The sequence below is a fragment of the Eubacterium sp. MSJ-13 genome (assembly GCF_018918235.1).
GTDB lineage: Bacteria > Bacillota > Clostridia > Lachnospirales > Lachnospiraceae > Butyribacter.
The window spans coordinates 1-42,515 of sequence record NZ_JAHLQE010000092.1 but is presented as its reverse complement, the minus strand read 5'-3'; the positions used below and the strand labels follow the sequence as shown (position 1 = coordinate 42,515).

Genomic DNA, 42,515 nt, shown 5'->3' with positions numbered 1-42,515 from the left:
ATGTGAAATATATTATATTTCACATTATGCACAAAAAACGTGTGCAGAAATGAGGATTTTTATGAAAATTCGTGGAAAACTTATTATTTCTTTTTTGATAATCGCTATTTTTCCGCTCTGTGCAGGACTGGTCTGTTTCCATCTTATTGTACAAAACCAGACCGATATCTTATCTTCCTACTATAGTACACAAAGCGAGAACAGTTACGATTACGGACTGGTCTTAAACCCTGTCCAGCTCCTTTATAAACTCACTTTAAACGACTACAATAAACTTGTAAAAATTGCTGATGACTCTCCGGATAAGCTCCTTGATAAAAAATTTCTCGATGACACCTCACGCTCTATCTCATCCAAGGATTCTTTTATCGTGGTCTTTAAAGGAAAAAATGAATATTACATAGGAAATACTGATTTTTACGACTGTGTTTCAACTCTCCCTTCCTTTAGTGAATATTCAGCCGGAAAAAATGATAATATTCTTATCGACCAAAAAAGTTCAACACTAACACGAGGCAAAGATTTTTATTTTTCTGATGGTACTACGGGACAGCTTTTTCTTATCACAAAACTTTCCAATCTTATACCTAGATGGGAAAGCTCCGTAAGAGATATTGCGATTGCATTTACACTTATCCTGCTTACCACAGCAACTATACTTATAATATGGCTGTACCACAGTATCATAAAGCCTTTAAACATCCTGCGTATCGCCACAATGCAGATGGGCGAGGGAAATCTTGACAATCCCGTTCATGTAAACTCATGCGATGAGATAGGCATCTTGTGCCGTGATTTTGAGGAAATGCGTATCCGTCTTAAATCAATGCTTGAGGAGCGTATCCAATACGAAAATGACACAAGAGAAATGATGAGCAACATATCACACGACCTTAAAACACCTCTTACAGCTATAAAAGGTTACTCAGAGGGACTTATAGATGGTATCGCAAAGACACCTGAGAAGCAGCAGAAATACTTGAAAACAATATATTCAAAGGCAAACGATATGACATATCTTGTAGATGAATTGTCCCTTTTCTCAAAGATAGAGCAAAATTCAATTCCATATAATTTTGTGACATTTGATATCGCAGAATACCTTGAGAATTATATTGATGCCATCTCTTTTGATTATGAGTCAAACAATATGAACATTTCATATGAAAACACCGCACCTGAGGGTATAATGGTATCCGCCGATCCTGAACAGCTTCGCAGGGTTTTAAACAACATTACAGGAAATGCACTTAAATACAAGGATAAAGAGCATGGTAATCTGAGAGTCGCACTCTCCTACAAACCACATAAACAGAAAAAACCTCTGTATAGACAGATAAACAAAGACGGAACAGATGTAAATCCTCCGGTAAAGCCTGAAGAATTTGTACTTATAGAAATCTCTGATGATGGACCGGGAATTTCAGAAAAAGACCTGCCAAACATATTTGACAGATTTTTCAGGGCTGATGCATCGAGAAATTCCGCTAAGCGTGGAAGCGGACTCGGACTTGCCATCGTAAAGAAGATAATACTTGACCATGGCGGAAAGATATGGGCGAAAAGCACACCCGGAACAGGAACAAGTATTTATTTTACATTGAGGGTAAAAAACGGGCAAAACTGATATTTTGCCCGCTCTCCTCTCTCACACTTTAAATCTGTAACCGACACCCCAGATAGTCTCAATGTACTGTGGCTTTGCCGTACTTTCCTCGATTTTTTCCCTTATCTTCTTGATATGCACCGTCACAGTAGCTATATCACCAACCGACTCCATCTCCCATATCTCCTTAAACAATTCTTCTTTAGAATATACATGGTTTGGGTTTGATGCAAGAAATGTAAGCAGGTCAAATTCTTTTGTCGTGAAGTTCTTCTCAACACCGTTGATATAAACTCTCCTCGCAGTCTTATCAATCTTAAGCCCTCTTATCTCGATAACATCATTCTCCGGTGTTCCAGAAGCTGTAAGTCTTTTGTACCTCGCAAGGTGAGCCTTCACTCTGGCTATAAGCTCGCTTGGACTAAACGGCTTTGTAATATAATCATCCGCACCAAGACCAAGTCCCCTTATCTTGTCAATATCATCTTTCTTTGCCGAAACCATAAGAATAGGCGTATCCTTTTTCTCCCTAATATACTTACATATCTCAAAACCGTCCATCCCCGGAAGCATAATGTCTAAAAGAATAAGATCAAAATCCTCATCAAGAGCATGGGCAGCCCCCGAACTTCCGTCAGACTCAATAGCAACCTCAAAATCACTAAGTTCAAGATAATCTTTTTCAAGTTCTGCAATAGCAGCATCATCTTCGATTATTAAAATTTTACTCATATCTATATCACCTTTCATTGTAAAACAAGCATATTTTTATACACATTACCATTGTTATTTAGTTTATAGGAGCTTTTTCCTATAAATTCAAAAATAACAGTGCCATGTAATGACACTGTTATTATCTTAACAGATGCGGTTTTGTATGTCAAAACAAACAATACCCATCATTTTACTTAACTGTAACATTTACTTTCTTCGCATATCCATTTCTGGCATATACATAGATAACTGAAACATGTACATCTATAGTCTTTCCAATAGGTACCTTTTTACCATTGACAAGTTTATAGGCTTCAACATAAACTTTATAATTTTTTGCCTGTTTTATTCTCTTATACTGTCTGTTTCCCAAACATTGAAAGATATTCCTGTGCTTTCTGTAGTGATATATCCAGTTTTTTCTGAAGTCTTGCCAGAATGTCTCCCTCAGAAAGTCCAAATTCATAGCCTGTTTCAATAATTTCTTCTGCTCTGCCCTCTGCTTTTCCCTCTAATCTGCCTTCTGCCCATGTTTCTTCAAATACCGTACACATATCAGCACTTTCTTTCTTCGTTACCATATTATAATCTATCTTACAATTTGCTGCTCCTGCTACTGTCATTATAACCGATTTGTCTGCATCATGTTCTTCTGCATATTTTATCGCTTTTTCTTTTGTTTCTTTCAGCTTTTCATTTTTATTTAATAAGATTCCAAACAGATTGAACAAATCCCTATTGTTAATATTATGCAGTTTTAGATTATTCTTTCTTGCTTCTATCAGATGCATTTTGTAATCATTGACAAATGGCTGCATTTCTTTCGGTATATTTAACATTTCATGTAATGATAATGCCCCATCCCATGGATTTTCACCATAATAAACTACTATAGTGATAGAAAGTCAGGGTGATATATGTTCTGCCAGCGGCATTCTCAAACACGCCGGCACTTACGCACCGTATTTTGGTGCGTTAGTACCGCTGCGTGTTTGTATAGCGAAAGCGTGCCGCCTAAGAACATATATCACCCTGACTTTCGTCCATATGTCAAAAATTCTGTTAGCCCAAAAATCAGTTAAAATAAACCAACTCATCCTCCGGTTTCTGTGCCGGAACAACTTCCTCCGCATAAAATACAGGTCCCTCCTCGCCATACTCAGCCATAAACTTATACTCCATGCGTGCCGTTACTGTCACATACTGTCCGCTCTTTATCTGCGACCAGTCATCTGCCTTGCACAAAAAACCCATAAACTGAACATCATCTGCACAGCAGGTCATTGCGTATCTTCCAAATACCGCAAAGCCTTTATCAAGTCCACCCGGTTTTTGTATCATCCCGGTAAGTTTCAATGTCTTTCCGCTATATGTTTCCTGATGGTCTATCATATCAACATACCAGAGTCCGAAGTCACCCTCATTTACTTCTATAACATCTGCATTTACATCAAATGGCATTTCCTCTTTCATATCATAAAATGCATCATCCTCTGACTCGTAAACTATCTGTGCACGAGGATTTACGGCTTTTACGCTTCCTCTTATTGCAGATTTCTTTGTATTCTCAACAGTACATCTGTTTACGATTATCATCTCCGCAACCTTAAACTGTTCAACCATCAAAGACGGCATATTCTTCATATAAAGTGCGAATGTCTCATCATTTACAACATCAAGTGTCTGCATGATGACTTCTCTGTCAAAACAGATTTCCTCAAGCTCATCGTAAAGTTCAGGAATCTTTGCTGCTGACCACATTCCATTGTACTCGATGATTATCCTGTCAGGTCTGTGTTTCTTTAGGAATTTCTGAATGACTTTTCCGTTGAAAGACTCCTCGTCCTCAATATACTCGCAGACAGCACAGCCTTTCTTAAGGTCAGCCTCCTCATATTCTTCCTCACCCTCCTCGCAGGCAAGGATAAGTGTCTTTATCTTATCATCAAACATGTCATCAACTATAAGGTCTCTTACAAGGCTTGTTTTTCCAGCCTCAAGAAATCCCATGACAACATAAACCATCATTTCTTCTTTTCTCTTACCAAACATATTAATCCTTCCTACTTACTCACTATAAGTTGCACATATCGCATAACATTTTACAAAACTATCAATAAATCTTATATTGTGCAAGTATAACAAATAATGTTAGCAGACATTTTGTCGCCATCAGTCCTTAAAGGTGGTTTTCTCACCTTTTATGTACTGCTACGAGCGACAATATAGCGAGAGCGTGCCTGCGGTATTATTGTTATACTTGCACAATCAACACAGTATATATTTAGTTTTGTATCTATTTATGCTACATGAAAAAGCTCTTTTATTGCAGCTTCATTGAGGTTTGAACCGATTACGCATATTCTTCCTGTATAATCTGCTGCTCCTCTTCTAAGCTCAGTCTCCTCAGGTACAAGGTCAAAGTGGAACCACTCGCCCTCATCTGAAGCAACGATTCCCTTAGCGCGGAGAACCTCACCAAATGACTTATCACTTGCAAGTTTTGATACGATATCATTAAGTTCTTCCTCTGTAAACTTGTGAGCTGTCTCAACACCCCAGCTTGTAAATACATCATCCGCATGGTGATGACCATGGTCATGATCGTGATGGTGTCCGCAACCGCACTCTCCATCGTGGTCGTGATGATGCTCATGATCGTGGTCATGTCCGCAGCCACACTCCTCGTCGTGGTCGTGATGGTGATGCTCATGATCGTGGCCATGTCCACAGCCACATTCCTCGTCATGGTCGTGATGGTGATGCTCATGATTGTGGTCATGTCCACAGCCACACTCTTCGTCGTGATCATGATGATGGTCATGGTCATGCTCCTCAAGAAGTTCTTTCTCAAGCGTATTCACTTTTTCCATAGCTTCGAGAATGTTCTTTCCATCTATCTGATCCCATGGTGTCGTGATAACAGAAGCCTCATCATTCTTCTCTTTTATCATTGCGAGGACTTTTGCAAGTTTCTCCTCTGAAACATTCTGTGTACGGCTTAAGATTATAGTTCCTGCACTCTCAATCTGGTTGTTGTAGAACTCGCCGTAGTTTTTCATGTACATCTTGCATTTTGATGCGTCAACTACTGCTGCCGTACTATTTATCTTCACATCATCTCCGATATTTTTAACTGCCTTTATAACATCAGAAAGTTTACCTACACCTGAAGGCTCAATGATAACTCTGTCAGGGCTGTACTTTTCAAGCACATCTTTAAGTGCATTTCCAAAATCTCCGACAAGAGAACAGCAGATACATCCTGAATTCATCTCTGTTATCTGGATGCCTGACTCTTTAAGAAATCCACCGTCTATGCCTATCTCACCAAATTCATTTTCGATGATAACAAGCTTCTCACCCTGAAATGCATCTGCTACGAGTTTTTTAATAAGTGTAGTCTTTCCTGCTCCTAAAAATCCTGAGATAATATCAATTTTTGCCATTTTTATAACTTCCTTTCTCAAATTTAATATATTGATATTGTGATGCCACCGATGCCGCCTCGCTATCCAACACTGCGATTACGCAAACATCTTCAATCTTATTGCCGTTGTCTGCCTGACATTTGCATCATATATCTAAAAATCTGCCTTAGTCGCCTCGTACATTGCTATACTGGCTGCTATAGGGAGATTTAAACTGTCTATCTTGTCTGAATGAGGAATGATGACCGACTTTCCTATCTTTGAAAATTCGTGTGGAAGTCCAGTTGCCTCATTGCCGAATATAAGTGAAAATTTACCCTGTGGTCTTACATCATGAAGTTTTACCTTGGCATCTAGCATAAACGGATATAACTCCCTGTCACCATATTTTTTCATATATTCATCAAATGTATCAAAGTATACAAACTCTGTTGAAAATATTGCTCCCATAGATGCTCTTACAACCTTAGGATCAAACGCATCAACAGCAGGTCTAATGATAGCCATACGGTTCATTCCAAACCCAAGTGCACTTCTCATAATCGTTCCCATATTGCCTGCATTTGAAGGATTTACGAGAACTATGTGCGAACTGTCATTATCAAGCTCAGACTCAAATTTCCTGAACTCACCTATCACATAACAGTTTTCTTTCTGTGACAGGACATTAAATATCTTGTCAGCATAAACCACCTCTATATCTGAGTCTTTGCAAAGTTTAAGAAGTTTATCCAAAGTATCACCCTGTTTCATCGCAGAGTGCACAAATACCCTGTTCACATATTCAGTTTTAAACTTTAAAAGTTCAAAAGTAAGTGTGATACCAAGTGAATATGATACACTATCTTCCTTCCGATATCTTTTATAGGTTGCCATCCATCATTCCTCCAATCCACTCACGGAAAAGAGAGGATATAAAAATCCTCTCTCTAGTCAAAATTCCAAAATCATTCTTCGATAAATATATTTATTGATAATTCCCCTATATCAGATGTAAATGGGACACAAAACATCTGCTTACTGCTTTCACCATGTTCCTCACCGGTACTATAATCAGGTGTTGTAATATCTATGATAATACCATCATTTGCAAATACCGTAGCTGCGTTTCCGGCAATCATATTTCCAAGTTCTGATATAGCACTCTGTCCAATTGCATCAATCTCACTGACAGGCATCATCATCATTTTCGATATAACCGCAAGTGCCGTTTCATAGTGGAGACTCAGAACAACCTCACCCTTCAGGGCACCGATAATTCCGAGTTTTATCAAAGAACTATCTCCCTCATATTTATCATCCTTTACGAAAGGCTTGCCCATATTGAGATCGAGCATACAAATGTCTTTCATGATCTTACTTACTGAAATGATAAATGGATTGACATGTTCTGCCTTCACTTAATCACCTACCTTTTCTTTTGTTTCATTAAATAATTATAACAAATTGCACTGTTTCTGTAAATGAAAAAACAATAACTTTTGATTAACTAATTGTAAATACTTCCCAAAATTTATTACTTATATCTACTTTTGCTCCTGAAAGCCATTCTGAGTATTTCTCTTTAAACATTTTTGTCTGTCTCTCGTTTATGATTTCCTCTTTTTTGGCATATGTGGCATCTTCATCATTATCATCTACACAATAAATAATATAGTAACCTGTCTGTCCACCTATTATATTGCTCATTTTTCCTTTTTTTAACGAAAATGCTGCATCTATAGCTTCCTTATCCAATAACTTTGTATCTTTTCCTATAGTTGCCTCACTTACACTGCTGTCAGTATTTGCCTCAGCATAATCAGAAAAACTTTCTGCTTTTTTCGCCTCCTTTAACATTCCTTTAATGCGTGTAAATGTTTTTGCCTTATCAGATACACTCATGTTTATTTTTCTGCCGTTTTTATCTGTTCCTTTTGTAATCAGCTCAAGATACTGGATTTTTATCTGCTTTGCCTCATCATCCGTCACATTTGTATCGGCTGCATCGGTAGCCACATAAAACATTTTGTTGGCAAGTATGTTATCTTCAAATAACCCCTGCACATTCTGTATATTTAGTGCATATTTTTTTCTGTCTTTACTGCTCGCATCCTTGACAAGCTTTTCCGCATCCTGCAATGCCTGGTCCTTTTCATCTCCATCAAGCGTTATTCCCTGCTTTGCAGCATTTTCGCCAATTATCTTAAGCTGCGTTATCATACTGACTATCTCTTTTTTTGCCTTATCACCTATAGTTGTATCGTCATCTATCTTGTAACTCCATAAAGCTTTTCCAAAACTTCCCTCATATTGGTTTTTGAGAAGATAAGAATAGTTTAATACTTCCTCATATTTTACGCCAGTCTCTCCAATCTTCATAACGATAGAATTTTGTGTAATATCTCCCGTTTCAAGATGTACACTCTTTGTACTCTTACTCTTTACCGTTTTACTTTCTGTTCCGGCTGTTTTCGTGCAGCCTGACAACAGCATTGACGCTGCAAGCATAATGCATAATGCACCTTTTGTATATCTATTTTTTATCATATAGCCCTCCAATACTTTTAATCACACCCTCAACAATATTAAATATTTCGTCTGATGTCAACTTTTTTTCATTTTTTATTACATTTTTCGACGGCATCCTGTAAAAATTTCCCGATGAAGCCATCTTTTTTTCTTTCTTCATAATATAAAGAAGATATGGCTCTTTATTTCCAATGTATTTTATCTTTCCCTGATACTCGTCAATCATTTTCTTTAATTTTTCTGCATCAGGAGTCTTTCTTTCATATAAATAATATCTTATGCCATCCTCTTTCTGAATTATCCTGCTTATATAAGCCTTATGTGCATCAGCTTTAAGCATTGCAACACGCAGAAGATTATCTACCGCAGACGGCATATCACCAAACCTGTCAGTAAGTTCCTCCTGCATCTCACTGTATTCTTCAACATTTTCAATTGCCGCTATCCTCTTATACATATCGAGTTTCTGATACTCACTCTTTATATAAGTATTTGGAATGTACGCATTTACGTTTATATCTATCTCTGTCTCAAATTCTTCCGAAACATCAGTTTCTCCCTTTAAGTGGCGTACCGCCTCATTTAGCATTTTGCAATAAAGGTCATAGCCTACCGCCTCCATGTGCCCTGACTGTGCCTCACCTAAGAGATTTCCAGCTCCTCTTATCTCAAGGTCACGCATCGCAACCTTTATTCCTGAGCCAAGTTCCGTAAACTCCTTGATAGCTGCAAGTCTTTTTTCTGCTATCTCTTTAAGAACCTTATTGCGCTTATACATAAGAAATGCATATGAATTCCTGTTCGACCTTCCAACCCTTCCCCGGAGCTGATAAAGCTGTGAAAGTCCCATCTGGTCTGCATTATCAATTATTATGGTGTTTACATTTGATATGTCAAGACCTGTCTCGATGATAGTTGTCGCAACAAGCACATCTATTTCACCGTTGATAAATGCCATCATTATCTTTTCAAGCTGTCTTTCGCTCATCTGACCATGTGCATAAGCTACATTGGCATCAGGCACGAGCTTTTGTATCTCCATAGCCATCTCATCTATGCCTTTTACCCTGTTATATACATAAAATATCTGGCCGCTTCTTGCAAGCTCCCTGTTTATCGCTTCTCTTATTATCTCGCCATTATGCTCCATAACAAATGTCTGAATCGGAAGCCTGTCAACAGGCGGTTCCTCGAGTACACTCATATCCCTTATTCCCGCAAGGCTCATATGAAGTGTCCTTGGAATCGGTGTGGCACTCAGCGTAAGTACATCCACATCACCCTTTATCTGTTTTATCTTCTCTTTATGGGCAACTCCAAAACGCTGTTCCTCATCAACTATCAAAAGCCCCAGATCCTTAAATTCAACATCCTTTGATAAAAGCCTGTGCGTTCCGATAATTATGTCGACCTGACCTTTTTTTAATCCCTCAAGTGCTTTCTTCTGCTGTGCGGGCGTCCTGAATCTTGAAAGCATCTCCACACTGACTGGATAATCTCCAAGTCTTTCCTTAAATGTATTGTAATGCTGCTGTGCGAGTATTGTAGTCGGAACAAGAAAAGCTACCTGTTTTCCGTCATTTGCCGCTTTAAATGCAGCTCTTATTGCGACCTCGGTCTTTCCATAACCAACATCACCGCATATAAGGCGATCCATTATCTTACTGCTCTCCATATCATTCTTTGTAGCTTCTATAGCATCAAGCTGGTCCCTTGTCTCGTCAAATGGAAACATATCCTCAAATTCAGTCTGCCATACCGTATCCTTTCCAAAACAGTAGCCCTGTGTCTGCTGCCTTTTAGCATATAAAAGCACAAGTTCCTTTGCAACTTCATTTACAGCATGCTTTACCCTGCTTTTTGTTTTCTTCCACTCTGTTGAATTGAGCTTATTAAGTTTCGGTTTCTTTGCAACATCCTGTCCCGCATATTTCTGTAATACATCAAGCCCTGAAACCGGAACATAAAGATTTCCGCCATCACCGTACTCTATCTTAACAAAATCTTTTGTGACATTGTCAACTCTTATCTTCTCTATACCCCTGTATATTCCAAGACCATGTTCTTCATGCACTACATAATCGCCTACATTTAATTCATTAAAACTCTGTATTGCTTTTCCATCGATCTTCTTCTGCTTCTTTTTCCTGCGTTTCTGCTTTGCACCAAAAATGTCACCTTCAGTTACAACAACAAATTTCTGTGCTTTATATTCAAAACCTCTGCGAAGCCAGCCATAACTTGTCATAACCTCGCCCGGTTTTATCTCATCTTCAAGCGACTCACGATAAAAAGCGGGTATATCATAACCACCCAAATCTTTTGCAAGCCTCTCGGCTCTTATTTTTGAACCTGATAAGATAAGAATACGGTACTTTGCCGCACGCCACTTTTTTATATCTTCTATAAGTATCTCAAAATGCTGGTTATACGATGGAAGTGACTGAACTGATATATTTAATTCATCTTTAACTTTTAACCCTTTGGGGATAATATCCAAAAGTGACAGATAAACAGTGCGCTTGCTCTCAAGCCTTGCCATGACATATGCGGATGAATATATCACATCAGCCTGTGACGGAAGAATATATCCCTTCTCAAGTCTTCCCTGCATACTCTCCCTAAACTCACTCTCAACAGCTTCAATCTTCTCAATACAACGGACAGGTTCGTCTACAAAAAAGATAGTATTTTCCTCATCGAAAAGATCAAAAAAGCTACTTGTTGATATGTCAAAATATTTAGTAAAGCTCTCAAGTCCCATACGCCCATGATACATGTCAAAATTCAGTCTTATCTGCTCTACGGTATCAGTAAGCCTGTTTAATGCATCATGGTTCTTGTCCTTTTTGAACTTTTCAAGCATCTTTTTGTATTCTTTTTCTATTTTTGAAAGTGCACTCTTTAACTGTTCTCCAGACAGCGTCATCTCAGATGCCGGTGTTATCTCCACCTTATCCATCCTCTCAATAGAACGCTGGCTCTGTACATCAAATGCCCTTATCGTGTCAACCTCATCGTCAAAAAATTCTATACGGACGGGACATTCCATCGTAACTGGAAATATGTCCGTTATACCTCCACGCACTGAAAAATCTCCTGGATTTTCAACCTGTGTCTGTCTTTCATAACCCATATCAACAAGTTTCTTTTCAAGACCTTCCAGATCAACAATATCAGCTTCTTTTATAACAAATCTCGCATTTTTTGATGCCTGACTGTCCATTATGCAGTCAAGCCCTGCATCAATAGTCGTTATAACAGTTCCACACTCATTTTTTAACATCGCATCAACAACCTTAAGTCTCTCCGTACTTATCGCATTTCCCTGTATGTCAGCCCCGAAAAAAATGACATCCTTTGCCGGATAATACAGCACACTCTTATCAAACAGGCGGTAATCGTCATATATCTCTCTTGCTCTTATCTCATTTTCCGCAATTATGACTCTCCATTTTTCCGCCTGTGACAATCCATATATCATATGGCATTTCTGTGTATCTATACAACCTGAAATATGCAGCGGAAATTTGTTTTTGCGAATATCATCTTCCGCAGCCTTATATGCGTTTATCTCATCCAAAGGTGCAATAAACGCTCCCATCAGTTCACTCATCTTATGAAAGCCTCCCCTCATCAAAAACTATGATCATATCTCTTAAATGTCTTTTACTAAAAATATTTGTTATACTGCCATGTTTAATGACAACAAAACTCACAGACAAAAATGTCTGTGAGTTTTTCCTTAGTTCATACTAATCACACTAATTAAACTTATTCATCGCCGTTCTTATGTCATCATTTATAATAATGTTACAAGCCTCCGAAGCATTGTCAAGTGCTTCTCTTATGACCGGTTCTTCATCCCTTGAAAATCTTCCAAGAACATAGTCCGCAAGATCCCAGCCTTTTGGCTTCTCACCTACTCCTATCCTTACTCGTGGAAATACCTGTGTTCCAAGATGACTTATGATATTTTTTATGCCATTATGTCCTCCGGCACTTCCCTTTTCCCTTATGCGGAGCCTTCCGGGTGCAAGGTTTATATCATCATATATGATTATAAGTTCCTTTTCAGGGTCTATCTTGTAGTAATCAACAAGTTCCCGTATACTTTCACCGCTTAAATTCATATAAGTCTGCGGCATTGCAAGAATAACTTTCTGTCCCTCTATATATCCCTTTCCACAAACTGCTTTATGTTTTTTTATGTCAAGTGAAATATTGTATTTATCCGCAAGAACAGTTATGGCAGAAAAGCCAATATTGTGTCTTGTCCCATCATATTTTCTTTCAGGATTCCCAAGTCCTGCTATAATGTACATATTACTCCTCATTTCTTATCAAATTTATATCTTTTCACCCATATGTAATGTATTTCCGGTATACTGCTGAAGCATATTACTATCGACCACATGGCGGTTATCCATAGTTTTCATAATGTCTTTTATCTGCATACTGCGGGCAACCGCACTATCACCGAGATTATATAATTTATTATCTTTAAATGATAAAACAAACGGCTCAAGCACATTACTCTCATTTGAAGTGACAACAAGCCCTTTATCCCCATTAGTAAACTCCACACATACTCCTGGACTTAATATGTTTATGCTGTCAAGAAGAGCATCAACAACTTTTTTGTCAAATTCACCAACATGATCCAACAAATAGCGTACTGCTGCTATTTCTGACAGAGGCTCATCACCAAATTTCATAGCTGTCATATTGTCAAAATAATACGCCACTTTAATTATCTCCACACTAAGTATATCTGGAAATTTACTAGGAGCTCCCGGCATATCAGGATGAAGCATCGGTATTAAAACCATAAGTATTCTCCTTATATCAGGAGAAAGATCTGTGTTGTTCTTAAATTCCTGCCATGAACTCTGATATGCCAATACTATCTTTCTGCCCTCATCAGCCATAAGTTCTTCTGTTTTCTTTTTTCTTAACTGCACAGGTATCGAAAGTCCTCCAACATCATGCAGCAGTGCTGCGGCAACTAGATCCAGCTGCTCTTTAAAAGCAAGACCAAGCTTGTTTGAAATGAGTGCACATAATATTGCAGTATTAAGAGAATGTTTATATATATAATCATCATTACTTCTCAGATTTTGTATAAAGTTAATCTTATGATGAAGTGAGCCGTACTTTTTAAGAAGCTGATTTATAAACTGATACATATTATCATCTTTTTTATTATCAGAATATGCATCGAGTATCTCTCTTATTATAAATATTGACATTGCCTGGAATCTCTCAAATTCAATATCATCTTCAGACATCGGTGGAACAGGTTCCGCCGGCTCAAGTACATAAATACCTATCAGTCCAAAATTCTCTACACTGATAATACCCTGGCTTGTAATTTTAGAATTACGCTCATAAAGCATTACACCATTTTTATTGTATATAGGTTTGGCAAGCCTCATTCCTGGCTTAAGATCCTCTGTTTTCACAAATAACATCCTATGTGTCCTCCAATTCAACCTCTTTTCATCTCATGAACTATTTAATTGTCCTTTTCCTTACGTTTCTCTGCAAGATTATTTGTAACTCTGTTGTAAAGTTCTACGGCTGCATTATATCCCATCTTTTTCTGTCTGTGGTTTACTGCTGCCGACTCACAGATAATAGCAACATTTCTTCCCGGTCTTATCGGAATCGAATGACACACTACTTTGCTGTCTAGGAATTCTATATACTGCTCCTCAAGTCCAAGTCTGTCATATTCCTGTTCTTTATTAAATTCTTCAAGTTTGATGACAAGGTCTATCTCCTGCCAGTCCTTAACACTCTCTACACCGAAAAGTGCTTTTGCATCAATAATACCTATGCCTCTAAGCTCGATAAAATGTCTTGTTATGTCAGGCGAGCTTCCTATAAGTGAATTGTCACTTACCCTCTTTATCTCAACAACATCATCCGATACAAGACGGTGTCCTCTGTGGATAAGTTCAAGTGCCACTTCTGATTTACCTATCCCGCTCTCACCCATGATAAGCACACCCTCACCATATATATCAACTAAAACTCCATGAACTGAACACCTCGGTGCAAGTTCAGCACCAAGCCATCTTATAAGTTCAGCCATAAACGGTGATGTAGCTTTGCGGCTTCTAAGAAGCGGTACATGATATTTGTTTGCAAGGGCAACTATCTCATCCTCTATCCATATCTCCCTGCAATATACGATACATGGCGGCTGTCCCTTGTCTTCACTTCCTGCCATGATCCTCTCCATCATTGCAACGCTGTGTTCCATTCCTTTCTGCTGCATATAAGTATGTTCCACATGACCTATTATCTGTATACGGCTTGAATCAAAATAATCAAAATATCCCGCAAGCTGCAACGCCGGCCTGTTTACCTCATTCTGCGTTATCTTGATGTCGTCTATATTGACATCAGGTGTACAATTCTCCAGTTTAAGTGCCTCTATCATATCTTTAAGAGACACGCTATATTCTCCCTGCATCCTTTTCTCCTCCTTGATGAAAAAATTTATAAACGCTTTTGGCAGCCTTCTCATTCATGCTGTCAACTCCAGCCAGTTCATCGACTGATGCATTCTTTATCGCATCTATAGAAACAAAATGTCTCATAAGTGCCTTTCGTCTTTTCTCTCCGATACCTGTGATATCGTCAAGAACCGATCTGACCTGCTCTTTACTTCTGAGTGAACGGTGGTACTCTATTGCAAAACGATGCACCTCATCCTGAATCCTGGTCATCAGACGAAATCCTTCGCTGTTTGTGTCTATCGGAATCTCATGTTCGTTGAAAAACAGTCCTCTCGTCCTGTGATTGTCATCTTTTACCATTCCGCACACTGGAATGTCTATATTTAACTCCGAAAGAACCCTCATCGCTATATGAACCTGTCCGACACCTCCATCCATCATGATAAGGTCAGGAAATTTTGTGAAACTGCCAAATTCAGATGAAAGATTCTTCTCATCCAGCTCTTTCATTTCCGAAAGACCATGACTGAACCTGCGTTTAAGTACCTCATACATACTTGCATAATCATTTGGCCCTTCAACAGTTTTTATCCTGAACTTCCTATAATCGCTTTTCTTAGGTCTGCCATCATCAAATACGACCATCGAGCCTACCGACTGAAAACCGCTTATATTTGATATGTCATAAGATTCCACACGGGATATGTCCCTAAGACCAAGCCACTCACATATCTGTTTCATAGCCCCTGTCGTCCGCTCCTCCTCGCGCTTTATCTTCTCCATATCTTTTGTAAGAACCATGGCTGCATTTTTGTGGGCAAGCTCGACAAGTCTTTCTTTCTGTCCTTTTTTTGGAACGACTACACTGACTTTTCCTCCACGCTTCTCACTGAGCCACTTTTCTATGAGTTCTGATTCTGATATTTCATATTCTACCATGACTTCACGAGGAATAAAAGGTGTTCCGGCATAAAATTGTTTAATAAATGCCTGAAGCATATCACTCTCTTTCTCCCCGTAACTTCCCTTAAGATGAAAATGATCTCTCCCTATAAGTTTTCCTTCTCTTATAAAGAAAACCTGTACGACAGCCTCCTCATTTGTCCTCGCAATTGCGACAACATCCCTGTCCATTCCACCAAAATCATTTATCTTCTGTTTAACGGACATTTTTTTTACACTCTCTATAAGGTCTCTGTAGCCAGCCGCCTGCTCATATTCCATCTTTTCAGATGCAGCATACATCTTTTCCTCAAGGTATTCGATGACCTGCTTATAATCGCCCTCTATCAGTTTTAAAGCCTTATTAAAATTCTTAGCATAATCTTCCTTACTTATATATCCCTGACAAGGTGCACTGCACTTTCCGATATGATAATTAAGACATGGTCTTTCTTTTCCGATATCTCTTGGAAGAACTCTCCTGCATGTCCTTATCTGATATATCTTATGTGCAAACTCAAGCGTGTCCCTCGCCGCCGTCACATTTGTAAACGGTCCGAAATATTTGCTTTTATCCTTTTTCTGCTGCCTTGAATATATAAGTCTCGGAAAATCCTCATAAACAGTTGCTTTTATATAAGGATATGTCTTGTCATCCTTGAGCATCGTATTGTATTTTGGCTCATGCTCTTTTATCAGATTATTCTCAAGTACGAGAGCTTCCACCTCAGAATCCGTAATTATATACTCAAAATGGTCTATCTGCGATATCATCCTCTCAATCTTTGGAGATACCTTCCTGCCCGCCTGAAAATACTGCCTCACCCTGTTTTTAAGGCTTATCGCCTTTCCGACATATATGATTGCATCACTCTTGTCATGCATCAGATAAACACCGGGCTTTGCAGGCAGTTTCTTTAATTCTTCTTTTATATCAAACACTTTTTAAAACCACCTGCCCTCCCTGTCATCTTGCAGTCATATCACTTTTCCTATCATAGAAAGTCGCTGCAAAAACATTATATCTCATCAGAATCCTGTGTTTCATTGTCAGATGTTGTCTTAGAAGTATCTTTTTCAACATTTTCTTTTGACAATGTAACTGTTTTATTTTCTTCTTCCATGTTTTCTGTTTCTGTATTTTTGGTCTCTATATTTTCTTTTTTTCTGTTTTGCATTTCTGCCGTCTGAGCTTCTGTGCTCTCTGTTTTATTATCTGTGCTGCCTTTTTCATCTTCTTCGTTATCTTTTTTCACAGAAGCAGGTTTCATAAATTTATTTATGACATTTGCAACTCCGTCCTCATTATGTGAAAGTGTCACATAATCAGCCGACTGCTTTACCTTATCCTGTGCATTGCCCATCGCAACACCCATTCCCGCATATCTGAGCATCGGCATGTCATTTATACTGTCACCCACACAGATAACCTTATCTCTGTTTATGTCAAGATAACGCATAAGTTTCTCAACGGCAACTCCCTTGTCAACATACTTAGGAAGAAGTTCAACAAAATGAGGATCAGAACGGAATACATTCACCTTATCTCCAAACATTTCTGCCATGTGATTTTCGACTTTCTTCATATTATCCGGCTCACCGCTGAGTAATATCTTGTTAAATCCAAAGTTTACGGCTTTTACAAAATCATTTACTTCCCTTACTGCAACATCACATGCTGCCGCATCAAGTTCCACATATCTGTTAAGTCCGTTTCCGGCAATAAGTTCCTTGGCTGCATCATTATAAACAGCGATAGAAACACCTGACTTCACAGCTTCATTATATACCTGTCCTAATAACTCACCCGGAACCATCTGATTGTAAATACACTCACCCGTCTTACAATTTACGACTGTAGTTCCGTTGTAAGCTATAACATAACCGCCAAACTTCTCAAGCTGTATCTTTGACGCATTTTTTCTGATGCCTGCTATTGAGCGTCCTGATGCAATGGCAACTTTTTTGCCCCTTTTCTGTGCATCAACTATAGCATCTACTGTCTTTTCACTTATCTGCTTGTCTGAGTCGAGCAAAGTTCCGTCAACATCAATGACTATCGCATCATAGAGGTCACCCTCTGGTTCTTCTATTCCTTTTACCTTGCGGAATATTTTCATAAATTCCTTACCTGTGATAGTCTCATGCTCGATAAGAAATTCTGCAAGTTTGTCAAGGGCATCCCTGTCACCTCTTAAAAGCTCCTCGGCTTTTGCGTAACACTCTTTGAGAATACGCATAACTTCCTGATCTATCTCTGCCTCTGTCGCATCACCACAGTTCAATACAGTTCTTCCGTCAAGATATTTATTCTGGACTGACTCAAGTCCTATCATTCCAAACTTGTCTGTCATTCCATACTGTGTTACCATCGCTCTCGCAAGTGAGGTAGCCTTCTCAATATCGTTTGAAGCACCTGTCGTAATAGAATTAAATACCACCTGCTCGGCAGCACGTCCACCAAAGAGAGTAACTATCCTTGTCAGTATCTCATCTTTGCTCATAAGATATTTTTCTTCCTCAGGCACCTGCATAACATAACCCAGAGAACCCATCGTTCTTGGAACGATAGTAATCTTTTGCACCGGCTCAGCATTTTTCTGTAATGCCGTTACAAGTGCATGACCTACCTCGTGGTAAGCAACTATCCTCTTTTCTTCTTTTCCTAAGATTCTGTCTTTCTTTTCCTTACCTGCAATGACAACCTCGACAGCCTCAAAAAGATCTGCCTGGCTTACAGCTTTTCTTCCGGCACGAACCGCCATTATCGCACCTTCATTTATCATATTGGCAAGGTCTGAACCTACCGCACCGCTTGTTGCAAGTGCAATTGCATCAAAATCAACAGAATCATCCATAAGCACATCTTTTGCATGTACTTTAAGAATATCAACACGACCTTTAAGGTCAGGTTTTTCAACTATTATCCTTCTATCGAAACGTCCCGGACGAAGAAGTGCCTTGTCAAGTACCTCAGGTCTGTTTGTCGCACCGAGTATTACAAGACCTTTTGATGAATCGAAACCATCCATCTCTGAAAGGAGCTGGTTAAGTGTCTGCTCCCTCTCATCATTTCCACCGCCATACTGACTATCCCTGCTCTTACCTATCGCATCTATCTCATCGATAAAGATGATACATGGGGCCATAGACTGTGCCTGTTTAAACAGATCTCTTACTCTGGATGCACCTACACCAACAAACATCTCCACGAAATCTGAACCTGAAAGCGAGAAAAATGGAACTCCCGCCTCACCTGCAACTGCTTTTGCAAGAAGTGTCTTACCTGTTCCCGGAGGTCCTACGAGAAGTGCACCCTTAGGAAGTTTTGCACCTATCTCAGTATATTTTCCCGGATTGTTAAGAAAATCGACAAGCTCATTGAGAGACTCCATAGCCTCCTCCTGTCCCGCAACATCCTTAAATGTAACACCTGTTGCCTTCTGGACATACATCTTTGCGGTACTCTTTCCTACACCCATCATGCCGCCTGAATTTTTTGACATCATGCGTACAACAAAGAAAAGACCGCCCCACAACAAAAGTATAGGTAAAAATGTTGTTATCAGCATGTACATAAGACTTGATGAACCAGAAGAAACTTCTTTTGAAAATTCAACATTTGCTTTTTCAAGTCTGTTTATAAGGTTGTAATCCATTGAGATGACACCTGTATAATATGTGACTTTATAAATATTATTTGCCTGCTGTGCCGGTGTTATCTTGATTTCATCTGATGTTATGACTACCTTTGACACCTGACCGTTATCAAGCATATTTAAGAACTGGTCATATGTTATTTCTTTATTTGAAGCTTTCTCTACCTGACTGTTCATAAAAGAGAACATAAGAAAGATAACTAATGCCACAACTAAACAAATTACTACGCTTCTTCTATTTTGATTTTTTTTCGGATCCTGATTATTATTATTTTCCATCTGCAAGACCTCCCCGTTTTATTATTACGATGTATCCGCATTTTTATCCACTTTTTAATGTATACTTATGTCTATCATAAACAGCAAATATCCTCCGCATCATCGTTCTATCCGTATCATTATAAAGCTAGTTGCCGCATAAATCAATAACCTACAATCTGAATAAATTGTGAAATAATCTTTATAAACTATAAACACGAAATGTTTTTTGTATATTTTCCACAAAAAAAACTTTAAATACTGTCATAAATACTAATTGAACAATATATACTTTATGAGTTATAATAGAAGATATTTGTTTAATGAATACAATTAGAGAGTACAATTAATTAATTTAACATACAAGGAGGATATTTTAATGGCAGTCAAATATGTATTTGTAACTGGTGGCGTTGTTTCCGGTCTCGGAAAAGGTATCACAGCAGCATCTTTGGGCAGATTGCTCAAAATGCGTGGATACAGCGTGACAATGCAGAAGTTCGATCCATATATCAATATTGACCCGGGTACTATGAACCCTGTACAGCACGGTGAGGTTTTCGTAACAGATGACGGTGCCGAGACAGATCTTGACCTCGGACATTATGAGCGTTTCATCGATGAAAGTCTGACAAAACAGTCAAATGTAACAACTGGTAAGGTCTATTGGTCAGTTTTAAACAAAGAACGCCGCGGAGATTACGGCGGAGGTACAGTTCAGGTCATCCCTCATATCACAAACGAGATAAAAAGCCGTTTTTACCGCAATGACGGATGCAAGGACACACAGATAGCCATCATAGAAGTAGGTGGTACAGTAGGTGATATCGAAAGCCAGCCTTTCCTTGAGTCTATCCGTCAGTTCCAGCATGATATCGGACATGACAATGCTATCCTTATCCATGTAACACTTATCCCTTACCTTAAAGCCTCAGGGGAGATGAAGACAAAACCTACACAAGCAAGTGTTAAGGAACTTCAGGGAATGGGTATCCAGCCTGATGTTATCGTATGCCGTACAGAACTTCCTCTTGAAGAAGGTCTCAAGGATAAGATAGCACTCTTCTGTAATGTTCCTACAAAGAGTGTTTTACAGAACCTCGATGTTGAGACACTCTACGAAGCACCTCTCGCTATGGAAAAAGAACATCTTGCAGATGTTGTTTGTGAAAAACTTGGTCTTGACTGCCCAGAACCTGACATAACTGAGTGGCAGAATATGGTCGACACACTTAAAAATCTTGATAAAGATGTAACTGTTGCCCTTGTCGGCAAATATACTTCACTTCATGATGCATATATCAGTGTTGTCGAGTCATTAAAACATGGCGGACTTGCTCACAAGAGCAATGTCAATATCAAATGGATACCATCCGAGGAATTAAACGAAGGAAACGCATCGGAACTTCTCGGCGATGTAAGCGGAATCTTAGTTCCGGGAGGATTTGGTGACAGAGGAATCGACGGAAAGATAGTTGCCATCAAATATGCTAGAGAAAACAATATTCCATTCCTCGGTCTCTGCCTCGGCATGCAGCTTGCAATCGTTGAATTTGCAAGACATGTTGTCGGCTTCCACGATGCACACAGTATAGAACTTGACCCTCAGACTACACATCCTGTCATCCATCTTATGCCTGAACAGGACGGTATCGAAGATATAGGTGGTACTTTAAGACTTGGTTCTTATCCTTGTGTACTTGATAAAAGTTCAAAAGCTTATGAACTTTACGGCGAGGAAACTATCCATGAAAGACACAGACACCGCTATGAAGTAAACAATTATTACCGTGAAGACCTTGAAAAAGCAGGACTTCTCCTCTCAGGTCTCTCTCCTGACGGCAGAATTGTTGAAATGTGTGAGATTCCAACTCATCCTTGGTTTATCGCAACACAGGCTCACCCTGAATTTAAATCAAGACCAAACAGACCACATCCATTATTTAAAGGATTTGTAGGTGCGGCACTTAAATATCAGGAAGACAACAGATAATCATAAATATGTATACAAATGAAGTGCCTGCCCCGTTTTAAGGGGGCAGGCATTTAAATTTGGTTCATCTGTTGCAAAGTATATCATCATCAAGTATTATATTTTTAATAAACAGTGTCACCGCATAGCATAGTCAAGCGGATATTCGCAATCCGCTCCACTGCTTGCTTGATAGTTTTAAAATTGCGATAAATTATTATAATAATGGGAATGAGGAGCAAAAAATGACAACAAACAACAAACATAATAAAAACTCTGGCAGACAGACATTTTTCATGGTAGCCGCACTTCTTTTGTGCTGTTCCATCATCTTAAGTATTGTTGATAAAAAGCACAACGAATTTAATTCTTCGCAGTATGACAATACATATTCAAACTCAGTCCGTGCCGCAAGCATGGACACGACCGACTTAGACTCTGATGTTTCTGACGGAAATACTGTTTCTACCGGAAGTGCGATTTCAACAGGAAGTTCTATCACCTCCGATGAGGTAAGAGGCGTATGGATTTCATTCTTAAGTTACAGCAATAAGGGTTATACAAAAAAAAGTTTTACCACTTATATAAACAATGTATTCAAAAAATGCAAATCAAATGGTTATAATACCGTTTTCGTACATGTACGCATGTTTTCAGATGCAATGTACCCTTCAAAATATTTTCCGTGGTCGGTTTACGCATCAGGAAAAGCAGGTAAAAATCCTGGATTTGACCCGCTTAAGATAATGGTCGATTCTGCCCATTCCATGAACCTCTCGATTCATGCATGGATTAACCCCTACAGGATCACATCTTCCACTACAAACATAAATTCTCTGCCTAAAAATTCATATGCATACAAATGGGCTAAATCTTCTTCAAAAGCCAAACGGAGAAATGTCCTGAAATTTGGCAGCGGACTTTATTACAACCCTGCAAAAGCGGATGTAAGAAACCTTATAACTAAAGGTGTAAAAGAAATCGTTCAGAATTATAAAGTTGATGGAATACATTTTGACGATTATTTCTATCCAAACCTTGGAAGCAGCTACAGAAAGAACTTTGACAGAACAGAATACAATTCATATGTCAAAAATAGAAAATCTGCAGGCAGAAAATATTACGGCATAGTAAACTGGAGAAGACAGAATGTAGACCTTCTCATCAGCAATGTATACAAAACCGTAAAATCAGCCAGCAAAAAAATGCAGTTTGGCATAAGCCCTGCCGGAAATATTGACAATCTCTATCTTGACTGGAGTTATTACTGTGATGTAAAGAAATGGATGAACTCAGATAAATATATCGATTATATCTGCCCTCAGATATACTGGACATTTACAAACAAAGTATGCCCGTTCAAGAAAACCTGCTTAAGATGGGCGAACATTCCAAGAAATAAAAATGTTAAGCTCTATATAGGACTTGCGGGCTACAGAGCAGGCCTGTCAAAATCGCAGGCAAAAGCAGTCTCCGATATCGGCTGTTCAACAAGCAATACGATACTTAAACGCGAAGTCTTATATGGAAGAAGTACAAAGAAAGTCAGCGGTTATGTGCTTTTCTCATATGCAGACCTTAACCGTAAAGCAGCTTCAAAAGAGATGGCTAATCTTAAAAAGATTTTTAAGTAGTCTAAAAATTTTTCGGATTGAGATAGCTAACGGAGAGGCAGTATATATAATTCCCCGATGGCACGCTCTTGCTATAACAAGCACGCAGCGGATACATAAAGCACCTAAAATACAGTGCATAAGTACCGGCGTGTTTGTAAATGCCATTACGGAATTATATATACTGCCTCTCCTGTTTTCGTTTATTCTATAAATAAAATATCATACAAGACATTCTCTGTTTGTTCCATAGAAAATATCGTCCCTGCCAGACATCATTTTACAGAACTTTTCTATCCTGTCCCAGTTATTGTTTACATCAAATTCATAGCTGTGTCCCCATACATAAAATAACATCGGTTCGTCTTCTTTTGGTTCTGCTTTTAGAAATTTTTCTGCAAGTTCAAACAGCATCTCATCATCGTGATGACAGGTTGCTTTTAGCTTGATAGGCTCTTTAGGAATCTCAAATGAGTGTGATGACTCTACTGTTCTTCCATATTTTATGCCTATTGTTTTAAGGTACTCTGCTACTGTATCATCTACACATCCATATGCATATGCCATTCCTACAGGATATGTACCGTATATTCTCTCTATATTTTTTGCATCTTTTATAAATTCTTCATCTAACTGCTCTTTTGTCATTCCTGTCGGTGCTGCATGTGTAAGTCCATGAGTTGCTATCTCATGCCCTCTGTAAAGTTCAGCAAGTCCATCCTGCTTCATCCTGTTTATATGTACACCCTCTATCTCAAAATTACTCTCCGGAGTCTGTATTCCCGTATTTAAATTAAAAGTAGCCTTAAGTCCATATCTGTTAAAAATCTCAACTAACTTCCTATCCTGCTCTATTCCATCATCATAACTGAATGTAAGAGCCTTTTTATATTTCTTCATACTATCCTGCTTCCTTTCTCTATATCTATTATAAAAATTTCAACTTAAAGTATACAGATATACCCCCCCTCCATACCACACTTCATAACAATACTTTTAATCCCAACACATTATATCCAAACTACAAAATCATCACAAAAAAACTATAACACCTAATACCCATCGTAACCAGCATATATTGATAGATGATTTCCAGCGAGTGGCGTTAGAACATCGTCAGTACTTAATGTGCGTACTTTGCACATTTATGTACTGCTACGATGTTCTCCGAGGCGAGAGCCGTCCACGAGTCGGAAATCATCTATCAATATATGCGTCACGTTACCTCAAATAATCAACACCCAAATTATGCCCGCACACAACAAAAGTTGTTTGCAGGCACAAATAATAAAACCAGATAAAATTATAAATTACATCTTAAAATTCAAACTTATCTGCAAAGTAAGCCTCAAGATCTTCTATCTTGATACGCTCCTGTTCCATTGAATCTCTGTCACGCACTGTTACTGCTCCGTCATCTACTGAGTCAAAGTCGTATGTGATGCAGAATGGTGTTCCGATCTCATCCTGACGGCGGTATCTCTTTCCTATGTTTCCTCTGTCATCAAATTCACAGTTGTATGTTTTGCTGAGCTTTGTATAGATTTCTTCTGCCTGCTCTGAAAGTTTCTTTGAAAGTGGAAGTACAGCTACCTTTACAGGTGCGATCGCAGGATGGAAATGCATTACTGTACGTGTATCTCCTCCCTCAAGTTCTTCCTCATCGTATGCGCTGCAGAGGAACGCAAGTGTCACACGGTCTGCTCCAAGTGATGGCTCGATTACATATGGAATGTATTTCTCATTTGTCGAATCATCAAAGTAGCTCATATCCTCACCTGATACATTCTGATGCTGTGTAAGGTCATAATCTGTACGGTCAGCTATTCCCCAAAGCTCGCCCCATCCGAATGGGAAAAGGAACTCGATATCAGATGTTGCCTTGCTGTAGAATGAAAGTTCTTCTTTCTCATGGTCACGCACACGCATCTCATCTTCCTTGATACCAAGTGTCTTGAGCCAGTTGATACAATAATCTTTCCAGTATGCAAACCACTCAAGGTCTGTGTCAGGCTTGCAGAAAAATTCAAGTTCCATCTGCTCAAACTCTCTTGTACGGAATGTAAAGTTACCCGGTGTTATCTCATTTCTGAATGACTTACCTATCTGACCGATACCAAATGGTACTTTCTTGCGTGATGTACGCTGAACATTTTTAAAGTTTACGAAAATACCCTGCGCTGTCTCAGGACGAAGGTAAACCGTATTTTTGGCATCTTCAGTAACGCCCTGGAATGTCTTGAACATAAGGTTGAACTGGCGTATCTCAGTGAAGTTGTGTTTTCCGCATGAAGGGCAGGCAATCTCATGTTCCTCAATGTATTTCTGCATTTCTTCATTTGACCAGCCGTCAACACTTCCCTCTATCTCAATGCCATTTTCCTGCATATAATCCTCGATTATCTTATCTGCCCTGAATCTCTCATGACAATCTTTACAATCCATAAGAGGATCTGAGAAACTTCCAAGATGACCTGATGCTACCCATGTCTGAGGGTTCATAAGGATCGCACAGTCGATTCCTACATTGTACTTGCTCTCACGGATAAATTTTTTCCACCATGCCTGTTTAACATTGTTTTTAAGTTCAACACCGAGGTTTCCGTAATCCCATGTATTTGCAAGTCCGCCATATATTTCTGAACCCGGATAAATAAAACCTCTTGCCTTTGCAAGCGCAACCATCTTGTCCATTGTTTTTTCCATGTCGTTTTTTCCTCCAATTATATCATTTTAAAATTATTGATTACTGCCCATATATAAATAAACAGTAACAATTCATTGTGCGTATTTCCAACACTTATACAAAAATATACCATTGAACCCGATTTATTGCAATGTTTTCAGACAATAAAGTCCAAAGTCTTAAATTTATGAGGCAGATATCTCGCAAGATAACTCTTCATAAACTGCTGAAGTTCTTTTAAAACTCTGTCGGTAACAGTAAATGCATAAAGTTTTTCCAGAGGGCTAGTGAGTATATACTGTAATGTATATTTTGCATCTGCACTAAGCTTTATAGGATATTCACCTGCATACTTACCTTGTTTTGCGGCACACTTTGCACATAAAAGTCCCCCCTGAGACAGATATACATTATATGCATCCTTATTTCCACATCTGAGACATCCGAAAAGTTCAAGTCCCTCTCCCTCTATCATCATAAGACGCATTTCAAATATCACTCTCACAAGCGGCAGTGGTAAAAGTTTGTGCTGTAACGCCCGCATCGTAACATACATGAGCAGAAGTTCCTCTGCTGCCTCCATGCCCTCTCCTGCAAGATACTGCACCATCTCTGCAAAGTACGAAGCATAACATAACGCCTCATAATCGGTGGTTATCTCCTCAAAATATGTATCTATTTCACCGCTTACAAGATTATATGCATTTCTTCCCTCATAAAATGTAAATTTTCCAAAAGTAAATGGAACAGTACACGCAGAAAGGACGCAGTTTGGCTTTCTTGCTCCCCTTGCAAATGCCGAAATGCGTCCTCTTTCCTTTGTAAGCACTTCTATCCTCTTATCGCATTCTTTGATCGGTGATGCTGTAATTATCATCCCCGTAAATGTAACCTTTTCTGTCATCGTTTCTGTCCTTATCACCTAAATCTGTGCCACCGGAACTGTTTCTTATCTCAGTCCTGTATTTAAGATAGTCCTCGACTCTGCCCGTGCTTGCAAATCTTGTCCATGAATCATCGTTCTGTCCCGTCATCTCCATACTCATATAAAGAAGCCTCCTTCGTGGTCCCCTGTATCTGTTTTGATTAAATTTTATCAACAGTACATAACAGTATATCTGCTTAATTTTTTGTATTACTGCTTAGCAGCTTCATAATACTTATATGATTTGTATGATGAAACAATTATATTCCTGTATTTATTTCCATAGATGGAATTTTTATACTTTTAGTAGGACTTCTTACTTAATATCATGCTGTTTCCTGCACATTTCCAGATTTAGCAAATTTAAATATTCTATCTAAAAAGCTTACATATATGTCTTTTCAGTTTCTATTCATCAAGTTCTTTGCTGTCATATCCAAAGTTTTTCATGAGAAAATCACTGTCTCTCCAATCCTTCTTAACCTTAACCCAAAGTTTAAGATTGACCTTGCAGTCAAGCAGATTTTCGATATCCCTTCTCGCATCTGAACCTATCTTTTTAAGCATACTTCCCTGTTTGCCTATGATGATGCCTTTGTGTGAATTTCTCTCGCAGACAATAGTCGCATCTATATCTATGATATTGCTTCCTCTGCGTTCCCTCATCCTGTCTATACCGACAGCTATACCATGAGGTACTTCCTCACTTAGATTTCTTAGTGCCTTCTCTCTTATAAGCTCTGCAACTATCTGTCTTTCCGGCTGGTCTGTTATCGTATCCTCGTCATAATAACACGGTCCTTCCTCAAGATGGCTGAATATCGTTTTCATAAGGTCATCCGTATTTTCACCTTTAAGTGCAGACACCGGAACAATGTCATCAAAATCAAGCAGGTCCTTGTAAGTCGAGATAAAAGTAAGTATCTCTGCTTTTGACACGGTATCTATCTTATTTATTACAAGGACTACAGGCGTATCGACATTTTTAAGCTGCTCAGCGATATGTCTCTCTCCCGCACCGATAAATGTTGTAGGCTCAACAAGCCACAGGATAACATCAACTTCTTTTAATGTGCGCTCGGCAACAGACACCATGTACTCTCCAAGTTTGTTCTTAGCCTTGTGGATACCCGGTGTATCAAGAAAGATTATCTGACCCTCCTCACCCGTGTAAACAGTCTGAATACGATTTCTCGTTGTCTGTGGTTTGTTAGATGTAATAGCGATCTTCTGACCGATAAGTCTGTTCATAAGTGTGGACTTGCCGACATTTGGTCTACCGATAAGCGTAACAAAACCTGATTTGAATTTCTTCATGTAAATCCTCCGTATTAAAAAATATTGCCATTATAATGCGAGTACAGTGAAAACTGCTTTTCACTGTACCAGCCATATATATACTCTAAGACAATGGTTTGATATCGTCAAACATTGAAGCCTCATCCTTTATGCGTTTCTCATTTCCGATAACACATATATTTTCTGCATCTGCAACTTTTCTTACCGCATCTGCCGTCTTTCTTATATCCTCTTTCGTGCAGGCAAGTACCTGATCTCTTTCTTTCTGTATAACTTCAATCGGTGTTTTTGTAAGATAGAGTGACATCGAACGCTTACCATCCATGGAAGGTGTGAGCGGTGTATCAAGTCCGCTTATAGTACCTATGATAGTCTTTGTCACTTCTCTCTCATCTGCCTCATAACCGGCAAGGAAATCTGCTGCCTTCTTGTAGACATCATAAGTCGCTGACAGATTAGGATCTCTGTATGAGACAAAACTTCCTGAACCTGCTCTTGAAAATCTGCACATAACACCGTATGCTCCACCCTTAACTCTTACTTCGTTCCAGAGATAACCATAACTTAAAAGATGTTTTACCACAAGCATCGCACCATCATTTACATCCGGTACATCCTTGTATGAACCCGATACTGCCGCATACTGTATCTCAGCAGGAGTTGAAAATGCTGTCTTTCTGTATTTCACATCAGGTTTAAAACTCTCAAGTCCTGAAATATCTCCATTGTTTTCCTTTTCAAAACCATCAAGCTCCCCAATAAAACTGATCATTGTTTCCTCAAACTTCGCATAATCGTTATCATCACATGTGCATGAAATAATGAGGTTTTCTTTTTTGAACATCGCCTTTACAAGTTCCATACATCCCTTGATAAGTTTTTCTTTCTCATCATCAAAATTCTCGTCAAGTTTTACGAGATAATCATAATAGCCGATTCCCATTGAATAGTCGTTATACCATCCGTCAAGCGTAAGTCCTGCCATACTGTAACTTACGGCTGCCTGATGACCTGCCGACATAAGACGCACTTTAAGCCTTGAACGTGTCTCAGCCACAACCTCTCTCAGATGCTTCTCATCTGTAAACAATGTCTTAAACATCATCTCTGCCATAAGCCTTACGGTATCTTTTATCCTGCCTGCAAGCGCCTTTGTCCTTACCGCAAATTTAAGGTCAACATCCTCTGTATCATATATTGAATAAATATTTAAGTCAGAACCTATTCCGCCTGAATAGAAATTAGTCTCAGTATCAAATTCCCTGTAAGTATGCTCCGTCGTATCCATATATCCGAGAAGTGTTGCAAGAAAACTCATCTGTGGCACATACTCTGAAAGACTGTTCACGTCAAACAGCATTTCAAGATATACTATACCGTTTGTGTGTATATTATGGTGTATTGTCTTTACACCGCATATCTGCTTCTCATCATTGTGCACAGGTCTTACTTTCTTTCCAATATCATCTCTTGCAAGAAGCGGTATCTTTTCAAGCACTTCTTTAGGTGAAGGCTCTTCCTGGTATGCCTTTAATGCCTTTGTCTGAGCGATAAGCTCATCTATCTCACCATCTGAAAGCGAAGCCTTGTAATCTTCAAGTTTCTTAGCAAGTGCTTTCTCATTTTCTATTGCAAGTCCCGGCTTTGGATTCATTTCAACAAGTACAGCATGAGGATTATTTAAGATATACTCCTCGATAAGTTTCTCATAATAATCTGTTCCAAGTTTCTCCCTGAGATTCTTATATACATCCTCATATATAAGCCCGTCATATGGCTTGCTGTCATCATAAAGCCATGTCTTAAATGTCTTTAACACATAGAGAAGTCCTTTGGGGAATCCTCCAAAGTCAGCTTCTCTCTCCCTGAATTCAGTTCCGTTTATAGCTGCTTCAAGGTCTTTTCTGTCAATTCCCTCTTTTACGATATCCCTCAGTGTTGACATTATAACTTCGTAGAACTTTTCCCTAAGTTCCGGTTTTGCATTTTTTGTAGTAATGCTGAACATGCTCTGTCTTAGGATATCGCAGAAATCAACATCTATGTCAGTTCCTATGCCCGCATCGAGAATCGCCTGTTTAAGAGGTGCTCCCGGCATCTCAAGAAGTACATATGAGATAAGTTCAAATGCCCTGCACTTCTCCTGGTCAAGTGTTATATCCATAGCCGTACAGAATGAATAATATGTCTTTTCTGAGCAGTCTGCATCTGTCGCAACCGCATATTCAGTAGAAAGTTTTTTCATCTCGTCGAACGGTTTCTGAAGTTCGATATGTGAGTCAAGCTCAATTGCAGGGAAATTTTTAAGATAGTTCTCATCCATCCAGTTAAGTCTTTCCTCAATATCAACATCTCCATAAATACAGATATAGCTGTTTACAGGATGATAATATTTTCTGTGGAAATCAAGATAATCCTCATAAGTAAGGTCAGGAATGTTTTTCGGATCTCCGCCTGACTCGTGTGCATAAGTATTGTCAGGAAAAAGACTGTTCATCGTAAATCTCTCTAAAACACTCTCCTCAGAAGAATATGCACCTTTCATCTCATTGTAGACAACACCATTGTAAGTAAGAGGAGCATCTTTGCTCTCAAGTTCGTAGTGCCATCCCTCCTGTTTAAAGATTTCTTCATGCTTGTATATATTAGGATAAAATACAGCGTCCATATAAACACTCATAAGATTTGCAAAATCTTTGTCATTGTAACTTGCAACAGGGTACATAGTCTTGTCAGGATATGTGGTTGCATTAAGATAAGTATTTAATGAACCTTTTACAAGTTCAACAAATGGATCTTTTGCCGGATATTTTTCTGAACCGCACAATACCGTATGCTCTATGATATGCGGTACTCCGGTCGCATCCTTAGGCGGTGTGCGGAATGCTATGTCAAATACTTTGTTATCATCCTCATTGCTGAATATAAGCACTCTCGCACCACTCAGTTTATGCTTGAGCGTAAGCATAAAACTGTCAACTTCTTTTACATACTCTCCATTTACCAATTCATATGTCTCAGGAATTTTTACCTCATCGAGACTTTTAATACTCTTTGCCATCTATAGCCTCCTAATTTTTATTATTTTCAGATTTATTTTTATTATGGGCATCTATAAACCTTATAAAGTCTTTTTCATTCAAAGGTTTTGAATAATAATATCCTTGAAGAAAATCTCCGCCCATTCTTCTAAGTATCTCTATGTGTTCTTCTGTCTCTATACCCTCAGCGATTATCTTTTTTCCCTCACTTCTTATCATTGGCATAAGCTCATTTAAAAATTCATTGTCACCACTTGCATATGACCATAAAAGACTCTTATCAATCTTTACAAAATCTATTGGCATAAGCATTATACTTGCAATATTAGAATAACCTGTTCCAAAATCATCAAGTGCTATCTTTGCCCCACATTTTCTAAGCTTTGTCAATGTTTCAAATACAGCATCTGCATCTGTAAGTCTGCTCTCCGTTATCTCAAAATGAAAACGTTTTAATGGTATCCTGTATTTTGCGGCAATACGCTTTAACTCATCAACAAGATGTTTATCCTGGCATTGAATAGGTGAAATGTTTATATTCATATCAGTTATTCCCCTCTCAAATATCCTGTTGTTTACTGCAAACTGACATGTTTTCTCAAACATCTGTCTGCTAAGCTGTATTATCGTATGGTTTACCTCCGCAACATGGATAAAATATTCAGGATTTATATATTTATGCTTACTATCCTTAAGTCTTGAAAGTACCTCTAGCGATGTTATCCTGTTTTCCGCAAACGAATATATCGGCTGAAAATTTAATTCCAGTGAATTATCAAGTATTGCCTCCTCTATCCTGTGTGCAACCTCCTTAAATCTCACCGCATCAACAAGTGCCTCTTTTCTTAAATGTATAAGTTCATTCGGCTTATGATGCCCCTCATGATCTGACCTCGCATAATGAATACGCTGTATTATATCTTCAATATCAGATGAATCGTCAGGATATGTAACATAATAATAACTGTACTCATGCGACAATGCCTCTCTTTTTATATTCCACTGATGAGGCATAACCCTCACTATCTTTTCATAAAGTTTTTTTACTTCTCTTGTATTTTCTACAAATATGGCAAACGTGGCCGCACCAATATGATATATATTTCTTTCACCTGACTTAACTTTCAATATCTCGGCAATCTGCTTCTGCACTTCCTGAAGACTATCCTCGTCATATATCCTACATATCGCATGATAATTTTTTACTCTTATCAGAAAACATGACACACTTTCATTATAATCATATTTTTCCCTCAAAACTTCAATAAAACCATTCAAATTAAATCTTCCTGTTCTTATATCAATATAATAATCAGGACTCCTAAGTGAAAAATATACAAGGAATGCACACAGATTTGCAACTACCATTATAAAGCCTGTATTTAAATGGCATACATTTGTAATAAGTTCCGAAAGTGCTATCAATATATCCACATGTAGAATAAGCTTCAATAGTTTTGTATCTTTCTTCTTTCCCTTTATCCATGCAATACATAATGTAAGAAAAATTATAAACATATACAGTATATTCATAATATTTCTTGCACTGCCTGAATGAATCTTGCCTGAATCATCCATATAAAAGTATAAATTCGTAAATGAATTTGTCAAAACCAATATAATTCCACACAATATAACACCATAGCTCACTACACTGTAAACACTGATTTTGTTTTTATAATGAAAGAGTGAGAGCACATAACTGTTATACATTCCAATAAATGCTATTCCAATTATAAATGCCAATGAACTGATAATATATGACGCAGATAACGACATTTTATCATTCCCATATTCGTAATAACATTGCAACGCACTAAAACATGTCCCTACAACAAGCAGTATCAATACATTCAGATAGAGTCTGTTACTTTGTATAGGCAGATTCTTTTTCCAAAAATAAATTATTATCAGAATAAACAGCATTACCACTGTTGCCATCTCAAAATGTGCATTATATATCACCTAAAATTCCTCCTTTCTTCAAGAGGAATTCCCTGATTTTATCTTCCGGAACAAATTTCATAAGTTCCCTTCCCTGAATATAATCGACATCCATCTTTGTCACCATCTCGAAACCATCCGGATATCTTATTCCGTCAAGGCATACCATCCATCCTCTTTCTCTGAACATGCGTATTATATATATAAGCTCCATGCTCTTTTCATTACAATACATTGAGACAACTGTACTGTTTATCTTCACACCGTCAAATGGCATTTCCATAAGATTTTTAAGATTACATGCATTTACCCCAAACTGATCCCAGCAAACATGTACTCCATATTTTTTAAGATAAGATATTCCCCTTGCAAGTTCTTCCTCAGGAACATCAGCATTAACAAATAACTCAAAAATAATATTATCAGGATTTATATTATATTCGTTGATGTAACTCATATATTCCTCACATATCGATTCACTGATAATATGAAATGCCGCCATATTTACTCTCACATGCCTGATTCCTCTTTCAAAAAGTTTTTCTTCACTTGCAAACTGCAATATCCTTTTTAAAAACATTATATTGGTGTCCCTGCTGCATCCTATTTCCCTTGAAACTTCCCACACTTCCTCAATCGTAAGTGTTCTGTCTCCAACCCTAACGACTGGATTTATCTCAAGTTCATTTATGTCTTTTTCCCTGATATCATATATAGGCATACATTCAAGTTCACACTCATCTGTCTCAAGCATTGTTCTTATTGCTCTTATATTTTCAAGTTCTCTTTCTATTCTCTCCTTTATACTTCCGGCATAAACTACTATTTCCCTGTCGAGAGAATCTCTGGTTGCAATATTTTTCATACTTATAAGAATTCTCATAAACTCAGACAGTGTATATGATGCATCAGCATTTCCTGCAATATAAAATTTGTAGTACATACTTACACCTTTATCATTCAGTCTGATAGTCTTTGGAAGTTCCTTCCTTAATTTTATAAAAAGATCATTTGCCTCAGATTCTTTTTTTACTATGATTATATATTCTGAACGATGTATATGATATACATTATGTCTTCCACCAAACTCTCTCAGATATTCCCCAACCGTCGCATGTACCTGGTTTATCTCATCTTCAAGACAGTAATTTGACATATTTTCCATATTACTTATACAGACAGAAATACAATAAAAACTTTTCTTATACTTGATTTTTTCCTCTACGACATTTTTAAATCCTGCCATCGAAAAACATCCGCTTGCACTGACAAGATACATATCGACATTATGTATTATCAGATAATACATTATAACAAGTGCCGCAACACAGTAATATATCAGCATCAGCCTGTTCTCAGGCACATAATACAGTTCAACAAAACAGACTATTACAATATTTGAAATCTGCATGAACATATATTGTCTTCTTTCAATGTTCTTTCTATTTCTGCCAAGAGCAAATGCACCTGCAAAGACATAAAATATAATGACTATAGGAAATATTATCAATGCACCCTTATTATAAAACACCTCGCCATTCTGAACACGAAACATACTTTCACTGTTTATTGACATAATGATTACTGCCTCCATGGCAACCGCCGGCAGATACATTATAATAATTGAAATCTTTCTCCTAAGATAATCAAGTGTCATTGTCTGAGCCAGATAATACATCCAGAAAAATACCGATGATATAAGAACTCCCGTATAAGATAACAGAGTCAGTACAAAGACCACATTATCCGAAAGTTTAATGACACCTAAAGTCCCCATTCTATTTATAATATCAAATAATATCACTATAAGCAGTATATGAAGAATACTCTCAAAAAATCGGTTTTTATATGTGGGGAGCCAATTCTTATAATGGTAAAAAAAGGTTACTAGTCCTATTAAAAATAAAGCTACAAATTCATAAGCACACACATAATTCATCATCACTTCCACAACTCTCCACTAAATAATGTATAACGGTCTTTTCCTGATTTCTTTGACTGATATAACGCAGAATCAGCCTTCTTATATACATTTTCAAAATCACTTCCATCTATCGGCGCAACAGAAATCCCTATACTGCTTGTTATATTTACAACATTTGCACCATCTGTATAACTGCGCCTGTTTGCCTCTTTGATCTGTTCAGCCTTTTTAATAATATAATTTTTCAGACTTTCCTCATCAAAAGCATCATAACTGGAACAGACAGCAAATTCATCACCACCAAGCCTGCCTATAAGTGCCTGATTCTTGAATATTTTAGTAAGTTCAGCACCCGTATCAGCAATCGCTTTATCACCGTATATATGTCCAAGTGTATCATTTACATTTTTAAAATTATCCAAATCTACCATATAGAATATATAATATCTGTCAGCCTTGCTTTCTGCAAGCAGCTCACTTATCTTTTCTTCCATGGTCTTTTTATTCAGAACCCCAGTAAGCATATCCTTTTCAGCACGCTGCACAAGATTTTTTTCCATAATTATCTGTTTTGAAGCGTCCGTAAGCTTTCCTACAAAATGTTTCGGAGAACCATTCTCTTCTCTCTCTAAAAAGCCTAAAACCCTGTACCAGTCATACTCCCCTTCTTTACTTTTTACTCTGACCTCAGATGAAAAAAACGTATCTTTACTCTCAAAAAATTTTCTTAGTCTGCTCCTTATAGATAAATCATCAGGGTGAACATACTCATATACATCATATACCGCTTCTCCCATAAAAGGCTTCATATTTTTATCTATTATCGTGCCAAATTTATCTTTCAGTTCAAAACATTTTGGTGAAAATGTATACTCAAAAATTATCGTCTTATCTATCCTGCTAACTGTATCATATGTGTCCTGTATCTTTATCAGTCTCTGCCTGCTTCTTGCTGCATAGATAAGCATGATCATAATAATGATAAGTTCAATACATAATGCCTTGAGATAATTCATGCACTTACTTGTAAACACTATATCTGATGCCTTCCTATATCTTCCTTTTGATATATATGCAAAAGACCAGCCGTTTACACTTGTTGGCATTGTTGTAATTATGTAATTCCTTTTACTGTGTTTAAACTGAAAATCCGTTTCTAAATTGTCCTTTATCCTGCTTCTTACTTTCTGACTGTCATATCCGTCAAAGACTCCACTCTCATTCAGATATGAAAAAAAGTTTGTATCATAATCAAGTCCTATATCACATACTGTTCTTGTCCCTGCAATAATATCTCCATTTTCAGATAAAACAATAACATATCCCTCTTTTGACAGACCTGAATTATATAATTTATTGCTCATATCCTCAAGAAGCATTGAGCCAACAAGCACAGACTGTACTTTTCCCCCCGATATCACCGGCACAAAAAAACAAAGTTCATCATTTCCATTATAGTTTGTTGTAATATCATTGGAAATATTTGCGGTTTTCCCAAGAGCCTTTTCAAAACCATCGCTCTTAGAAATTTCTTTGCAAACACAATTGCCATACAGCCTTACCCCATTTGTATCTATAATCGAAATGTCATCAAAATACCTTTCGAGAGTCTTGCACGCTGAAGCAATCTCACGCCTGTCACTTATATCATTCCCAGCAATCCTTCCTGCAAGTACCTCCAGTCCGGATAATCTCTCCCTTATAATTTCCTCAAAATATGCCCGTCCTACACATGCACTACTGTTCACTACCTTTTTTGCGTTATTTACAGCACTGTCCCTCATCTCATTTCCAAAACAATATATCGTTGCTATACCGCTTAAGACCGAGAGAACAAGCATAAAATAACATACTCTTCTAAAGTTTATCCTTTTCCTTGTCTTCATAATCCCGTGCCTCTTTTTCTCCTCCAATTTAAAACAGATGCAGTTTATTTTTCTCCATAAAACTATTCTTATAATATCACATTTTTTTAGATATCGCAATTTAATATGATACTGCTATAAACTTTTTGTTTCCGTTTACATCTATGTTGCAAACAATAGCAACTTTTTCCATTTTATATTGACTTATTTTTTTTTCAGATTATTATTATAAGATGACAGTCCTTATCATGTCCGGCTTTGCACACGACCCGGACTCAACCGGACCATTTGATATTTCTAATCAAAAAACTTCTGTGTGCAGGAATGGAGATCTATTATGAACAAAAGAACCGTAAATATCAGCAGCCTTGTACTTTTACTTAGCCTGCTTTCACTTATCACTACAATATGCCTTTATTATCTCATGCCTATGCATTATGTATCTGTTGTATTCGCTGCCGTAGCCTCCTTAATTCTGGCACACTTTTTTCTAGAGTCATCGTTAAATTATGATTATAATTTTCTTCATGCCGCAAGTATGACACTTACAACACTGGCTTTTTCAGCGGCAGTCTACTTAGTACAGCCAAATAACTGGATAACTTTTGACTTCTGGCTTCCATGCCTTGTACTTGTAAACTGGATCGTACCATTTTTATATTGTACATTACGCGACCTTTTTGACAGAGGTCCGCGCTTTGACGGCTATCATAAATTTTTCAACCGTATGTGCATATTCTTCACACTGATATACATTTTTGTGATTGCAAAACAATACTTTATCACACCTATTGTTCCACCGTACCATAAGCTTTCATTTGGTGCACACAATTTTGTGCCTTTCATGGCCACAGCAGGTTATATAGAACAGACCTTAAAAGCAGGGTCAAGCCTTAATGAACTGATTTTATATGTAGTACAGCTCATATGTCTTGGTGTTCCTTTTGGTTACCTTACAAGAGTTGCCATGCGTAAATTGAACTTTGTTTTTAGAATTATAATATACTTCCTTTTTCCTGCTGCACTCGAAGTAATACAATACTATACAGGACTTGGTCGAGGTGATATAGACGACTGTGTATTTTCACTTATCGGTATTCTTATAGGTGTTATACTTTTCCATATCATGAATACCATTTTCCAGACAATAGCAGCCCGTGACTTCATGATAAGCAGAGCACAGCAGAAAAAATTCCATTTCTGATATCCTGATAAACTGACATACAGTATTTATTATCATATCCTTTTGCATAATCAAAAGCGGAGATTATACCCAAAGCTTTTCTGTCCGTATCACATCATTTACGATAACAGCAGCTTTCAATGTATATCTCCGCTTTATTATTTAAAACTTTCTATATTCATTTATATCCTTTACAAGTATCTTTATTCCACGAATCGTATTATCAAACACTCCGCCTTCATAAAACGCCTGAAGTACCATACCGACAGGTATTCCTATTATAAGACCAAGCATACCGATAAGTCTGTAAAAAATAAACATCGATATAAGTGTAAGAAACGGACTCATACCAACACTGTCACCTATAAGTTTAGGCTCTAGTATCCTGTGAACAAACAATGTTATGAAATAGGCAGCTACAAGTATAACCGCAGATGTATACTCACCTGTTATCACACAGTATATCGCCCACGGCGTAAGTATCGTTCCGGTACCAACAAAAGGCAGAAAATCAAGGAATGCAGTAATGAACGCTATCAACGCCGCATATTTTTGTCCCATCAATAAAAATATTACAAACAATATCACAAATATCACTATCATTATCTGAAAACATGCTTTCAAATATCCGCCGATTGCTTTTACTATGATATCCTTTACCATATTCCAGCCTCTTTTTACTGACCCTGGCATATGCTTTGCGACAGCTTCCTTAATTTTATCATGGTCCGCCACAAAAAAGTATGTCATCATAAGTGTGAGGATCAATAGAACAAAAAAGTCTATAAGCGAGCTTGCCACATTGCCAACAGTTGATACCGGACTTGTTTTTAATGATTTAAGTGCAGTAAGTATATATTCATTAAGCTGCATATTTCTTTTTCCAAACATACTTTGTATATCAGCCGGAATTATGTTAAACCTATCATGCAGATTACTCATTGCCTCCTGAAGATTTGATATCACTGATTGGTACAAATCCGGAAGTTCTGCTATAAGTGAACTTACCTGAACAGCCGTAAAACAGATGATGCCATAAATAGCTGCACAAATAATTGCAAGGACAAACACTATAACTATAACCGTTCCATGTTTTCGCATTATTTTTATCCTGTTTTCCAAAAAACGCACAAGAGGATTAGCTAACAAAGCTATCAACCATGCAATGATCAATGGCAGAAATAACTTAAAAAGCGGTGGCACAACAAAAACTACTGTAAGTATCGCCCCCAAACATACTAAAAGATGAACACATATTTTTTTTCTCAACTCCCTGTTACTTTCTTCCAATTTTTTATACCCGTTCCTTTCCTTATTTATTGTCGCAATTTTTTTGCCACAATGGTACTATATCATAAATACATATAATTATCACAGAATATCAGAACTTTCACAAAATCTTTATACAATATTTATGTTATTTCTGTTATTCTATATAAGGATTTATTTACATATCCAAATTTTTGCCAATCTATGAAAGGATAAACATTATGAAAAAAAGTAACATTAACAAAATATTCTGCACAGCACTTGCAGCAGGAATTGCAGTTTCCGGGTTAAGTGATGTTTCAACCGTATCTGCAAAAACAAACAATACTATTGATAACCTGTCAGTCATTTCAAGAGTTGTATCTGGCAATAATAACGGGCTTCTTCGATATTCATATGTAGATGAAAACGGCAGAACAATAGACTTTGATTCTTCATCGGATTCTTTGTCTCCCAAAAGAAAAGAAGCAACCTCCGTACCATCATCATATGATCTTAGAAAATACGGACAGACCACATCCATAAAGGACCAGGGTGTAACAGGAGCATGCTGGGCTTTTGCTGCGGTCAAAGCAATGGAATCAAATTCGATATTAAATGGATTAAATACCGCAGAAACTGCCGACTATTCTGAAAATCATCTGGCATGGTATACATACAACCCTATAACAGATAAACAAAGCAGTATGTATGGTGATGGCACCTCCATAACAGATACGAATATTCCGTCAAATATATTCAATCCTTCAGGAATATCCCAGACACTTAATCCATACGATGCAGGCGGCGATGCACTTTCAGCTATTTTTACTCTTGCCACATGGTCAGGAGCAGAAAAAGAAAGCGCAGCTCCATTTACTGCGGATACTCTTTCTAAAGAACAGGAAATGACAGATACGATGAAAGCAGCCGGAGAAAGCCTCCGCTACGATTCATATGCTCATCTTCAAAATGCAGACTGTCTTGATAACAGCAGCAGAGATACTATCAAAAAAGCAATCATGAACCAGGGTGCCTTAAACATCTCACTCTATTATGATTCTTCTGGATTTGAGACAGGAACAAATTCAGGAAAATCTTATTATCAGACAAAATATACCGGAAAAACCGCTATATTAGCTGCTAACCACTGTGTAACACTTATTGGATGGGATGACAACTATTCAAAAAATAATTTCAAAGAGGGAAGCAGACCTTCATCAAATGGTGCATGGCTTATAGCTAACAGTTACGGAACAAATTACAATGATAATGGATATTTCTGGCTTTCATATGAAGAACCTTCAATAAATGATATTTATACGATGGCAGTAGAATCTACTGCTAACTACGAAAATATCTACCAGTATGACGGCAACGGCTGGTCAGATGGTGCATTTATTTCCGGAAATGACGCCACAGGTGCCAATGTATTTACAAGTGGTTCATCTTTTGAGGAAACTTTAAATGCCGTATCATTTTACACCCTGACTGATAACCAGAAATACACGATTAAAATATATAAAGATCTCACGGGAAATACTCCTGACACAGGTACTCTCGCAAGTTCATGTACAGTATCCGGAACTGCTGATTACAGCGGCTACCATACTGTCAAACTTCCAACAAGCTGTACACTGTCACCAGGCAGTAAATTTGCAGTTGCAATAACATACAAATATGATTCATCAACCGGAAATCAGGCGTATATTCCTATTGAAACAAATTCCAGCACAAATGATGGTGTTCTATACTCATATGCCAGCGAGCCGGGTCAGAGCTATATATATGACAATGATAAAAAAAGCTGGACTGACTGCACCACTATTGATGACAGAACATTAAACAATATTACTATAAAAGCTTTTACTTCAAACGGCATTGCAGCTACAAATACCAAAGTTTCATTTTCAAAAAAATCCGTAAAAATCGGCAAAGGCGAAACTTACACTTTAAAAGCAAAACTTTCAACTAAAACTGACAGTTCAACCGTAACTTATAAAAGCAGCAATAATAAAGTTGTTTCTGTAAACCAGACTACAGGTAAGATAAAAGGACTTTCCAAAGGAAGTGCACGAATCACTGCCATTTCAAATGACGGAAACATTGCCACATACACCGTGAATGTATATAACGCACCAAAACGCATATCAAGCCGTCCATACAAACGTGCTACCATACGACGCGGTCGTTCACTTAAAGTAAAGGTAAGATTTTCCAAAGGCTGCTACAGCAGAAAAGTTAAATTCTATTCTTCAAGAAAATCTGTTGCAACAGTAAGTTCATCAGGTACAGTAAAAGCCAGAAGACGTGGAAGAACAACTATTACATTAAAAGCGTTTAACGGCAAAAAAGCTTATGTGCGTGTAACTGTACGTTAACAACCAAAATATTTTTATTAAAAATAATGCTTTTTTATTAACATATATGCCTGCTATCACATAACTTTTATAAAAAAAGAATGAATAGATACTTTAAAATATCTATTCATTCTTTTTTATTTCTCCTGTTTCCAATACATTCGCAAAAAATTCGGGACACATGTCAAGAAGTGTCGAACCTCCTTCATCCTTCCTGAACAGATCAAGTATCGGTTTCATGACACGTTCAAACTCTTCAGGTTTTTTTGAAAGTTTAAGAATCTCAGCCGTATTAACCGCATCTGCAAGAGCAGTATGCTGTGCTCCTTTGAAATCATAATCAGCAGATGACACTGCCTGTTTAAGCCTTATTCTCTTATCTATACCTAAAAGCCTGCTGTATACCTCCTGGAAATCTATCCAGTTTTTCTCCATTTTTCTAAGTGTCTCAGACTCATACTCTTTAAATGCTGATTCTGTCTGAAACTGTCTTATATCAGCAAGACTCCACGAATAAAAAGTAACGGCACCACCGCCTATCCATTTCTCAAAGTCACGCATCGCTTCCTTAAATCTCGGAGCACCTTCCAGCTTACAGTCAGTTATACCGGTCAGTTTTATAATATGAGGATCCATCTTTCCATAATCCGGCATAACATACGTCTGATACCTGTCAACCTCATTAAAGTCATCATCCATCTTCACCGCACCTATTTCAATAAGCTCATTTGACAACTTCTTATCATCCCTGTACTGTTTCTTTATCTTATTCATCTCAAGATCTATCATTATATGTTTCAAAACACCACCTCCTAGTATAATAATGATGTAGTCAATAAGACTACTTGATCAACAAGTTTCTTT

At 37.8% G+C, this 42,515-nt stretch carries 30 protein-coding genes; 5 read left to right on the top strand and 25 right to left on the bottom strand.

The genetic code is table 11. From position 1 onward, the window contains the following. The first annotated feature begins 61 nt into the window (after positions 1-61). On the top strand, positions 62-1,627 hold the full coding sequence (locus tag KQI69_RS05655) for a cell wall metabolism sensor histidine kinase WalK (RefSeq protein ID WP_216564376.1): 1,566 nt from the start codon (positions 62-64) through the stop codon (positions 1,625-1,627). Positions 1,628-1,648: 21 nt separating this feature from the next. Here KQI69_RS05655 and KQI69_RS05650 read toward each other — a convergent pair whose 3' ends face one another. From KQI69_RS05650 to ftsH, 14 genes are all read right to left on the bottom strand, one after another. Beyond that, positions 1,649-2,338, bottom strand: coding sequence for a response regulator transcription factor (locus KQI69_RS05650; RefSeq protein ID WP_216564375.1), 690 nt, complete (start codon positions 2,336-2,338; stop codon positions 1,649-1,651). Between the two features lie 172 nt (positions 2,339-2,510). After that, positions 2,511-2,693: a hypothetical protein gene (locus KQI69_RS05645; protein WP_216564374.1), complete on the bottom strand. Its 183-nt coding sequence runs from the start codon at positions 2,691-2,693 to the stop codon at positions 2,511-2,513. Continuing rightward, complete coding sequence (locus KQI69_RS05640; RefSeq protein ID WP_216564373.1) at positions 2,674-3,159, bottom strand: hypothetical protein; 486 nt, start codon at positions 3,157-3,159, stop codon at positions 2,674-2,676. Before KQI69_RS05640 ends, KQI69_RS05645 begins: the two co-directional genes overlap by 20 nt. A 235-nt stretch (positions 3,160-3,394) precedes the next feature. Continuing rightward, positions 3,395-4,372: a GTP-binding protein gene (locus KQI69_RS05635; RefSeq protein WP_216564372.1), complete on the bottom strand. Its 978-nt coding sequence runs from the start codon at positions 4,370-4,372 to the stop codon at positions 3,395-3,397. Between the two features lie 248 nt (positions 4,373-4,620). Then, positions 4,621-5,769 (bottom strand): CobW family GTP-binding protein, encoded by a 1,149-nt coding sequence (locus KQI69_RS05630; protein WP_216564371.1) that lies wholly within the window; start codon positions 5,767-5,769, stop codon positions 4,621-4,623. Positions 5,770-5,904: 135 nt separating this feature from the next. Further along, positions 5,905-6,627 carry a TrmH family RNA methyltransferase gene (locus KQI69_RS05625; RefSeq protein ID WP_216564370.1) on the bottom strand — a complete coding sequence of 241 codons (723 nt, stop codon included), beginning with the start codon at positions 6,625-6,627 and terminating at the stop codon, positions 5,905-5,907. A gap of 71 nt (positions 6,628-6,698) precedes the next feature. After that, positions 6,699-7,151: a chemotaxis protein CheX gene (locus KQI69_RS05620; RefSeq protein ID WP_216564369.1), complete on the bottom strand. Its 453-nt coding sequence runs from the start codon at positions 7,149-7,151 to the stop codon at positions 6,699-6,701. An 85-nt stretch (positions 7,152-7,236) separates the two neighbouring features. After that, positions 7,237-8,280 (bottom strand): peptidyl-prolyl cis-trans isomerase, encoded by a 1,044-nt coding sequence (locus tag KQI69_RS05615; RefSeq protein ID WP_216564368.1) that lies wholly within the window; start codon positions 8,278-8,280, stop codon positions 7,237-7,239. Next, positions 8,267-11,878 carry a transcription-repair coupling factor gene (gene mfd, locus KQI69_RS05610; RefSeq protein ID WP_253289016.1) on the bottom strand — a complete coding sequence of 1,204 codons (3,612 nt, stop codon included), beginning with the start codon at positions 11,876-11,878 and terminating at the stop codon, positions 8,267-8,269. The genes KQI69_RS05615 and mfd overlap by 14 nt, the downstream gene beginning before the upstream one ends. 148 nt (positions 11,879-12,026) lie before the next feature. Further along, entirely contained in the window at positions 12,027-12,587 is a 561-nt protein-coding gene (gene pth, locus KQI69_RS05605) for an aminoacyl-tRNA hydrolase (RefSeq protein ID WP_216564367.1), read from the bottom strand. A 24-nt stretch (positions 12,588-12,611) separates the two neighbouring features. Next, the gene (locus KQI69_RS05600) at positions 12,612-13,736 is read right to left on the bottom strand and encodes an HD-GYP domain-containing protein (protein WP_216564366.1); all 1,125 of its coding nucleotides are present in this window, start codon (positions 13,734-13,736) and stop codon (positions 12,612-12,614) included. A 44-nt stretch (positions 13,737-13,780) separates the two neighbouring features. Continuing rightward, positions 13,781-14,746, bottom strand: a complete 966-nt coding sequence (gene hprK / locus KQI69_RS05595) for an HPr(Ser) kinase/phosphatase (RefSeq protein ID WP_216564365.1) — start codon at positions 14,744-14,746, stop codon at positions 13,781-13,783. After that, positions 14,730-16,616, bottom strand: coding sequence for an excinuclease ABC subunit UvrC (gene uvrC, locus KQI69_RS05590; RefSeq protein ID WP_216564364.1), 1,887 nt, complete (start codon positions 16,614-16,616; stop codon positions 14,730-14,732). Before uvrC ends, hprK begins: the two co-directional genes overlap by 17 nt. 77 nt (positions 16,617-16,693) lie before the next feature. Then, the gene (ftsH, locus tag KQI69_RS05585; RefSeq protein ID WP_216564363.1) at positions 16,694-19,612 is read right to left on the bottom strand and encodes an ATP-dependent zinc metalloprotease FtsH; all 2,919 of its coding nucleotides are present in this window, start codon (positions 19,610-19,612) and stop codon (positions 16,694-16,696) included. Between the two features lie 358 nt (positions 19,613-19,970). Between ftsH and KQI69_RS05580 the strand changes: the two genes are divergently transcribed. Continuing rightward, on the top strand, positions 19,971-21,584 hold the full coding sequence (locus KQI69_RS05580; RefSeq protein WP_216564362.1) for a CTP synthase: 1,614 nt from the start codon (positions 19,971-19,973) through the stop codon (positions 21,582-21,584). Between the two features lie 224 nt (positions 21,585-21,808). Beyond that, on the top strand, positions 21,809-23,197 hold the full coding sequence (locus tag KQI69_RS05575) for a glycoside hydrolase family 10 protein (RefSeq protein ID WP_216564361.1): 1,389 nt from the start codon (positions 21,809-21,811) through the stop codon (positions 23,195-23,197). 201 nt (positions 23,198-23,398) lie between these two features. Here KQI69_RS05575 and KQI69_RS05570 read toward each other — a convergent pair whose 3' ends face one another. From KQI69_RS05570 to KQI69_RS05530, 9 genes are all read right to left on the bottom strand, one after another. Beyond that, positions 23,399-24,076 (bottom strand): polysaccharide deacetylase family protein, encoded by a 678-nt coding sequence (locus tag KQI69_RS05570; RefSeq protein ID WP_216564360.1) that lies wholly within the window; start codon positions 24,074-24,076, stop codon positions 23,399-23,401. A 417-nt stretch (positions 24,077-24,493) separates the two neighbouring features. Then, on the bottom strand, positions 24,494-25,882 hold the full coding sequence (locus KQI69_RS05565) for a glycine--tRNA ligase (RefSeq protein WP_216564359.1): 1,389 nt from the start codon (positions 25,880-25,882) through the stop codon (positions 24,494-24,496). 137 nt (positions 25,883-26,019) lie between these two features. Then, positions 26,020-26,766, bottom strand: coding sequence for a DNA repair protein RecO (gene recO / locus KQI69_RS05560; RefSeq protein WP_216564358.1), 747 nt, complete (start codon positions 26,764-26,766; stop codon positions 26,020-26,022). Continuing rightward, positions 26,702-26,908 carry a hypothetical protein gene (locus tag KQI69_RS05555; RefSeq protein ID WP_216564357.1) on the bottom strand — a complete coding sequence of 69 codons (207 nt, stop codon included), beginning with the start codon at positions 26,906-26,908 and terminating at the stop codon, positions 26,702-26,704. Before KQI69_RS05555 ends, recO begins: the two co-directional genes overlap by 65 nt. A 287-nt stretch (positions 26,909-27,195) precedes the next feature. Further along, positions 27,196-28,104 (bottom strand): GTPase Era, encoded by a 909-nt coding sequence (era, locus tag KQI69_RS05550; RefSeq protein WP_216564356.1) that lies wholly within the window; start codon positions 28,102-28,104, stop codon positions 27,196-27,198. 85 nt (positions 28,105-28,189) lie between these two features. Further along, the gene (locus tag KQI69_RS05545; RefSeq protein ID WP_216564355.1) at positions 28,190-31,147 is read right to left on the bottom strand and encodes an insulinase family protein; all 2,958 of its coding nucleotides are present in this window, start codon (positions 31,145-31,147) and stop codon (positions 28,190-28,192) included. A gap of 10 nt (positions 31,148-31,157) precedes the next feature. After that, a complete protein-coding gene (locus tag KQI69_RS10650) occupies positions 31,158-33,092 on the bottom strand; it encodes an EAL domain-containing protein (protein WP_216564354.1) in 1,935 nt (644 codons plus the stop codon). Beyond that, positions 33,082-34,848 carry an EAL domain-containing protein gene (locus tag KQI69_RS05535; RefSeq protein ID WP_216564353.1) on the bottom strand — a complete coding sequence of 589 codons (1,767 nt, stop codon included), beginning with the start codon at positions 34,846-34,848 and terminating at the stop codon, positions 33,082-33,084. Before KQI69_RS05535 ends, KQI69_RS10650 begins: the two co-directional genes overlap by 11 nt. A 164-nt stretch (positions 34,849-35,012) precedes the next feature. Next, positions 35,013-36,881: a diguanylate cyclase gene (locus KQI69_RS05530; protein WP_216564352.1), complete on the bottom strand. Its 1,869-nt coding sequence runs from the start codon at positions 36,879-36,881 to the stop codon at positions 35,013-35,015. Between the two features lie 316 nt (positions 36,882-37,197). Here KQI69_RS05530 and KQI69_RS05525 point away from each other — a divergent pair, with 316 nt between their 5' ends. Further along, a complete protein-coding gene (locus KQI69_RS05525) occupies positions 37,198-38,064 on the top strand; it encodes a VanZ family protein (RefSeq protein ID WP_216564351.1) in 867 nt (288 codons plus the stop codon). 141 nt (positions 38,065-38,205) lie between these two features. Here KQI69_RS05525 and ytvI read toward each other — a convergent pair whose 3' ends face one another. Then, positions 38,206-39,333, bottom strand: coding sequence for a sporulation integral membrane protein YtvI (ytvI, locus tag KQI69_RS05520; protein WP_216564350.1), 1,128 nt, complete (start codon positions 39,331-39,333; stop codon positions 38,206-38,208). Positions 39,334-39,533: 200 nt separating this feature from the next. Between ytvI and KQI69_RS05515 the strand changes: the two genes are divergently transcribed. Continuing rightward, the gene (locus KQI69_RS05515; RefSeq protein WP_216564349.1) at positions 39,534-41,672 is read left to right on the top strand and encodes a lectin like domain-containing protein; all 2,139 of its coding nucleotides are present in this window, start codon (positions 39,534-39,536) and stop codon (positions 41,670-41,672) included. A 102-nt stretch (positions 41,673-41,774) separates the two neighbouring features. On the opposite strand, the gene KQI69_RS05510 is transcribed toward KQI69_RS05515, so the two are convergent. After that, positions 41,775-42,452 carry a 3'-5' exonuclease gene (locus tag KQI69_RS05510; protein WP_216564348.1) on the bottom strand — a complete coding sequence of 226 codons (678 nt, stop codon included), beginning with the start codon at positions 42,450-42,452 and terminating at the stop codon, positions 41,775-41,777. Positions 42,453-42,515 lie beyond the last annotated feature (63 nt).

Excerpts from the sequence above, each read along its gene's own strand:
- KQI69_RS05535 (WP_216564353.1), bottom strand. The coding sequence starts at position 34,848 with ATGGGGACTTTAGGTGTCATTAAACTTTCGGATAATGTGGTCTTTGTA.
- KQI69_RS05570 (WP_216564360.1), bottom strand. The coding sequence starts at position 24,076 with ATGAAGAAATATAAAAAGGCTCTTACATTCAGTTATGATGATGGAATA.
- recO (WP_216564358.1), bottom strand. The coding sequence starts at position 26,766 with ATGACAGAAAAGGTTACATTTACGGGGATGATAATTACAGCATCACCG.
- KQI69_RS05525 (WP_216564351.1), top strand. The coding sequence starts at position 37,198 with ATGAACAAAAGAACCGTAAATATCAGCAGCCTTGTACTTTTACTTAGC.
- hprK (WP_216564365.1), bottom strand. The coding sequence starts at position 14,746 with ATGCAGGGAGAATATAGCGTGTCTCTTAAAGATATGATAGAGGCACTT.
- era (WP_216564356.1), bottom strand. The coding sequence starts at position 28,104 with ATGAAGAAATTCAAATCAGGTTTTGTTACGCTTATCGGTAGACCAAAT.
- mfd (WP_253289016.1), bottom strand. The coding sequence starts at position 11,878 with ATGAGTGAACTGATGGGAGCGTTTATTGCACCTTTGGATGAGATAAAC.
- KQI69_RS05530 (WP_216564352.1), bottom strand. The coding sequence starts at position 36,881 with ATGAAGACAAGGAAAAGGATAAACTTTAGAAGAGTATGTTATTTTATG.
- KQI69_RS05625 (WP_216564370.1), bottom strand. The coding sequence starts at position 6,627 with ATGGCAACCTATAAAAGATATCGGAAGGAAGATAGTGTATCATATTCA.
- KQI69_RS05565 (WP_216564359.1), bottom strand. The coding sequence starts at position 25,882 with ATGGAAAAAACAATGGACAAGATGGTTGCGCTTGCAAAGGCAAGAGGT.
- KQI69_RS05615 (WP_216564368.1), bottom strand. The coding sequence starts at position 8,280 with ATGATAAAAAATAGATATACAAAAGGTGCATTATGCATTATGCTTGCA.
- KQI69_RS05635 (WP_216564372.1), bottom strand. The coding sequence starts at position 4,372 with ATGTTTGGTAAGAGAAAAGAAGAAATGATGGTTTATGTTGTCATGGGA.
- KQI69_RS05630 (WP_216564371.1), bottom strand. The coding sequence starts at position 5,769 with ATGGCAAAAATTGATATTATCTCAGGATTTTTAGGAGCAGGAAAGACT.
- KQI69_RS05600 (WP_216564366.1), bottom strand. The coding sequence starts at position 13,736 with ATGTTATTTGTGAAAACAGAGGATCTTAAGCCAGGAATGAGGCTTGCC.
- KQI69_RS05545 (WP_216564355.1), bottom strand. The coding sequence starts at position 31,147 with ATGGCAAAGAGTATTAAAAGTCTCGATGAGGTAAAAATTCCTGAGACA.
- KQI69_RS05515 (WP_216564349.1), top strand. The coding sequence starts at position 39,534 with ATGAAAAAAAGTAACATTAACAAAATATTCTGCACAGCACTTGCAGCA.
- KQI69_RS05580 (WP_216564362.1), top strand. The coding sequence starts at position 19,971 with ATGGCAGTCAAATATGTATTTGTAACTGGTGGCGTTGTTTCCGGTCTC.
- KQI69_RS05575 (WP_216564361.1), top strand. The coding sequence starts at position 21,809 with ATGACAACAAACAACAAACATAATAAAAACTCTGGCAGACAGACATTT.
- pth (WP_216564367.1), bottom strand. The coding sequence starts at position 12,587 with ATGTACATTATAGCAGGACTTGGGAATCCTGAAAGAAAATATGATGGG.
- KQI69_RS05650 (WP_216564375.1), bottom strand. The coding sequence starts at position 2,338 with ATGAGTAAAATTTTAATAATCGAAGATGATGCTGCTATTGCAGAACTT.
- KQI69_RS05555 (WP_216564357.1), bottom strand. The coding sequence starts at position 26,908 with ATGAGTATGGAGATGACGGGACAGAACGATGATTCATGGACAAGATTT.
- ftsH (WP_216564363.1), bottom strand. The coding sequence starts at position 19,612 with ATGGAAAATAATAATAATCAGGATCCGAAAAAAAATCAAAATAGAAGA.
- KQI69_RS05640 (WP_216564373.1), bottom strand. The coding sequence starts at position 3,159 with ATGTTAAATATACCGAAAGAAATGCAGCCATTTGTCAATGATTACAAA.
- KQI69_RS05655 (WP_216564376.1), top strand. The coding sequence starts at position 62 with ATGAAAATTCGTGGAAAACTTATTATTTCTTTTTTGATAATCGCTATT.